General features: G+C 38.3%; 57 protein-coding genes and 2 pseudogenes (2 of these 59 cut by a window edge). 28 read left to right on the top strand and 31 right to left on the bottom strand.

Annotated features, from left to right (window positions below):
* Positions 1–260, bottom strand: the beginning of a protein-coding gene (locus tag DY109_RS09385; RefSeq protein WP_115737849.1) for a glycosyltransferase. Its footprint begins 727 nt before the window's first position; the window shows 260 of its 987 coding nt (coding positions 1–260); the start codon lies at positions 258–260; its stop codon lies off the left edge, out of view.
* An 82-nt stretch (positions 261–342) separates the two neighbouring features.
* Here DY109_RS09385 and DY109_RS09390 point away from each other — a divergent pair, with 82 nt between their 5' ends.
* Positions 343–537 (top strand): hypothetical protein, encoded by a 195-nt coding sequence (locus DY109_RS09390; protein ID WP_023948613.1) that lies wholly within the window; start codon positions 343–345, stop codon positions 535–537.
* A gap of 77 nt (positions 538–614) precedes the next feature.
* Here DY109_RS09390 and thyX read toward each other — a convergent pair whose 3' ends face one another.
* The 15 genes from thyX to DY109_RS09465 all read right to left on the bottom strand — a co-directional run bounded on the left by thyX (position 615) and on the right by DY109_RS09465 (position 11071).
* On the bottom strand, positions 615–1223 hold the full coding sequence (gene thyX, locus DY109_RS09395) for an FAD-dependent thymidylate synthase (RefSeq protein ID WP_023948614.1): 609 nt from the start codon (positions 1221–1223) through the stop codon (positions 615–617).
* 36 nt (positions 1224–1259) lie between these two features.
* Entirely contained in the window at positions 1260–2243 is a 984-nt protein-coding gene (locus DY109_RS09400; protein ID WP_023948615.1) for a type IV pilus twitching motility protein PilT, read from the bottom strand.
* Positions 2243–2593: a hypothetical protein gene (locus DY109_RS09405; RefSeq protein WP_023948616.1), complete on the bottom strand. Its 351-nt coding sequence runs from the start codon at positions 2591–2593 to the stop codon at positions 2243–2245. The genes DY109_RS09400 and DY109_RS09405 overlap by 1 nt, the downstream gene beginning before the upstream one ends.
* Positions 2583–3005, bottom strand: coding sequence for a hypothetical protein (locus DY109_RS09410; RefSeq protein ID WP_023948617.1), 423 nt, complete (start codon positions 3003–3005; stop codon positions 2583–2585). The genes DY109_RS09405 and DY109_RS09410 overlap by 11 nt, the downstream gene beginning before the upstream one ends.
* Positions 3002–3301 (bottom strand): hypothetical protein, encoded by a 300-nt coding sequence (locus DY109_RS09415; RefSeq protein ID WP_023948618.1) that lies wholly within the window; start codon positions 3299–3301, stop codon positions 3002–3004. Before DY109_RS09415 ends, DY109_RS09410 begins: the two co-directional genes overlap by 4 nt.
* A 31-nt stretch (positions 3302–3332) precedes the next feature.
* Entirely contained in the window at positions 3333–4043 is a 711-nt protein-coding gene (locus tag DY109_RS09420) for a hypothetical protein (protein ID WP_023948619.1), read from the bottom strand.
* A gap of 3 nt (positions 4044–4046) precedes the next feature.
* Positions 4047–4667 carry a hypothetical protein gene (locus DY109_RS09425; RefSeq protein WP_034549838.1) on the bottom strand — a complete coding sequence of 207 codons (621 nt, stop codon included), beginning with the start codon at positions 4665–4667 and terminating at the stop codon, positions 4047–4049.
* A gap of 124 nt (positions 4668–4791) precedes the next feature.
* Positions 4792–4992, bottom strand: a complete 201-nt coding sequence (locus DY109_RS09430; RefSeq protein WP_023948622.1) for a DUF4006 family protein — start codon at positions 4990–4992, stop codon at positions 4792–4794.
* Positions 4993–5002: 10 nt separating this feature from the next.
* Positions 5003–5878, bottom strand: coding sequence for a cytochrome-c oxidase, cbb3-type subunit III (ccoP, locus tag DY109_RS09435; RefSeq protein WP_023948623.1), 876 nt, complete (start codon positions 5876–5878; stop codon positions 5003–5005).
* Positions 5878–6093, bottom strand: a complete 216-nt coding sequence (locus DY109_RS09440) for a cytochrome c oxidase, cbb3-type, CcoQ subunit (protein WP_034549841.1) — start codon at positions 6091–6093, stop codon at positions 5878–5880. The genes ccoP and DY109_RS09440 overlap by 1 nt, the downstream gene beginning before the upstream one ends.
* A 23-nt stretch (positions 6094–6116) precedes the next feature.
* On the bottom strand, positions 6117–6809 hold the full coding sequence (gene ccoO, locus DY109_RS09445) for a cytochrome-c oxidase, cbb3-type subunit II (RefSeq protein WP_023948625.1): 693 nt from the start codon (positions 6807–6809) through the stop codon (positions 6117–6119).
* A 10-nt stretch (positions 6810–6819) separates the two neighbouring features.
* Positions 6820–8286, bottom strand: a complete 1467-nt coding sequence (gene ccoN, locus DY109_RS09450) for a cytochrome-c oxidase, cbb3-type subunit I (RefSeq protein ID WP_023948626.1) — start codon at positions 8284–8286, stop codon at positions 6820–6822.
* Positions 8287–8525: 239 nt separating this feature from the next.
* Positions 8526–9506: a DUF2972 domain-containing protein gene (locus DY109_RS09455; RefSeq protein ID WP_147291189.1), complete on the bottom strand. Its 981-nt coding sequence runs from the start codon at positions 9504–9506 to the stop codon at positions 8526–8528.
* On the bottom strand, positions 9457–9753 hold the full coding sequence (locus tag DY109_RS09460; protein ID WP_034549843.1) for a hypothetical protein: 297 nt from the start codon (positions 9751–9753) through the stop codon (positions 9457–9459). Before DY109_RS09460 ends, DY109_RS09455 begins: the two co-directional genes overlap by 50 nt.
* A gap of 247 nt (positions 9754–10000) precedes the next feature.
* Positions 10001–11071, bottom strand: a complete 1071-nt coding sequence (locus DY109_RS09465; protein WP_023948629.1) for a Cj0069 family protein — start codon at positions 11069–11071, stop codon at positions 10001–10003.
* A 261-nt stretch (positions 11072–11332) separates the two neighbouring features.
* On the opposite strand from DY109_RS09465, the gene DY109_RS09470 reads away from it, so the two are divergent.
* Positions 11333–13105 carry an oleate hydratase gene (locus DY109_RS09470; protein WP_023948630.1) on the top strand — a complete coding sequence of 591 codons (1773 nt, stop codon included), beginning with the start codon at positions 11333–11335 and terminating at the stop codon, positions 13103–13105.
* Positions 13106–13493: 388 nt separating this feature from the next.
* Here DY109_RS09470 and DY109_RS09475 read toward each other — a convergent pair whose 3' ends face one another.
* The 3 genes and pseudogenes from DY109_RS09475 to DY109_RS09485 form a co-directional block, all read right to left on the bottom strand.
* Complete coding sequence (locus DY109_RS09475; RefSeq protein ID WP_023948633.1) at positions 13494–16070, bottom strand: DEAD/DEAH box helicase family protein; 2577 nt, start codon at positions 16068–16070, stop codon at positions 13494–13496.
* Positions 16063–18004, bottom strand: a pseudogene (locus DY109_RS12630) (DNA methyltransferase). Before DY109_RS12630 ends, DY109_RS09475 begins: the two are co-directional and overlap by 8 nt.
* Positions 18005–18070: 66 nt before the next feature.
* Complete coding sequence (locus DY109_RS09485) at positions 18071–18247, bottom strand: tautomerase family protein (protein WP_023948636.1); 177 nt, start codon at positions 18245–18247, stop codon at positions 18071–18073.
* 268 nt (positions 18248–18515) lie between these two features.
* On the opposite strand from DY109_RS09485, the gene DY109_RS09490 reads away from it, so the two are divergent.
* From DY109_RS09490 to DY109_RS12130, 3 genes and pseudogenes are all read left to right on the top strand, one after another.
* Positions 18516–20621: a carbon starvation CstA family protein gene (locus tag DY109_RS09490; RefSeq protein ID WP_147291194.1), complete on the top strand. Its 2106-nt coding sequence runs from the start codon at positions 18516–18518 to the stop codon at positions 20619–20621.
* Positions 20622–20673: 52 nt separating this feature from the next.
* The gene (kcuS, locus tag DY109_RS09495) at positions 20674–20880 is read left to right on the top strand and encodes a KCU-star family selenoprotein (protein ID WP_051404648.1); all 207 of its coding nucleotides are present in this window, start codon (positions 20674–20676) and stop codon (positions 20878–20880) included.
* A gap of 131 nt (positions 20881–21011) precedes the next feature.
* Positions 21012–21119, top strand: a pseudogene (locus DY109_RS12130) (Holliday junction branch migration DNA helicase RuvB); the annotation flags it as partial.
* A gap of 76 nt (positions 21120–21195) precedes the next feature.
* Here the strand turns inward: DY109_RS12130 and prfA are convergent.
* Positions 21196–22260, bottom strand: coding sequence for a peptide chain release factor 1 (gene prfA, locus DY109_RS09505; RefSeq protein ID WP_023948640.1), 1065 nt, complete (start codon positions 22258–22260; stop codon positions 21196–21198).
* 38 nt (positions 22261–22298) lie between these two features.
* Positions 22299–22571: a 30S ribosomal protein S20 gene (rpsT, locus tag DY109_RS09510; protein WP_023948641.1), complete on the bottom strand. Its 273-nt coding sequence runs from the start codon at positions 22569–22571 to the stop codon at positions 22299–22301.
* Positions 22572–22674: 103 nt separating this feature from the next.
* Here rpsT and glmM point away from each other — a divergent pair, with 103 nt between their 5' ends.
* From glmM to DY109_RS09535, 6 genes are all read left to right on the top strand, one after another.
* Positions 22675–24012 carry a phosphoglucosamine mutase gene (gene glmM / locus DY109_RS09515; RefSeq protein WP_023948642.1) on the top strand — a complete coding sequence of 446 codons (1338 nt, stop codon included), beginning with the start codon at positions 22675–22677 and terminating at the stop codon, positions 24010–24012.
* 23 nt (positions 24013–24035) lie between these two features.
* Positions 24036–24491: a signal peptidase II gene (gene lspA / locus DY109_RS09520; protein ID WP_034549964.1), complete on the top strand. Its 456-nt coding sequence runs from the start codon at positions 24036–24038 to the stop codon at positions 24489–24491.
* A 68-nt stretch (positions 24492–24559) separates the two neighbouring features.
* A complete protein-coding gene (locus DY109_RS11585) occupies positions 24560–24721 on the top strand; it encodes a hypothetical protein (RefSeq protein WP_210669857.1) in 162 nt (53 codons plus the stop codon).
* Between the two features lie 187 nt (positions 24722–24908).
* A complete protein-coding gene (gene cutA, locus DY109_RS09525; protein ID WP_023948646.1) occupies positions 24909–25448 on the top strand; it encodes a divalent-cation tolerance protein CutA in 540 nt (179 codons plus the stop codon).
* The gene (locus tag DY109_RS09530) at positions 25448–26167 is read left to right on the top strand and encodes a hypothetical protein (RefSeq protein ID WP_114997500.1); all 720 of its coding nucleotides are present in this window, start codon (positions 25448–25450) and stop codon (positions 26165–26167) included. The genes cutA and DY109_RS09530 overlap by 1 nt, the downstream gene beginning before the upstream one ends.
* A 205-nt stretch (positions 26168–26372) precedes the next feature.
* Complete coding sequence (locus DY109_RS09535; RefSeq protein WP_235148582.1) at positions 26373–26954, top strand: queuosine precursor transporter; 582 nt, start codon at positions 26373–26375, stop codon at positions 26952–26954.
* Positions 26955–27303: 349 nt separating this feature from the next.
* Here the strand turns inward: DY109_RS09535 and DY109_RS09540 are convergent, their stop codons facing one another.
* From DY109_RS09540 to aspA, 5 genes are read right to left on the bottom strand one after another with little or no spacing between them, the layout of a single operon-like run.
* Positions 27304–28503, bottom strand: coding sequence for a methyl-accepting chemotaxis protein (locus DY109_RS09540; RefSeq protein WP_023948651.1), 1200 nt, complete (start codon positions 28501–28503; stop codon positions 27304–27306).
* The gene (locus DY109_RS09545; RefSeq protein WP_023948652.1) at positions 28494–28769 is read right to left on the bottom strand and encodes a hypothetical protein; all 276 of its coding nucleotides are present in this window, start codon (positions 28767–28769) and stop codon (positions 28494–28496) included. Before DY109_RS09545 ends, DY109_RS09540 begins: the two co-directional genes overlap by 10 nt.
* A gap of 54 nt (positions 28770–28823) precedes the next feature.
* Positions 28824–28976 (bottom strand): hypothetical protein, encoded by a 153-nt coding sequence (locus DY109_RS11590; RefSeq protein WP_023948653.1) that lies wholly within the window; start codon positions 28974–28976, stop codon positions 28824–28826.
* A 42-nt stretch (positions 28977–29018) separates the two neighbouring features.
* Positions 29019–29636, bottom strand: coding sequence for a uracil-DNA glycosylase family protein (locus tag DY109_RS09550; protein WP_023948654.1), 618 nt, complete (start codon positions 29634–29636; stop codon positions 29019–29021).
* Positions 29623–31056, bottom strand: coding sequence for an aspartate ammonia-lyase (gene aspA / locus DY109_RS09555; protein ID WP_023948655.1), 1434 nt, complete (start codon positions 31054–31056; stop codon positions 29623–29625). The genes DY109_RS09550 and aspA overlap by 14 nt, the downstream gene beginning before the upstream one ends.
* Positions 31057–31303: 247 nt before the next feature.
* Between aspA and DY109_RS09560 the strand changes: the two genes are divergently transcribed.
* On the top strand, positions 31304–32371 hold the full coding sequence (locus tag DY109_RS09560) for a DnaJ-like cysteine-rich domain-containing protein (protein ID WP_023948656.1): 1068 nt from the start codon (positions 31304–31306) through the stop codon (positions 32369–32371).
* A gap of 606 nt (positions 32372–32977) precedes the next feature.
* Here the strand turns inward: DY109_RS09560 and uvrB are convergent.
* Complete coding sequence (gene uvrB / locus DY109_RS09570; protein ID WP_023948658.1) at positions 32978–34954, bottom strand: excinuclease ABC subunit UvrB; 1977 nt, start codon at positions 34952–34954, stop codon at positions 32978–32980.
* A gap of 85 nt (positions 34955–35039) precedes the next feature.
* Between uvrB and DY109_RS09575 the strand changes: the two genes are divergently transcribed.
* The 12 genes from DY109_RS09575 (at position 35040) to DY109_RS09630 (ending at position 49388) form a co-directional block, all read left to right on the top strand.
* Positions 35040–35282, top strand: coding sequence for a hypothetical protein (locus tag DY109_RS09575; protein WP_023948659.1), 243 nt, complete (start codon positions 35040–35042; stop codon positions 35280–35282).
* Between the two features lie 12 nt (positions 35283–35294).
* Positions 35295–35522 carry a hypothetical protein gene (locus tag DY109_RS09580; protein WP_023948660.1) on the top strand — a complete coding sequence of 76 codons (228 nt, stop codon included), beginning with the start codon at positions 35295–35297 and terminating at the stop codon, positions 35520–35522.
* A gap of 33 nt (positions 35523–35555) precedes the next feature.
* Entirely contained in the window at positions 35556–37658 is a 2103-nt protein-coding gene (priA, locus tag DY109_RS09585) for a replication restart helicase PriA (RefSeq protein ID WP_023948661.1), read from the top strand.
* A 699-nt stretch (positions 37659–38357) separates the two neighbouring features.
* On the top strand, positions 38358–40247 hold the full coding sequence (locus tag DY109_RS09590) for a motility associated factor glycosyltransferase family protein (protein ID WP_023948663.1): 1890 nt from the start codon (positions 38358–38360) through the stop codon (positions 40245–40247).
* Positions 40248–40332: 85 nt separating this feature from the next.
* Entirely contained in the window at positions 40333–41796 is a 1464-nt protein-coding gene (locus tag DY109_RS09595) for a peptidylprolyl isomerase (protein ID WP_023948664.1), read from the top strand.
* A gap of 51 nt (positions 41797–41847) precedes the next feature.
* Positions 41848–43239, top strand: coding sequence for a cell division protein FtsA (ftsA, locus tag DY109_RS09600; RefSeq protein WP_023948665.1), 1392 nt, complete (start codon positions 41848–41850; stop codon positions 43237–43239).
* 14 nt (positions 43240–43253) lie between these two features.
* Positions 43254–44411: a cell division protein FtsZ gene (gene ftsZ, locus DY109_RS09605; protein ID WP_023948666.1), complete on the top strand. Its 1158-nt coding sequence runs from the start codon at positions 43254–43256 to the stop codon at positions 44409–44411.
* A 56-nt stretch (positions 44412–44467) separates the two neighbouring features.
* The gene (gene lepA / locus DY109_RS09610) at positions 44468–46261 is read left to right on the top strand and encodes a translation elongation factor 4 (protein ID WP_023948667.1); all 1794 of its coding nucleotides are present in this window, start codon (positions 44468–44470) and stop codon (positions 46259–46261) included.
* Between the two features lie 58 nt (positions 46262–46319).
* Entirely contained in the window at positions 46320–47078 is a 759-nt protein-coding gene (locus DY109_RS09615; RefSeq protein WP_115737853.1) for an FkbM family methyltransferase, read from the top strand.
* A complete protein-coding gene (locus tag DY109_RS09620; protein ID WP_115737854.1) occupies positions 47078–47329 on the top strand; it encodes a hypothetical protein in 252 nt (83 codons plus the stop codon). Before DY109_RS09615 ends, DY109_RS09620 begins: the two co-directional genes overlap by 1 nt.
* Before the next feature lie 47 nt (positions 47330–47376).
* Positions 47377–48432 carry a hypothetical protein gene (locus DY109_RS09625; protein WP_244916678.1) on the top strand — a complete coding sequence of 352 codons (1056 nt, stop codon included), beginning with the start codon at positions 47377–47379 and terminating at the stop codon, positions 48430–48432.
* Positions 48429–49388 carry a hypothetical protein gene (locus DY109_RS09630; RefSeq protein WP_023948172.1) on the top strand — a complete coding sequence of 320 codons (960 nt, stop codon included), beginning with the start codon at positions 48429–48431 and terminating at the stop codon, positions 49386–49388. The genes DY109_RS09625 and DY109_RS09630 overlap by 4 nt, the downstream gene beginning before the upstream one ends.
* 117 nt (positions 49389–49505) lie before the next feature.
* Here the strand turns inward: DY109_RS09630 and DY109_RS09635 are convergent, their stop codons facing one another.
* The 3 genes from DY109_RS09635 to DY109_RS09645 all read right to left on the bottom strand — a co-directional run bounded on the left by DY109_RS09635 (position 49506) and on the right by DY109_RS09645 (position 53770).
* Entirely contained in the window at positions 49506–50498 is a 993-nt protein-coding gene (locus DY109_RS09635) for a hypothetical protein (RefSeq protein ID WP_081714901.1), read from the bottom strand.
* A 128-nt stretch (positions 50499–50626) separates the two neighbouring features.
* Complete coding sequence (gene lon, locus DY109_RS09640) at positions 50627–53116, bottom strand: endopeptidase La (protein WP_023948168.1); 2490 nt, start codon at positions 53114–53116, stop codon at positions 50627–50629.
* 9 nt (positions 53117–53125) lie between these two features.
* A complete protein-coding gene (locus DY109_RS09645; protein WP_023948167.1) occupies positions 53126–53770 on the bottom strand; it encodes an outer membrane protein assembly factor BamD in 645 nt (214 codons plus the stop codon).
* A 202-nt stretch (positions 53771–53972) separates the two neighbouring features.
* On the opposite strand from DY109_RS09645, the gene flgG reads away from it, so the two are divergent.
* Together flgG and DY109_RS12135 are read left to right on the top strand one after the other, a co-directional pair.
* Entirely contained in the window at positions 53973–54761 is a 789-nt protein-coding gene (gene flgG, locus DY109_RS09650; RefSeq protein WP_023948165.1) for a flagellar basal-body rod protein FlgG, read from the top strand.
* A 74-nt stretch (positions 54762–54835) separates the two neighbouring features.
* Entirely contained in the window at positions 54836–56143 is a 1308-nt protein-coding gene (locus DY109_RS12135; protein WP_023948163.1) for a glycosyltransferase, read from the top strand.
* Here the strand turns inward: DY109_RS12135 and DY109_RS12140 are convergent.
* The gene (locus DY109_RS12140; protein WP_235148557.1) at positions 56140–56346 is read right to left on the bottom strand and encodes a hypothetical protein; all 207 of its coding nucleotides are present in this window, start codon (positions 56344–56346) and stop codon (positions 56140–56142) included. The genes DY109_RS12135 and DY109_RS12140 overlap by 4 nt on opposite strands.
* Here DY109_RS12140 and DY109_RS12145 point away from each other — a divergent pair.
* The gene (locus DY109_RS12145; RefSeq protein ID WP_235148561.1) at positions 56257–56862 is read left to right on the top strand and encodes a glycosyltransferase; all 606 of its coding nucleotides are present in this window, start codon (positions 56257–56259) and stop codon (positions 56860–56862) included. The genes DY109_RS12140 and DY109_RS12145 overlap by 90 nt on opposite strands.
* A protein-coding gene (locus DY109_RS09660) for a GDP-mannose 4,6-dehydratase (protein WP_112058876.1) crosses the window boundary here: on the top strand, positions 56850–57671 show its 5' portion. It continues 1725 nt past the right edge of the window; only the first 822 of its 2547 coding nucleotides appear in the window; its start codon is at positions 56850–56852; the stop codon falls past the right edge of the window. The genes DY109_RS12145 and DY109_RS09660 overlap by 13 nt, the downstream gene beginning before the upstream one ends.

A 57671-nucleotide genomic window follows, 5' to 3' on the forward strand; every position in this document is an offset into this window, starting at 1 on the left:
TGATGGGTTTGCTGATGAGGCGTTTGCGTATAGAGTGCCTCGATATAGAGCCTAGAATCTGTCTGCTCTTTTTTCTTTATGGTAGCGCATGAGGAGATTTTGGATTCTATAAGCTCTTTTGTGCCATCGCTACTTGCGCCATCGATGAGTATGTATTCTATGCTTGGATAGTCTTGAGAAATCACAGAATCCATTGTCTGCGCGATATTTGTGATGTCATTATATACGATAGTAACGATAGACACAAGCGGAAAGTGCATAGATTTTTTGCCTTTTTGGTTGATTATTTAGATATTTGTAGGCGTGGATTTTACTTACTTGGTGCTTTAAAAGAGCTAAATTATGGCTGAAAAAGCAGAATCTAGAATTAAACCCAACCCATCGTCATTGCGAGGACGACAGGACGAAGCAAAAGAGAATCTAAATTGTTTTTATTGTCATTCTGAAGGGGTGAAAGCGACTGAAGAATCTAGAAATTTAAACGATGCAAGTATAGATTCTTCGCTCGTTACACTCACTCAAGTAATGACGAAGTAGAGTGTCATTCTGAACCTTTAGACAAAAAATCCAGAGAGTGCAAACCAGAATCTACTTTGAGATTCTAGATTCCACAATCATCCCTCCACACATCCCTCAAATATATATTTATGCTCTTGTGGTAATGCTTCAAATATAGCTTTAGCTAATTCTTGAATCTCCCATAAAGCGTGTTTGCTTGTACGTAATTCTAAAAAATTTTGCAAACTTCTTGCATTAATAGTCCAGCTTAATTCTGTAAGATAACATTCAGGCATAGCATATTTAGCATAATCGATTGGTATATCAGAATCTTTTACTAATGCTTGCAAATTCTGTAAAGCTATGAGATTTGCATTATCAATCTTATCAATCCCTGTAAGCTTTATAAATACACTTGCATCTTGTAATGTTTGTATCTTAACTTTTTTTAATTCATTGAGTGTGTATCGGCTAGATTTGACACTATAACTTGCTATCCTATGTCTTGCTAGCTCTTGCAAACAAGCTCTTGATATACCTTTGATATAAAAAGAATACACAAGATGCTCTAATGTAGATTTGTGTTTATTGATATTCCCAACTCTATCAATAAGCTCTTTGTCTTTATATCCACCATTATCACTTTTACTGAAGCTTTGCCAGCAAGTGCGTATTGCATTCGAGCAAATATGAAGCGGGGTATAATGAAGTAGTGTTATTTGCATTAGGTTTCCTTTTTTAAAAGATTGAGATAAATTGTGTTATAAGGTATCAAAAGTTTTCATACCTGCTGATTTGCCTATTGTGAGTTGTGCTTGGACTTGGTGGATTTTGTTTTCTCTGATGAGTGTTTTGATAGCAGGTGTAGCAAGCAAAAGCTCAAAATCCACAACGCGCTTAGAATCCTTGATACAAAGTCTTTGGGCAAGAATGCCAAGCAAACATGATGCAAGCTGTTCGAGTATATCTTGGTTTTTCATACAGATCCTCTCAATCGTGCTAACACAATCGCTAGAATGTGTCGTGCTAATGACTAAATGCCCTGTTTGTGCTGCCAAAATAGCAGCCTTAATAGATTCTGCATCGCGAAGCTCACCGATAGAAATAATATCTGGATCTTGGCGCAGGCTTGAGAGAATCGCTGTGTGGAAATTCTGCGTATCTGTATGAATCTGCCGATACGAAAAAATACTTTTGGCATTTGTGTGGATAAACTCGATAGGATCTTGAATGCAAATAATATGTTTTTGCTGGGTTTGATTAATCATCTCTAAAATTGAGGCGATTGTCGTTGATTTGCCCGCTCCTGTGGCACCACTAACCAAAATCAAGCCACTTTTTTGAGTCGCTATTTTTACAAAGCCTTGCGGAATCCGCAAAGATTCTGGGCTTGGGATCTGCTGTGGCAAAATCCTAAAACTCGCGCAAATTTTACCCAAACTCTTGTAAAAACAAGCGCGCAAACGAACATTTTTGACCCCCAAATCGCTAGCCTCCAAATCGCCAACCTCTATACTTACATCATCTTCCATACCTTTTGCAAGCTTTTGTTTTGTCTCCTCACTCAAAAGTGATTCCAAAAGCGACCCAACAATCGATGTGGGAGCATCTTCTCCAGAATCTAAAACCTCAATCCTATCCAAAATACGCAACGAAACTTCATTATCAATGATATGTATATCACTTGCTTGAAGCAAAATGGCTTTGGCGACAATATCTTGAAATGCCTTATTAGCGCGTTGCATTAGATTCCTTTGAGTGTTATTTCTTTGGTTTGGCGCAGGATTTGAGATGTGCGCTTATTTTGTGCTTCAACATACAAAAACGCTTGCTTGCCAACGATCTCAAATCCGCCCACATAGCCACCACCAAAGTCAAAACGACCTGTGAGGCTAGCGTGTGGCTTTTGCTTTGTGGCATAAATGCGTGCTATTTTATCAAGGCTTTGAATATGAAGCAAGGATTGAAAATGAATATGTGAATTGGCTATGCGATCAAGCTTAATGCCGTCATTTTGCCGCAATGAGCTGACAAAATAAGAAATCAAAACAAGCAAAAAAAGCGCGTAAATTAACGCATAAGCCCTAGATGTCATGAAGCCAACCTACACGCTTAAAGCATGATTTTTTGGAGGATTCTAACGCACAAAGCGTTATGCTAAAGGTTTGTGTATCAAGCAATCGAGCATCAAAATCTAAAACCTCATCACACAAAAGCATATTATCAAGCCACAAAGAATTATTTATGAGCCTAAAAGTATGCCCTGCAAAACTCAAAGTAGAATCCAAAAAAACAAACTGATTTTCTTTGCTAAGATACTGCGCGATAACATCAAGGGCGTTGTGGATTTTGAGATCTGTTAGGGTTTGTTTGGTTTTAGCAAGGTGATGTGTCTGCAAGCTCAAAGAAGTCCTTGATAGCACAACTACAAGCAATGACAAAACCAAAATCCCTATCAGAAATTCTGCAAAAATAAATGCTCTTGATTGCGCCCTAAACCATTTCATTTTTTATCACAATCTTTTGGCTCAAAAAACTTCAATGTCTCATCACCATATCTTCCCTCAATCATCTCTCCCTCACAAAATTCGCCATTAAGCCCTGCTATTGTGGCTTGGTGAGCGTTGGTTAGGGTTTTGAGATTGAGAATAAAATCCTCTTGGGCGGTGTTTTGGTTTGGAAGAGAAAATATCTGCTTATTTTGGCTAGTCGCATAAAAATGCGCAAAAACTCCAAATGCCACGCCAACTAACAAAATCGCAAACACAACCTCCAGAATCAAAAAGGCTTTTTTAGATTTCACGCTATGCTCCATTTTTACTTTATATTTGGCTCTAGATTCTGCCTGCGATACTTGATTCTAGATTCTGGTCTAGATTCTGCGTAGTGTCTTTTTGGATCGCAAAAAATTCTTTTTCTAAAACGATTGTTTTGTCTTTGTAAGTAATTTGCAATGAAACAATCCACCGCCCCTCAGCTTCTAGCTCAAATGAAGGACTCAAAAATAAATCATCTTTTAGCAATGCAAAATCCCCGATATGAATCTGCTCGCCGTCTTTTTCGGGCTTGCTTGAAGTGAATGAATTATCATTTGGATTAAAAATAAAAATCTCTTGCTTTGGAGATTGTCCGATTTTTTGGATAAATCCAGTGATTTTCAAATCCTTGACATCTCCATCAATTGGCTTAGCAAGAAGTTGCAGGGTATTGAGTGATTTTGTGAGTAAAATATTTGGCGAATCGTTTTTGGGCTTGCCTTTGTAAGGTGGTCTCAAATATGGTGAATAAAGTCGCAATACATTATCTTGGGTTGGCGTGATATTGGCTTGGATATAAAAATTAAAATGCTCTTGGATATATTTTGTGTCCGCTAGCATTGTATTGATCGCAGAATCCGTATCGTTATGATTCAAAAAAAATGGTCGATCATCAGATACTGGGTGTTTCACTGAGATTCTAATAGATATGGCAATAAGCACAATTCCTAATACAATGACACTCAAAATCCCATAGGGCCATAAATTTCTTTCTTTTTTGCGACTCATTTATTATCCTTTGAATTTTCTAGGAATATACACCAAAACAAAAAGCCCGATAAGCACAAACAGCATGATATACATGATAACTCGAACAAAATTCCTCACGCCCTGCTCATCTGTCTCAAAATCATTATGCTCAAGCTTAATGTGGTAGTGCTTGGCTATTCTACTTGCAATTTCTGAATAGCCATTCAACAAAACAGCAGAAATCCGCTCAGGTGTCAAATCTGCCTCTTTTTCCGGCAAAAGAGGTGCCATATAATCAAAATAAATCTGATCTAATGTCTTAAAATCTAAAAAACTTTGCAAATCCTGACTGCTTACAAGCTCGATTTTATGCTCTTGCAAAAATAAAAATACAACAATATATGGCTCTTTTAGGGTTTGCAAAACTTTTTGTTCGTATTGTTTTCTTGACTCTTTTGTAGGATATGCAGACGGAATAGAAACTTCATCAATTACATCAATATAGATTCTCACGCCTGTTTTGTCAAACACTTCTTTTGAAAGTGTTTGGACAAATGCTTGTGATTTTGGGACGAGTATATGTTTGGAATTTCCAAAAATATATGTCTGCTCGCCCCCAAATACTACTCCAGCCCACAATAAAAGCCAAAATAATACTCTCAAAACATAAACCTATATGAGATGCAAAAAACCATCAGGAATAAATGCTATGGCTATGGAGATGATAAATAATATAACAAGCAATAATGCTAATAATTTTTCAACCGCAGTAAACATAGTCTCTCCTTTATTTTGCATCTTGATAAAACTTTTTATTATCAACGCTCTTAGATTCTATGTTTTGAGAATCTTTGATTTGATAATAATTTGTTGAGTTTGACTTCTGCACATCAGCTGCAACAATGCCAAAACCAATAGCCAAACCAACAACCAAAAGCACCGCAACCAAAAAGCCCAAAAGCCCATTGATACCAAACAATCCGTTCATTTTTTCTCCTTTAGTCTTGAGCGCGAAGTGAGTGAATATAAGCAGCCAATGCATCAATTTGCACATCATTGAAATTCACATAATTAAATGAAGGCATTTGCCCGATGAATCCCTTTTTACCACCATCTAAAACTCGTTTCACAAAATCATGACTTCCATAAGTTGTCAAATCTGGTGCAAAACCTTCGATTCCTTGTCCATCACCCTTACCACTTACTCCATGGCAAGTAGAGCAGACATTATCATATACGATTTTTCCAGCTTCGACATCAGATTCTGTATATTTTGTCGCTTTATCAGGTGAAAAAGTTTTCATCACATACGCAGCGACTTGTTTGGCTTCTTCTTGTGTAGCGACAAGTCCCGCAGACATCTCTCCAGCCATATAATTTAGCCCCACGCTTCCATGATTAATCACATCAATGATTCCTTCTTCTTTGCCCCATCGTCTTAGATTCTGCGCTTTGCCATCGATTCCTTCGGCATTGATACCATGGCATTGAGAGCATTGCACAAGGAAAATCCCCTCGCCCATAGATATTTTATCTGATTGACTAAGCCCGCTCCATTCTTTCTCAAAACGTTCATTGTAGGCTTTCTTTTCGTCATTGTATTGTCCAATTTGAGAAAAGCTATTAAGCGGAAAGCCAAAAAAGATATACCAAACTCCCCAAAATATCAAGACAATAAATGATAAAAGCCAACCAATTGGAATATTATTTTTAAATTCCCTAATCCCGTCCCATTCATGATCAGTAAGCTCTCCATCTGCTTTTGCTTCTTTCATTTTTTTGAAATAAAAACCTACGACATAAATGGTTATTAACAAAATTAATGTCGCAGCAACCAATACGATTTGATTGATGCTATCACTTAACCAGTTCATTACTTCACTCCTTTTGTTTGTTTGATTCTAGGTTCGATAAGCTCGTCATTTAAATCATCATTCACAGCCAACTCGCCATATTTTTCATAGTCTCTCGTCCCATTTTTTTGCTTTCTATACATAGAAATAGCATAGGAATAAAGAAACACAACTAACAACACTGTTATTATAAAATAAGCACTCGCTCGTATGATTTCTAAAGTTTCTGCACTCATAGCTTATCCTTGATTATCCTAATTTATTTGACATCTGTGCGTCTATTCTGTCCCAAGCTATTAAGATACGCGATTAAGGCAACAATCTCAGGCACATCTCCCTTTGCAAATGCGTCTTTAATCTCTTGCCCTTTCATATCATTAACAACTGCTTGCGCCTCGTCCATAAAGATTTTCTTTGCTTCTTCCGCGCTATTTCCGATTGAAACACCGCCTTCTGTATTATATGGCACTCCAAATACTTTCATTTGCGTTACTGCTTCAGCATACGCCGTTTCAAAATCAGTATTTTTTGTATAAAGGTGCTTATAAGCTGGCATGATAGAATCTGGCACTACACTTGTAGGATCATACATATGATTTTCATGCCAATCTGTTGAGCTTTTATCACCTATCCTATGAAGATCGGGTCCTGTTCTTTTTGAACCCCAAAGGAATGGGCGATCATAAGCGTATTCGCCACTTAAGCTTGACATACCATAACGATCTGTTTCAGGCTGAAATGGACGAATCAACTGAGAGTGGCAATTATAGCAACCCTCTTTGATATACACTTGTCTTCCTGCTGTTTCTAAAAGACTATAGGGTTTAAGCCCTTCGATTGGTCGAGAAGATTTCGCAAAATCCGGTAGAATCTCAACCAACCCAGCGATAGAAAACACAACCAAAAACGCCACCGTAAAAAAGAAAGGATTTTTTTCTAACCAACTAAACATCATTTACTCCTTATGCAGCCATAGGCGAGGCAGATTTTGGCTCACTCTCAAGTTGTTTTGATGCAGTGATTGTCATCACAACATTGTAGATAAACATAATAAAGCCAATTAGATAGAGAGTTCCGCCGATTGCCCGAATGAGATAATATGGGAATAGCACACGCACAGTGTCGATAAATGGATGAGTGAGGTTACCCCATTGATCAAAATCTCTCCACATCATACCTTGTGTGATACCTGAAATCCACATACTTGAGAAATAGAACACAATGCCTATTGTCATAATCCAGAATTGAATATCCATGATTTTTTTAGAATAAATTTCTCTTTTATACATTCTTGGCAACATATGATAACAAGCCGCGATGATAGTAAATCCTACCCAGCCAAGCACACCATCATGGACATGTCCGATGATCCAGTCTGTAAAGTGTGCAAGCGCATTCACTGATTTGATAGATTGGATAGGTCCTTCAAGTGTTGAGAGCATATAGAATGTAGAAGCCAGAATCAAGAATTTAATCAATGGAGATTCTTTAAGTTGCTGCCATTGTCCTCTCATTGTCAAAAGCATATTGACAGCAGTCCCCCAAGAAGGCAAAATCAAAATAACAGAAAAAACTGAACCCAAAGTCTGAACCCAATCAGGCACAGTCGAATAAATCACATGGTGTCCGCCAGCCCAAATATAGACAAACATCAAACTCCAAAAAGAAAAAAGCGTGAGTTTATATGAGAAGATATTTTGTCCTGATTCTTTTGGTAAAAAGTAATAAATCACCCCAATGACTCCAGAAGTGAATACAAATGCAACCGCATTATGTCCCCACCACCATTGCACAAGCGCGTCATTACTTCCAGCATAAAGAGAAATAGAATGCCATAAGCTTCCAGTTCCAGCGACTAAATATGTAGGTATAGCAAGGTTATTGAAGATATACAAAACAGAAATTGCTGTGAATGTCGCGATAAAATACCACAACGAAATGTAAATTACATTTTCTCGCCTCACACCCATAGATCCAAACAAGCTCACACCCCACAATACCCATACAACAACAACAAGTAAGTCAAGGGGCCAGATGAGTTCAGCGTATTCTTTTGATTGTGTAAGTCCTGCAAAAAGTGTAACCACAGCCAAAAGCATAAGCACGATATACACCCAAAAATGCAACAACCCAATAAACTTCAAAAAAGGATGCTGATGATAAGTGATTTTTAGCACTCTTTGCCCAAGGTAATACCAAGCAGCCCAAATACCGCTTAAAGTAAATCCATAGATAATCCCATTTGTGTGTAATGGTCGCAATCTTCCAAAAATACCATATTCACTTGCAATATAATTCAAATCTGGAAAAGCCAACTGAAAAGCCAATACCACGCCAATAAACATTCCGATAAATCCGAATGCTAATGTCGAGTATAAAAATAATTTTGCAATAGAATAATCATATTCTAAGGTCATATTGTTTTGCATATTCTCTCCTTATCTTAAAATAAAATAGCAAACTCTTTATTGTAGCTTTTTTTTTCTGTTTGAATCTTAAAAATTCTTTTATTTTATATAAATATTAACTATTGATTAATTTTTTAAAATCAACCCAAAGTCGCGAAACATTAAGTATTTTTGTGTATTTTGGACATAAAACTATTTTCTCACTTATTGATTGCATCACAAAATACAAATGACACTTATCAATCTCACAGAATCTAAAGCTATTTAGATTCTAACATTGTCAAAAACTTCTTATAACTCTCCCAAGATTCTATAATCTGCGGACAAGTTGCTTCCAAATGCAGAATCTGACTCTCTATTGCTTTTGCTAAATCAAATGCTATTTTGGGATTTTCACATAAAGTAGCAATAAATTTTTCTAAAGTAACTCGATTGTCTATATAAATTTTAGTTTTATCATATAGAATCCGTATTTGAGAATCTATCAATTGAAATAACTCATTATGTAATTCATCTGGAAAATGCCTTGAAGTCGTAGAGATAAAGAGTTTGCGATTTGGGAAAAGCGGGTGAGTATAATCTTTTTTGATATATAAGCGTTTATCTCTTGCATGATAAAAAGGAAACGCATCGCTTGAGCTAAAATGCCCCTCAAAAACACTTACAAAAACTTTATAACCATTTATTGTAAGCTTAAGAGGCATAACTCGCGTTAGCCAGTCGTTAATACGCATATTAAAATCTTGATTTTTTGGAAGAGCAAACCCAAGAAAAGAAGCTATTTTCTCCATACCACCTAAAGCAGATTCTCCGACTAGCTCTTTCATATCAATATAGAGCATTTCTTTTACAAATGGTTTAATTTGCTTATAATTAGTATAAAAAGCAATAGTTGTTGCATAGGGCGTTACACTTCTTTCTCTAATCTCTTTTAGACTTGCAAGAATATACGCTGATGTATTTTGACATTTTGTATTGTAATTCAAAGCAGAGATAAGCAAATCTATAGGATCGCGCACAAGGCAAATGGCTGGCACTTTATATGTAAGGTGAGTTTGTATCCATTGTGGTTTTTTGGGAGTAGCGCCATCAAGTGTGATACCCCAAGTGGCATAATCACTATTAAGTAATAATTCAGTTTTAATAGCCAGCGAAAAATCAGTAGCTACTTCATCACGCAAAGCATGCATACTAATAGGTAAAATCCCCCCCCCCCCCGACAACATGGGTATTGCGGGCAATATTATCTGCCTTTAGATTCTGCGGATTGCTATGCAAAAGTGAGATAAAATAAAGTAGCGAGTGGAATCCAGCCCCATGAGTTCCGAGCGTAATAAATGAGTAAGTTTGAGGAATACGCAATTGGCATACTCGTGAAAGTGGCGTAAGAAAAACTTTTATATATATCTTTGCAAGAAAAAATTTAAATCCGTAACAACTGATAAAATCCATACATCTTTCATATTTTCTTTGTATAAAAGACAACATTTGCCTTCCTTTGAGTGAGATAAAACACAATTATAGCCATTTAAGCCATGATTTTAAATCATAAAATGTAAATTTATATCTTTAAACAAATCGGTGGGCACGGACAATTGTTTTATGTCGTTATTAATTATTGTTTATGTTATTGCAGATTCTATTACAAGTTTTGAGGTAAATTTTGCAAACTTTGATATAGGCTTTGATTAAGCTTTGATATAGCTACCGCACGCTTTAAAAGCGCGCGATAATCCTACTTCAGCTTCTCACTCACAATATCCACGATATTATCCCCCACCATTACGGCGATTTTTTCCATATATTCTGCCGGAGAGGTGAAGCCCACGCATGAGCAGTTGATTTCACCCAGCACATATTTATCCTTGCCATTTTTGTCGGTATCAAGGATAAAGTCCGCCGTCCAAATCAGCGGCAGGTCGTAGTTGCCAAGCTTCTCTCTTATGCCCGGTAACTGAACCAAAAACCAATCAATAAGCCCCTGCCAGTCTTTTGGCTCATCATAGCGATATTTCGCCCCGCTAAAGAGTGTGGCAGAAAACGCATCGCCACCTTCCGCTGGCTTTTTATGCACGACATACACCGGCGTTTTATACAGCATTAAGATTCTGATCTCGCCCTCTTTTATGCGCGGCAAGAAAGTCATATCCACAAGCATTCCATTATCGCCCACGATATACTGCTCGCAGAAGTCCATAAACTCGCCAAGCCGGCGCTCCTCAGTGTGATTGTCTTTTGCCTCAGTGCAGATGATTTTCGTATCAAGCGGCAGGCTTGCGCTCTTGCCATATTCACTCGCAGATTCTAATCGCACGCGCCAAATGCCTTCTCCCGTGGAACCGCGATTTTGCTTCAGCACGCGCTCGCCCTTAGCTAGGCTTTTAGGAAATGTCTCCTTAAAAGTCTTGATATCATAATACGCGTAAGTGTCATCAGGCACAAGATCCGTGCTTGCGAGCTTTGTGAGGGCGTCTTTGGCGCCATAGCCTATCATCGCATCAGGGTGCGGCATACCCACAAGCCCCGCATCGCAGAGCTTTCGCAAGACTTCAAAGTAGAGCTTCTCCTCTTTGAGATTGCCCGGATTCACCCGCGAGACATAGCCATCTGCGCTACTTTTGACATGCTCAAAGATTTTATTGCGCTCAGCCTCATCGCGTAGAATCTCATCGGTGAAAAACACCACTTCCGCATTCCAGCCCTTGGCTTTGAGCGCATTTACCATTGGCATTGTGTCTTTTCTATGCCCATCAGCGCCCTTATCGCTTCCTCCTCTTGCCTCAAAAAACACGATGTTTTTCTTCATTATTACTCCTTTTTGTGTAGATATTTTACATAGTATAAAAGATTTTATTAAAAGGGCTTTGATTTTTATATTTTTGTTAGATTTTGTTAGAAGTAGTTACAAAATAATACTTTAAAATTAAAGAATCCATAAAACATCTCAAAGCAAAATATCTCACAAACACAGAGATTACTTAAGAATAACTTCAGTTATGTTTTTTTATGATTCCGTGGTTTTTTACTTTATGAATACAAAATATCAAATTACTAGAAGGGAGTATCTATGTATTACAGTAGTGGAAATTTTGAAGCATTTGCGCGCCCTAAGAAGCCAAAAGATATAGAATCCAAAAAAGCCTATCTTGTAGGAAGCGGGCTTGCTTCTTTGAGTGCGGCAGCATTTCTAGTGCGCGATGCGCAGATGCAGGGCAAAAATATTCATATTTTAGAAGAGCTAAATATCGCAGGCGGGGCTTGTGATGGGCTTGAAATGCCAGAGAAAGGCTTTGTAATCCGCGGTGGAAGAGAGATGGAAAATCACTTTGAGTGCTTATGGGATCTTTTTTCTTCGATTCCTTCACTTGAGAGCGAGGGAGTTTCTGTGCTTGATGAATTTTATTGGCTTAATAAAGAAGATCCAAATTTCTCACTTATGCGTGCTACACAAAACCGCGGGCAAAGTGCACACACAGATGGCAAATTTACCCTCTCGCCTAAAGCCTCGCTTGAGCTTATCAAACTCTTTTTTACCAAAGATAGCGATTTGTATGACAAAACCATAGATGATGTCTTTGATGAAGAATTTTATAAGTCAAATTTTTGGCTGTATTGGCAGACTATGTTTGCTTTTGAAAAATGGCATAGCGCACTTGAGATGAAGCTCTATATCCAAAGATTTATCCACCACATAGGTGGTTTGCCTGATTTCTCCGCATTGAAATTTACTAAATATAACCAATACGAATCCCTAATCCAACCGCTTGTAAGCTATCTGCAATCACATGGCGTAGTCTTTGAGTATGGCGTGCGCGTGAAAAATGTGCATTTTGAATTCTCACAAGACAAAAAGATCGCAAAGCGCATTGAGCTTATACGCGATGGCAAGGAAGATTCTATCGCACTTACTCCAAACGACTTAGTCTTTGTAACAAATGGTAGCTGCACAGAAAGCTCTGCGCTTGGAGATAATACACACGCACCAAAGCTTAGCGTCAATAATGGCGAGGGTGGCTGCTGGGAGCTGTGGCGCAATATCGCTACACAAGATAAAGCCTTTGGAAATCCTGCGAAATTCTGCTCTAATATCAAAGCGACAAATTGGGAATCTGCGACTATCACCCTGCTTGATGATAAAATCACGCCTTATTTACAAAAAATCTGCAAGCGAGACCCTCATAGTGGCAAAGTCGTAACAGGTGGAATTATTACAATTAAAGATTCTTCATGGCTTATGAGCTATACATTTAACCGCCAACCGCATTTTAAAAAGCAGCCTAAAAATCAGCTTGTGGGCTGGATTTATGGGCTTTATACTGATAGAGAGGGGGATTATATCAAAAAGCCTATGAAAGAGTGCAGTGGGCAAGAAATCGCCCAAGAGTGGCTCTATCACCTAGGTGTAGAGGAGGATAAAATCGCAGAGCTTGTCAAAAGCACAAACACTATTCCTTGCCTTATGCCTTATATCACCGCATTTTTTATGCCAAGAAAAAGCGGAGATAGACCAAAAGTAGTGCCTGATGGTTGTATAAATTTTGCTTTTATCGGGCAGTTTAGCGATACAATCCGCGACACCGTTTTTACCACAGAGTATTCTGTGCGCACAGCCATGGAAGCGGTTTATACGCTTTGTGAAGTGGATAGAGGCGTGCCTGAAGTCTTTAACTCATGCTATGATATCCGTTGCTTACTAGAAGCGACTTCAAAGCTACTTGATGGCAAGAAAATTACAGATATAGATATGTCTTTTATGGAAAAAATCGGGCTTAACTTGGTGATTAAAAAACTCAAAGGCACATTTTTTGAGGAATTTTTACACAGATACAAACTTATCTAAAAACTCAAAAATAGACTCACTCAAAACTAGAATCTATGTCATTTTCGTCATTGCAAGGCGCGAAGCAACGAAGCAAAAGAGAATCTAGATTTGCCCTACAACTAGATTCCAGTAGAATCTAGATTCTATGCAAATACAAGCGAGCGTAAAGAAATCCTCTATTTTTAGGCAGATTTTAGGGTTGTGTAGAAATTTTAGGCAAGCAAAAACACAAAAAAGTGTAACATAAGCGTTCATTGTAGGTTTGCAGGCTAAAAATTTCAAAATCCCTGAAAGATGCAAAAAAGAGAGGATTTAGATTCTATATGTAAAATGGGTTCTAGATTCTAGTATTATTGCAAACAACTATCTAAGAAAATGCAATCACCAAAAAAGCCCAATTTTTCACTTAGCTTTTATCTCTGAAGACAAATGTTTCAAAACTCTCCCTAAAACTTTCTTTATTTTTTTGTTTGAAAAACTCAAGCCCTGAAATCTCCACATGAAGATTTGATCTCTCAAGTCTAGCTTTATGTGTAAGGCTTAGCAAAAACTCCTCTTTCCATTTGTCATTAAGCTCTAAATGCTCGCCCTTTGGCTCGATTAAACACTGCGTTATTATAAACTCATCATTTTTTCTTTTGCCCAAAAAATAAAAATCAGGCTCAAATCTATCCGCATAATGCTCATTTACCTCGCCATTTGCTAAATACTCTCTATCATCATACACCGCAAATTCAGCCATTCTTTCATTACGCACCACAAGCCATTCTTTAAAATGCTTATTGATTAAAGCCTTGTTTTGCTCGATAAAGTCTAAAAATTCACTCTCCAAACTTGAGCCTACAAATTTTTCATACACAAACCATTCATATTTTGCGCCATTTTCTTGGCTTATTTTATCTTTTGCCTCCCTGTAAATTTCTCTATCTTTAAGATAACTTTCAAGCTTTTTTGCCTCCCAAGAGCCTAGAGTGTAACTATCTTCAAATTTCAAGCTTGTATCTTTAAAAGCCTCGCACACAAAAAGAGCAATTTTAAGCTGTGCTTGAGGGCTGTTTAGATTTTGTTTTTTGTGTATTTTTGCTAAAGTATTTTGCAAGAAATTCCGCACAAATTCCCGTCTTGAGTCTATTTTAAAGATTTTTGCTAGGTTTTCAAAATGATAAAACTCGCCTAAAATATTCATTGCCTTTAAAAACACCTTTTCATTTATATTTTTAAGCTCAAAGTCTTTATGTGTGTGCTCATCATAGTCTTGCTCTTTTTCTAGCTCGCTTAAAAACTCCCACTCCTTTATACCCTTTGCCTCAAAAAGCGGAATTTCAAGCCTTGCAAGCCTTTCTTTTAAGCCTTCATTTATCTTGTCATTAAAAAGAGTTTTGCCCTGCTTGCGCCTTGAATTTGTCGCAAAAATTGCCTCTTTGTAAAAGCTTTTGTTTTTGATCGCTTCTTTTATCTTAAGCACGATTTTTTCTTTTTCATTTTCTGCTGGCAAACCTATTGTGTCAAGTTCTTTACTCAATCTTAAGATATATTCATTTTCACTTGCTGCGTGATAGCTTAGCCTTTCAAGGGCTTTTAGCGACGTGCTTTCATCATCAAATTTACGTTTAAAGCTCTCTTCATAGCCTTGTATTGTAAAAGGAAAATACCTCGCACCCCTACCTATAAGTTGAGCTTCTTTGGTGCTTTCGTTTATATTGCCTGTGTTAAGACGCACTATATCAAAAAGATTTAGCACGTCCCAGCCCTCATTGAGCTTATCTACTGCAAAGATAACGCGTATTTCATTATCTTTATCCTCTAAAGAATTAAGTTTAAGCTGATATTCATTTGCTTCTTTGCTGTCATTGACATTGAGTATAAAATGCTCGCTAAAATTAAGCTTTATAATCTCACAAAGCTTTGTTTCATCTATATTTAAGCCCTTAAAAAATTCTAAAGCCTCATCAAAAAGCGTTTTTTCTTTTTCATTTTGCGTGTAAGCCTTGAAAAAATCTTGCACTTTTTTTGCGCTCAAGTTTTTCACAAATTCCTTAAATTCAAGCTCATTGTCTTTGGATTCTTTTATAGTCTTGCTTTTATATAGCACCACAGGTTTTAAAAACACCCCATTTTCTTTTGCTAAATACTGCCTATAAAGACTTGCTATCATAGAGCCTAAAAAGCGCTCCTCTTTTTCAAGCCCTGCGTATTTTAAAAGAAAGATTTTCTTACTGAATCTATCGGTATAAAATTCTTTTAGGGCATATTCAAAGATGATTTTATCTTGGTATTTGCTTTGCACAGCGCTATCTTTTGGTAAGGTAGCTGAAAATTCAAGCATTATATTTTCTTTGTGTGCTTTAAAAGCCTTATTCATCATACCTTCCCAACCCTCTTTATCTTCTTGTTCGCTTGTGCTAAGCTTTTTCTTAGTATCTGCGTTTAAGTGGTGCGCCTCGTCCGCTAAAAAGACAAATTTCCGTCCCTTTAAATCCTCCAAAGTAAAAGCGTTTTCTCTTTCGTTTGTAAAAAGGCTGTAAAGCCCTTGAATAGTGTTAAAATAGACATTTATGGCGCCTTTTTTGCTTTCGCTTAAATTTTCTATTAAGTTAATCTCCACTTGTTTTTCATTTATGATGATAGGGCTTTTAAAAAGGTATTTACTTGAATATTTATCAGCAAAATTCGCCTTAGTTTTTTCCAATATAGAATTAGTATTTACAAAGAAAATAAAATCTCTATATCCCCTTTTATAGCAATCAAGTATCAAAGCAGCCATTATCAGCGTTTTCCCACTGCCCGTTGCCATATTAAACATTAAGTGATTTTGTTTTATAGAATCTACATTAGCATAATAATATTTCAGTGCTTTTTCTTGATAGATTCTTAGCTCTTTAGATAAATTTTCTTTGATATACAAAGGTATCTCTATATCTTCCAGCCCTCTTTTTCCAAACTCTTCTAGTAAAATCTCATATAGCTTTTTTTTATTAGACATTATCATCACCATAAAATATTTTATTAAGCTTTATAACTTCGCTAGATATTGCATAATCCTTATCTTCTATATCCCCATATAACACATAGTCCATATTAGAATCTAAAATGCTTAATAAAACTTCTTTTTTCTCTTGTAAATCTAATTCTTTAAACTCTCTATCTTTTAAAATACTATCTAAATCTATACGATAATCCAAAAAAGCCTTAGATTCTAAATCTTTGTAAATAGAATCTAGCATTTTTTCATCATTTATATTTTTTATTCTCTCTTTATATATTGCATTTAAAGGCATAAGCTCTGCATAGATAAAGCCTCCACCCCCTTGCCAATCTACCGCTTTACTAATCCCTCCTTGCTCCCCGCTCACCACCTTTTTAAGCCGCTCTTTTGTGATAGATTCTATATAGTCCATTTGCTCTATGCCTATCCACCGCCTTTTCATTTTGTGCGCTACTGCTAGCGTTGTGCCGCTTCCAGCAAAAAAGTCCATTACTAAATCGTTTTCTTGCGTGGATATTTCTATAATGCGTTTTAAAAGTGCTTCGGGTTTTTTGCCAGCATTTAATTGAACTCCGCCTTCTTGCCTACAATTTCCAAAGGCATCTTCAAATTCAAGATAATTAGAAATTGATTTTTCTTTTAATGAAACTCCATTTTTTAATTCCGCAACTCTATCAAGTGGCACACCAGAATAAAATTTTCCCTTTGTAGCATTTTCTTTTTTTGGACCTGTAAAAAACCTATATCCCAACCCATCTTCGCCTACATCATAAACCTTATATAAAACTTCTAATCCGTCTTCGCCAACCCTACTTGAAATATAATTATTAAATATTTTACCAGAAGCATTGTTTCTTAATACCGTGCCAGTAGCCCAAGTTTCTTTAAGTGCTTTTATTGATGGATTAACTTTACTTATTGTGTAACTATTTTTATAAAAAATTTCCACTCTTTTATTACCAAAATATGTTTCTTTATCGCATTCTTTTAACAATTCTATATTCCAGCAAAAAGAATCTAATGAATACTGCTCTTTATCTTTAATAGGTTGATAATTGTTTTTCTTATAACATAAAATGGTTTCTATCATTTTTTGATAATTGTTTTTTTCAGTAAGAGTTTTTCCCTCATATCTAACTTTTACAAAAAAACAGGTTTCAAAGTTATTTCCCCCCCCCCCCCCCCCCGTTAAATATCTCATCGCATAGCACTTTTAAATAAGCCTGTTCGTTGTCATCGCATTGTATAAATATCACGCCATCATCTCTTAAAAACTCCCTTGCAATTTCAAGGCGGTTTTTCATAAAAGTAAGCCAAGTGGAGTGATTGAAGTTGTCATTATAGTTGAAGCTATCATTACCTGTATTATAAGGTGGGTCAATGTATATGAGCTTTACTTTATTTGCAAACTTCTTTTTTAAAGAGTGCAGGGCTAAAAGGTTGTTGCCTTTTATTAAGAGATTAGCATTGTTAAGATTTTCTTTTAAATCCCCTATAAGCTCAAAATTTTGCAAAGCTTTTGGAGAAAATAAAATATCAATCTCACTTCTAGCCAACACTTCATTAAAAAATATTTCCTTGCTCTTTTGCTCATCTTTGCTTTGTGCGCCCTTTAAAACGCAGTCTTTAAAGGGGAAGTTTAGCACGACTTTATCATCTTTTTTGATAAAAGTTTCATGTGTGCTTAAGCCTATTTTGTTGCTAAATTTTGTATAGCTTGCATTTAAAAGCCTTAAATTCAAAAAGCTTAAAAATTCCTCTTTTTTAAAGATAAAAGCTGAATTTAGGGCTGTGAAAAATCTTTGCTTGAAACTCTCATTCGAGAGTAAAAACTCAAGGAGTTTGTCATCATCTTGTGAAGCAAGGTTCATAAGCTCTAAATTCGAGCCAAATTCCTTTTCTAAAAGTTTGAGTAAATCTAAATCTTGCATAATTCTCCTTTTATGTATATATGGTATTGAGTTATAATCTTTGGATTCTAAGAATCCTATTATAAATCACTCTATACCGCCAAATCCTATATCGCTAGGTTCGATTGATTCTAAGCAAACCACAATTCGCTCTTTTGCCTTGCCGTATTTGGTGGAGAGTAGCTCGGTAATGTCGGCGATTAGTTGCTCTTTTTGTGCTTTGTCTAACTCTGGCTTGGCTAATTTTATCGTTACAAGTGGCATTTTGCGTCCTTTGTGTTTTTTGTGTTTAAGGTTAAAATGTGCGGATTATATCTAAAAAAATAGGTGTGTTTTATTTATCGTATTGTGACATTTTTGTAAATATTTTTCAATGTTTTATCAAAAAACAATTAAAACTTATTATTTTTTAAGTTTATATAAATAATGAAACATTAAAATCTTTGTGTTTGTTACAAACGAAAATTTTATTTTTAAGGAGACATTTGTGGATAAGATAATAAAAAATATTGCGTGGGGGCTAGTCGCTGTTATGGCGGCGTGGTGCTTTGGTGTCCTTGCGCTAAATAATGGCGAGACGATTAGCGCATCGTGGCTTGTGGTGGCGTCCGTGTGCTTTTATATGATAGGCTATCGCTTTTATAGCAAGTTTATCGCAGAAAAAGTCTTTGAGCTAGATGATAATCGCGCCACCCCTGCGGTTATAAATAATGACGGCAAGGATTTCGTGCCTACTCATAAGGCGGTGCTTTTTGGGCATCACTTTGCGGCGATTGCGGGAGCGGGACCGCTTGTGGGACCGATTTTAGCTGCGCAAATGGGATATTTGCCTAGTATGCTTTGGCTTTTGGTGGGCGTTGTTTTGGCTGGAGCGGTGCACGACTTTACCGTGCTATTTATCTCAATGCGCCGTAATGGGCGAAGCTTGGGCGAAATGATAAAAGATGAAATGGGCGTCATCACAGGGCGAATCGCAATGATAGGGATTTTGTTTATTATGTTTATCATTGTGGCGATTCTTGCGATGGTTGTGGTAAATGCGCTTGCAGATTCGCCGTGGGGGCTATTTACAATCGCAATGACTATTCCAATCGCTGTATTTATGGGCGTTTATATGCGATTCATTCGCCCGGGACGCGTGGGTGAAGCGAGTGTTATAGGATTTGTGCTTTTGATTTTGGCACTATACTACGGACACGCGGTTGCTGACCCAAATCACGCGTGGCATAATGCCTTTATGCTTAGCAAACAAACTTTAGCACTAATTGTAATTGCTTATGGATTCATCGCTTCCGTGCTTCCTGTGTGGCTACTACTTGCGCCACGCGATTATTTAAGCACATTCTTAAAAATCGGCGTTATTGTTATGATGGCAGCGGGGATTCTTATCGTAAATCCCGAGCTTTCCATTCCCAAAGTAACAAATTTCATAGACGGCACGGGACCTGTTTTTGCAGGGGCAATCTTTCCATTTTTGTTTATAACCATTGCGTGTGGGGCGATTAGCGGATTTCACGCGCTAATATCAAGTGGCACAACGCCAAAAATGATAGAAAAAGAAAGCCACGCGCGTCCTGTGGGCTATGGCTCAATGCTTATGGAATCGCTAGTGGGGATTATGGCGTTGATTGCGGCTTGTATTTTGGAGCCGGGCATTTATTTTGCGATAAATGTGCCATTAGTTGCGCTTGACCCTGCTGCGACAAGTGCGGTGGGCGCGAATCTAGATAGCGTGGCACAAAGCGTCAATGGCATTTTATCGCGGGGTGGATTTGATGGATTCACACTGCGCCCTGAGATTTTAAGTCAAACGGCAAGTGATATAGGGGAGCAAACGATTATTTCGCGCACGGGTGGTGCGCCGACATTTGCTATTGGGCTAACGCTAATTTTGCATAAAATCATAGGCGGAGCTGAATCAATGGCATTTTGGTATCATTTTGCGATTCTCTTTGAAGCGTTGTTTATTTTAACTGCCGTTGATGCAGGGACTAGGACGGGGCGATTCCTAATCCAAGACATTTTAGGCAATATCTACAAACCTATGGCGGACACAAAATCGTGGCTTTGGGGAACGGCAGCTAGTTTTATTTGCGTGTGTGGCTGGGGATATTTGCTATATCAAGGCACAATCGACCCGCTAGGTGGAATCTTTACGCTTTGGGCACTCTTTGGCGCGGCAAATCAAATGCTTGCTGGAATCGCACTACTTCTTGGCACGGTGGTGCTTTTCAAAATGGGCAAGGCAAAATACAGCTGGGTTACGATAATCCCTGCATTTTGGGTGCTTTTAACCACGCTATATGCGAGTTTCCAAAAGCTACTCCCACAAAATGGTGATAAAATCCACGATGCTGTAAGTCATATTGCCACCGCGCAAAAATGGATGGCAACAAAGGCACAAGCCATAGCAGATGGCAATGACGCGCTTGTGGCAAGGGCAAGTGCGATTATTTCAAATAATATTTTGGATGCGGTGCTTTGTGCGTTCTTTATGATTGTGGTGTTTGTGGTGCTTTTTGAGTGCATAAAAATCTGCTATTTGAGTTTGCAGGGCAAAGCAAGTGCATTTCCACTTAAAGAAGAGCCCTATAAAAAAGCAAAAGATTACGAGCTAGGGGCGCACAATGCAAACTAAAATAAAAAATCCCGCTAATGCGCCTATTGTGGCGCAAAAATGGCATTTGCGCTTGTTTGCGCAAGTATTTGGGCGGATTTATGCTTTATATGTGCGTAGTGATAGATTTGTAAGTCTGCTTGTAGGTATGCGAAGCTATGATAAATATGTCGAACATATGCGCCAAAAGCACCCCGAGCGGAAGATTCTCTCACGCAGAGAATTTTTCAAAGAAGCATTAGAAGCAAGATATAGTGGTGGTGTGAATCGCTGCTGCTAGTGCGTGATTTTTGTATAAGTTTGGGCGAATTTTGAATGCGATTTTTGCGAATCTAATGGCAAACATTACTTTAAACCAAAATTCGCTACAATCGCGCCTAAAAATTTACAAAGTGATGGAGATTTGCAAATTTGGAGCGATTAGTAGAAATTGAGCGCGTGAGCTTTGAGGAAAAGGACGAAACTAGCTTACGCCCCGCGAAATTTAGCGAGTATATTGGGCAAGAAAATATCAAAAAAATCTCCACATTTCTATCAATTTATGTATATATGGTATTGAGTTATAATCTTTGGATTCTAAGAATCCTATTATAAATCACTCTATGCCACTCATCATTTCGCTTTGAGTATGCGCGATAAGCGGATCGATGATAGGATCAAAGTTGCCAGAGAGCATAATTTCTTCAAGACTATAAAGTGTAAGCCCTATGCGATGATCTGTAAGGCGATTTTGGGGGTAATTATATGTGCGGATTCTCTCGCTTCTATCGCCACTTCCGACTTGATTTTTGCGCGCTTGAGAGTTCTGAGAGAGTTGTTCTTGGAGTTGGGCTTCATAGATTCTGGCTTTGAGGATTTTCATCGCTTTGTCTTTGTTTTTGTGCTGTGATTTCTCATCTTGCATAGAGACGCTAATGCCTGTGGGGATATGCGTGATACGCACCGCAGAATCTGTGGTATTCACACATTGCCCGCCATGCCCGCCTGCGCGAAAAACTTCGATACGCAAATCATTTGGTGCGATAACCACTTCCACATCATCGACTTCTGGCATTATTGCTATTGTGATTGCTGAAGTGTGGATTCTGCCTTGTGATTCTGTTTGGGGGACGCGCTGGACGCGATGCGTTCCGCCCTCATATTTGAGACGAGAAAACACCCCCGCACCTTTGATGAGTGCTATCATTTCTTTATATCCGCCTACATCATTTTCACTTGAGCTAATGATCTCAACCTTCCAGCCCTTCATATCAGCATACCGACAATACGCCCGAAACAAATCTCCTACAAAGATTCCGGCTTCATCGCCACCAGTGCCGGCTCGAAGCTCAAGGTAAATATTTTTATCATCGTTTGGATCTTTTGGTATAAGCAAAAGCTTTATTTCTTCTTCAAGTGCGATTTTTTGAGATTCTAGCTCTTTGAGCTCTTCTTTGGCAAGCTCTCCTAAATCCTTATCTTCTAAAAGGATTTTATTTTCTTTGATAGATTCTAGTGTTTGGAGGTAGAGCTTCGCTTTTTTGGTTACTTCCTCGATACTGCTTTGCTCTTTGCTTAATTGAGTGAGTTTTTTTATATCCGAGATGATAGTAGAATCTAAAAGCTGCTGGCTGATCTCATCATAACGAGCAATAATTGGCGTAAGTTTATCAACAAGCATTTTGATTCTCTAAGCTCTAAACACCATTAACTTGGTATTTATAGAGATTGTGAAAGTTTTTTGAGTGCGGTATTAAGACGACTGACTTTGCGCGCAGCTGTGTTTTTTGTAAGAATGCCTTTGCTGACAAATTTATGAAATTCTTTATTGACGATTTTAAACGCAACCTGCGCTTTTTCTAGATCTTTTTGCTCGATACTCTCGCGCAATGATCGTGTGATATTTTTGATTCTCGTTTTGTAGTATCGATTTCTTTCTGTGCGAGTTGCAGTTTGTCTGATTCTTTTTTCTGCGGACTTATGATTTGCCATATAATTAATCCTTTTATAAAAAAATTTAGGGCATTATTCTGCCTAGATTTTGATTAAAAGCAGTTTAATTTACTTGATTTATCAAAATTATCAAGGAGGTTTAATGAAGATTTTTGGAACTGATGGCGTGCGCGGACAGGCAGGGACGCACATTACGCCACTACTTTGCATTCGGCTTGGCATTGCTGCGGGAATCTATTTTCGCAAAACTTCTCGCACAAATAAGATTCTGCTTGGCAAAGATACGCGCCGCAGTGGATATATGATAGAAAATGCCCTTGTTAGTGCGCTTACAGCGGTTGGTTATGATGTGATTCAAGTTGGTCCTATGCCAACGCCAGCTATTGCGTTTTTGACTGCTGATATGCGATGTGATGCGGGGATTATGATAAGTGCAAGCCATAATCCATTTGAAGATAATGGGATTAAATTTTTTGATAGACATGGACAAAAGCTCACCACACAAGCAGAATCTGAAATAGAGGCAATCTACCACACGCAAGATCTGCTTGAAAAAAGCTACAATATCGGGCGTGAAATCGGAAGCTCAAAGCGAATCGATGATGTGATCGGTCGCTATATCGTGCATATTAAAAATTCTTTTCCAAAAGAGCTCACGCTTCAGGGCATTAGGATTGTGATCGACTGCGCAAATGGCGCGGCATACAAAGTCGCTCCGACAATTTTTAGCGAGCTTGGAGCTGATGTTGTTGTGATTAATGACAAGCCAAATGGATTTAATATCAACGAGCTTTGCGGTGCTATGCACCCGCAAGATCTTGGCAATGAAGTGCTAAAATATCGCGCTGATATTGGGTTTGCGCTTGATGGCGATGCTGATAGGCTTGTGGTCGTTGATGATAAGGGAGAAGTGATTGATGGTGATTTGCTTATTGGCGCATTGAGCGCGTATTTGGATTCTATCGGTGCGCTCAAATCTAAATGTATAGTCGCCACACAAATGAGTAATCTTGCATTAGAGGAATTCCTCAAATCTCATCATTTGGGGCTTGTGCGCTGCGATGTGGGCGATAAATATGTCTTTGATACAATGCAGAAGCATAATATTAATTTTGGTGGTGAGCAAAGCGGACACATTATTTTTAGCGATTATTCGACGACTGGCGATGGGCTTATGAGCGCGATTGCGGTTATGGCACTTATCCTAAGAAGCAAGCAAAAAAGCCATAAAGCCCTCAAGCCTTTTTATCTCTATCCGCAAAAACTCTTCAATCTCAATGTCTCTTCTAAACCTCCGCTTGAGACGATCAAAGGCTACAAAGAATTGCAACAAAAGATTATAGATTCTGGGTTTAGAAGCCTTATCCGCTACTCTGGGACTGAAAATAAGCTTAGAATCCTGCTTGAAGGCAAGGATAATAAAAGTATCAATGAAATGGGCGAAGAAATTATCGCGTTTTTCAAAGGAGCTTTTGATTGAAACCTCTAGCAACCACACCTGTAATGACCATATACGCGCGCGCATTGCTTATCATCATCGCTGTGATTTGTGTAGATCAGCTCATTAAAATGTGTATTTTGCAAGGCTTTAGATGGGAGAGCAAGGCTTTATCTATCGTGCTTGTGTATAATAATGGCGTGGCTTTTTCGATGTTTGCGTCTTTGGGGGCGCATTTGAAGTGGATTCAGGTTGGGTTTTTGCTTGTTGTGATGATCTATGTATGCATAAAGTCTGAAGCATTGCGTAGGTATTACCTTGGGATCTGCCTTATGCTTGGTGGTGGGATCTCAAATGTAATTGATCGTTTTATTCATTCTGGGGTTGTGGATTATGTGTATTGGCATTATGGATTTGAATTTGCGATTTTTAATCTCGCTGATGTGATGATTGATTGTGGAGTGGTAATCCTTATGGCACAATGGCTCTGGCTTGATAAAAAACGCAAACCTAGAATCTAAATCCTCTCTTTACTTTCTTTATGTTTGCATAGAATCTAAAGTGGATTTTATAGATTGCCACGCAAAATTTGAAAATTTTGCTCGCAATGACAATTTCTTTTTGGATTCCTCGCTGTCGCTTAAGACATGACAATAAAAATGACATAGATTCTAGAATCTATGGAAACACAAAGGGGTGCAAAGAAATTCTAGATTTTAAGATGAGTTTGCAAGGGCTTGCAAGAGCTTGATAGATTGTGAAGTTTTGAGCAAGGAGATAAGGCTAATCGCCTATCGACGAAGTGAAAAACGAATCTCGTAGCTCAAATCGCTTAAAAGCTAGGATTTAGATTCTATGTAAAGCAGAATCTAGATTCTGACTTTTATTTTATACTATAATACCATTCAATCCATAAAGCAAAAGAAGGAACAAATACAATGTTTTTTATCATCAAAACAACCTTTCCTCTTAAAAAGCAAGCCAAAAATCTAGCCAAAATTTTGTTTGATAATCGCCTTCTTTCATGCGCGCAGATAAGCAAAACCCTAAGCCTTTATACTTGGAATGGCAAGCTGTGTAAGCAAAAAGAATACACTATCTCAATCAAAACGACAAAGCCCTATATTCAGCCTATTATCAGCCTTATCAAAGCGCATCATTGCTATGAGATTCCAGAGATTATCATAAGCAAAGCAGAATCCAAAAACAAAGCATACTCCACATGGCTAGAATCTACCTTGTCTCAAACGCCAAGCTCTATATTGGATTCCACGCTAGATTCTGAATTGGATTCTGTGGAGGATTCTGTGGTGGTGCGAGAATCTGCTACATTAGATATGTCTGATACTTTGGCTTCTGCCAAATCTCGCGCCAAACCCCCTACTAAATCACACGTTAAATCTAATTTCGCAAAAGCTTCTACTTCACTCAAATCTACTAAGCCCATTAAACCCATCAAGCCCAACAAGTCCAAATAATGCCTGCTACCATTTTGACAACTTTGACTACTTCATTTATCTCGCGCTTTTTGAGGCAATGTCGCTACATAGCCTTATTTTTAGGCATTTTAAGCCCGTGGCTTCATGCGATTCCATTGTGTCAATCGTATTCAGAATACCTCAAGCTTTGGGGCGGTAATATGATGCAAGTTGTCTCTTTGCATGCTGTGATGAGCCTAGATTTTGCTCCTAATCAAGCTCCTAATCAAATCTCCAATCAACCCCAACCAAATCAATCAAGTATCCAAACACGCATAAATGGCGGTGTTGGCGCGAGTGTGGGGGTAACTTATGTGCATACAGATGATGAGCGAGATTTTGATTTTGGCTGGCGGATCAAATACTTCTTTTTAGATTCTAGACATCTCAACCAATCCCGCCATTTGATCGGGGCTTCGCTCTATCTTCACCCATTTCCAAACCCCTATCACAAATGGAGTGGGGCAATCCAAACGCACAAAGATTGCGAAGATAAAGACGATGGCTTTCCTACGCCATTTTCTTTTGTGATCGGAAGTGGTAGTGTGATTATAGATGATAGGGCGCAGGTAAGTGCTGGCGGGTATATCGAGGCGGGTATAGCGTTTTTTAAGTGGTTTGTGATAAATGGCGAGGTGCTTTATCGTGCGAGCTTTTATCCTCTGCATAATCAATGGCAAACAACACATTCTATTAATTTTATTTTGAATCTATTTTAGATTCTATAAAAAAGAAGCCAAAAGAGAATCTAGATTTTGTTTTGGTTACCGCAATGGCGCAATAAATGTAATAATAAGATTTAAAAATAGGCAAAAGTTTGGATTCTTGCTATTGCTTTGGTAGCTTTGGTAATGACAATTTTAGATTCCAAGATTTATCAAAACCTGCTAGAATCTAGGCTTTATTTTAGTTTTTAGGATTCTCGTGCGATTTGGTAAGCCTATGATTTCATCTATTATGCCATTGAAAGTGATGTTTTCTTGCGCCATTGTTTTGGGTGTGATTATTATCATCGCAAATTACACAGTGCAATTTAATATCGCTTCCACGCCACTTACTTTTGGCGCGCTTACTTATCCATTTAGCTTTTTGCTTTTAGATATTTTGAGTGAAAAATACCCCAAAAAAGAGGTTATAAAAGTCCTCACACTCGGGCTTCTTATCGCATTTTATCCATCATATCTTTCTGCCACTCCCAATATCGCCCTTGCTTCTATCGCGGCTTTTTGCATTTCGCAGCCTCTTGATATTACGCTTTTTTATATGTTTAAAAAATACTTCCCTAAACTTTGGTGGCTTAGAAATACAGCCTCAAGCATCATCGCGCAGTTTGTGGATACATTGTTGTTTTTTGGCATTGCTTTTTTTGGCGCGCGGGCGTTTGGAGAGTGCATAGAAATGGCAATGGCTGATTATACAATCAAAGCCTTGCTTATCGTTGCCAATACACCGCTATTTTATCTGATAGCCATTAAGGCTAAATCGCTTTGGAAGAGTATTACTTAGATTCTGAATTTGTGGTATTAGATTTTACTTTTTTGATTGGATTGCCTTTTTGTCAAAAATCTTAGAATAACAAAAGAATGACAAAGTTATGTGTCATTCTAAGCATTAAATCCTAGAATCTATGCAAACACAAAACAGTGTAAAGAAATCCTCTATTTTTAGGCAGATTTAATCAGGGTTGTGTAGAAATTTTTAGGCAAGCAAAAACACAAAAAATGTAACAATAACGTTCATCGCAGGCTAAAAATTTCAAATTCCATGAAATATGCCTTCTCAAGTAAAGCGTTCGAGCAAAGCCCTAGAGCTGCATAGCAAAAAGAGAGGATTTAGCTCTCATGGAAAATAGAATCTAAATCTTAAAGAATCCGACATTTTGCTTAAGCTTATCAGAAATATTTTCAAGCTCATTGACAATCTCTGAATTTTTCTGCATAAGCTCTGTCATAGCACTTGAAGCTTTTGTCATCTCTTCCATTTTTGACTCAATGCCCTTCATACTTTCTGCCTGCTTAGCAGAATAATTACTCACATCTTTGACTTTCATCAAAGAATCTTGAGCTTGAGTTTTGATCTCGTCCAAAATCTCTGAAGTTTGCAATGCAAGCTCCATACTTTTGCGCGCTTCAGGCGTTGCTTTTGTCATTGATTGTGCGATATTTTGGATCTCTTCTTGGATACCTTGGATCATTGTTGCGATTTGTGAAGTCGTATCTGAAGTGCGCTCTGCTAGCTTTCTGACCTCATCAGCCACGACTGCAAATCCCCTTCCATGCTCGCCTGCCCTTGCTGCTTCAATCGCTGCATTGAGTGCCAAAAGATTTGTCTGATCGGCAATCTCTGCGATGAGAGTAGCACTATTTCTAACTTCTTGAGATTGTTTTTCAAGCTGCAATATATCATCTGTTGCGCTCATCACCATTTGCGTTACTACATCTATGGTTTGCGTGGTGTTTGCCATTGCTTCTTGCCCTTTTGTAGAGAGATTGAGCGTTTTTTTAGAGTTTTCTTCTGTTTGCTTAGCGATTGAAGTTATCTCTACGACTTCTTCTGTAATGCGACGAATCTCATCGGCGGATTTTTTGGCACTCTCATTTTGGAGGATTGAAGCTTTTTTGGAATCATTTGATGCATTAGCCACGAGATGTGTATTTGCTGAAATATCATTAGCTAAGCCAAGAATTTCTTTGCCTGTGTTTTTGAGCTTGTTTTGCATTATGGCGATGTCATCAAGAATGCTACCTTTTTTGTCGCAATGGATAGATTCTTGTAGATTCCCGCTTGCGATGAGATTTACGCTTTTTGAAGTTACATTTGGCTCTCCGCCTAGCACATTGACTAAATAGCGAATGATAAAAAACGCAATCACCGCGCAGAGCAAAATCGATATGATAGTAATTGTAATCAGCACGCTTTTTAGCGTTAGGGCTGAGGATTCCACCACAGGTGTGAGACTTTGATTTTTGTTTTCTTCAAGGTTGATAAATTCATTAATCGTATCAAGCCATGTTTGAAACATCGGACGAATGTCGCTTAGCCTTGTTAATGCCATTTGAGTGTTGTTTGATTTGACATCATTGATGATATTGTGCGTGATAGGTAGGACTTTGGCATTAATGCCATCAATGCGAGAGAGAATCTCTTTTCTTGCTCATCTAAGCCTAAGGGCTTGGATTCAAATTCTTGCTTCATATGATCTCGCGCCTGTGTGTAGTCTGATTCAAGGGCTTGGATTTGGGTGATGAGAGAATCTAAATTTATCGAGTTCATACTCTCATGAAGCACGACATCTCGTATCGCAATCGATCGATCATGCACGCCTCCGCGAAAATCTATGGCTACGCGCTATTTTACAGAATTTATATCATTGATTTACACGAGGCGAGAGCTGATAAAATTCACCCTCAAAATCGTAAAAACCGATAACAATAAAATAATCAACCCAAAAACGCCATAGCCTATCCCCAAAAGTGAAAAAACACTTGTCTTTTTGTTTTGATTTATTGTATTCTCCGTGGTTATCATTTTTGTCACATCAAAAAATAATTTTTCTAATAAATAATTTTTTTATCCTAAAAAATTTTTTATTGACATGAAGTGTTTATAAACTTCGCCTTCTAGTGCTGGATTACGCAAAATATCAATCAAAGGATAAGTTGTCAAAATATGTTTATTATGCCACAATGTGCGATAGCCGATTTTAGATTCTATCCCCATAGCATGCGATACATACGCATCAAACACGATCACAACTTTTGCGCGCAATCCACTAAGCTGCTCTTGCAAATATGGTCTGCATAAGTGCGTTTGCTCTTGATTGCTTAGCTCTTCACCTCCGCATTTAAGCAATGATAGCAGGCTAAAGTTTCTTAGCCCTAATGTCTCATATGCAAAGCTTTTAAGCTTTCGCGTGCGCCTAGAATCTATGAGCTCCTGATTTTTATCAGACATAAAAAACGGCTTTTCTACGACAAATACGACTTTAGATTCTGGTTTGATGTAGCCTATTATTGGGTTTGAGAGCTTTCTTCGCGCACAAAGATGACAATGCTTGATTTTGTCATTGAGGGTGTGGATTGTGTCTCCTTGCGCATAGAGTAATTGATTTGACTCGACAAATGCAACCCCGCACATTTTTTTGATATACAATTCTTTGAGCTCTTGAATGGCTTCATTTTTTTGCATGCAAATCCATAATCTTGGTTTTGTTATACATTTGTGGATTAAGCATATTTTCGAGCTTAAAAATCTCATCGAGTTGTTCTTTTGTCAATAGTTTGCGCTCTAATACCAAATCATACACAGGCTTGCCAGTTTGAAGTGCCTCTTTTGCGATTGAAGCGGAGTTTTCATAGCCGATGTAGGGATTGAGTGCTGTTACAATACCTATAGAATGAAACACAAAATTTCTGCAAATCTCTTCATTTGCGGTGATTCCATCGATACATTTATGCGCCAAAGTTTCTATTGCGCGACTTAGCATTTTGATAGAGTTAAATAACCCATACGCGATGACTGGCTCAAACACATTGAGCTGAAGTTGCCCACCTTCTGCTGCCATTGTGATTGTTACATCATTGCCTATGACGCTAAAGCACACTTGATTGACTACTTCTGGGATCACAGGATTGACTTTTCCGGGCATAATCGAGCTTCCGGGCTGCATTTTTGGAAGATTGATTTCATTAAGTCCTGCTCGAGGACCTGAGCTAAGCAGTCGCAAATCATTACAGATTTTGGAGATTTTGACACTCACGCGCTTAAGCACACCGCTAATTTGCACATATCCGCCCGTGCCTTGCGTGGCTTCTATCAAATCATTTGCAGTTACAAATGGACGACCTGTTACTTCTTGAAGCTTTTGTTCGACTTTTTGGCGGTAATCAGGGTGAGAATTGATCCCCGTGCCAATGGCTGTCCCGCCGAGATTAATAACTCGAATAAGATTGCGCGCATCAAGCACGCGCTCAATATCAATCCTTACCATTGAAGCAAATGCGCCAAACTCCTGCCCCAAAGTCATCGGCACGGCATCTTGAAGCTGCGTGCGACCCATTTTGAGGACATGTGCGAATTCTTTAGCTTTTTTCTTTAGGCTTTCTTTGAGAATCCCCATAGATTCGCTAAACATACTAAGCTGCTCATACAGCGCAATGCGCAGAGCCGTAGGATACACATCATTTGTGGATTGAGAGAGATTGATATGATCATTTGGGTGGCAGAACTGATACTCGCCTTTTTTATGCCCCATAATTTCCAAAGCAATGTTTGCAATCACTTCATTTGTATTCATATTGGTGCTTGTGCCCGCACCTCCTTGGATCATATCCACGACAAACTGATCGTGATATTCGCCAGCGATGATTTTATCGCATGCTTTGATAATGGCATCTTTAATCACAGAATCTAAAAGTCCTAGCTCATAATTTGCCAACGTTGCAGCCTTTTTGACCTGTGCCAAAGCGATGATAAAAATCGGAAACTCGCTTAATCTCTGCCCTGTGATGTTGAAATTTTCAACCGCCCTTAGTGTTTGAATCCCATAATATACATTTTCATCGATTTCAAGCTCACCGATAAAATCATGCTCAATTCGTGTCCCCATAGCTTATCCTTATGAATTAAATTAAAGCAATAGTGGCATAATGTTGCTTAAAAAATTTAGAGATTTGTTAAGTAACATAGATTCTAAAATCTTAAAACATCTTTAATTTACAATCCCTCTGAATACTCTGTTAGTATCTCTTTAAGTGTTTATTGTTCTACCACAATTATACGAAATATTGCCACCATATAAATTAAGCAAATTTTCAGTTGGGGGGGGGCATAATGACTATAAAAAGGAGTAGTTTATGCCTCAAGAATCTAAAGTTAAAGATTTTATTATCCAATATCTCAATGCTCATACGCGATACACCTTTAATGATATAGAGCTTAGAGATTTTATAGCTTTTGAATGTGTGCTTGATGTAACACTTAACCATACACTTAAAATTATAGTAAATGAAAGCAAAAACAACAAAACAAATACAAGCATTTTACCACTGAGTGAATATCAAAATATGGTGCAGAACAAATTTGATGCGGAATATATAAATCCACAGCATTTACAAGCTCTTTTTAAAAAAATTAATGATAGTGATTGGAATCAATGGGGAGATATACTTTATGACTTACCGCAAAGTTTTACTTATAAAAAGAGATGTAATTCTTGCGATGGTAGAGGCCACATAACTTGTATAAAATGTGAAAATGGCTACAAGGAATGCTCCTCTTGCTCTGGCACAGGAAGAGTAAAAAAGATAGAAAATAAAAAAGATAGAAAGTTATCATATTATATAGATTGCGATAGATGTCGTGGCACTGGAATAGTGAAATGCTCTACCTGTGAAGGTAAAGGCACAGTTGCTTGCTTTAAATGCAAAGCTTCAGGCATTCTTTCAACTATTGCAACTACAACTTTTAGATATAAAAGACAAACTCATTATGATATAACTCCACAAGGCAATTATCCATTTAATCCAATGGAAGTTATTAATAATTTATCACTTGAGAATCTTGATGAATATGGCACAACCTTACGTGATACAATAGAGAAAAAACAGCAACATATAATAGAAAAATATCATATAGCAATTCCTATGTATGAGTGTAAAATAAATCTTGATTCTAAAAGTTTCACTTGGCGACTTTATGGTAAAGATTTACAAGTAGCAAGTAATGATAATATTATAATGACTATACTTGATTCTGATATACAAGCTCTCAAAAATATAGCCAAATCTTCATATGAACCGTTTTTACTTCTACATACAAGAAAGGTTATAAAACCTTTATACAATCTCCTATTAATAAAACTTTATTTAAACAAATACCACCAGATATATTTCAAAATATGGAGCAGCAGTCTCAAAAAATAGAGAAACATATCCAAACATTAGGGCAAACACCTAAAATAACATACAAACTAGAATCTGCAAAAGCAAAATTAAAAGATTTTCAAGATTCTTTTGATAAGACACTTCAAAATGTCGGGGCAACCAAAGAATACATCAGAGAAGTATTTGGATATTTTCATTCAATAGAGGCAAAATATCTAAATATTTCTTGCGTGTTGTGGTTTCTTTTGAGTTTAGTTTTTGTAATCCCATTATATTTTGGTTTGATAAGGGAGTGGGTTTTTCCGAATGGTTAAGTCTAGATCAAAGTTTAGCTATATGGTTTAAAGATTTTCAATTAAAACTTTTAAAAAGCCCAATAAGCACATTGTTAATAATAAATATTCTTTATACAATATGCCTAATTATAATAGTGTTTATAAGTATATTATATAGGTGGATTACTCTAAGTATTTGTTGGGTAATTGGGTTTGGAAGGCAAAAGTCAATGGTAAATATATAATAATATCCTTTATAATTGGCAGTATTTGTATTTGGGTTTTTGGATTTTTATTGAGTCAATTTAATAGATAAATAATGAAGCAAAGTAGCTTTATTTCGCTTCGCTTTATCACCCTATTTTTGCCTTCACTTCATCGCTCTAATTCTTGCTATCTCATCGCGTAGCCTCGCCGCCTCTTCAAATTCTAGCTCCTTAGCGGCTTTGAGCATACGCACCTTAAGTTCTTTCACGATAGAATCTCGCTCTGCTTTTGGAATCTTTTTGCCCTTCTCATAGATTCTGCCTTGCGCACTAGATTCTAGCTTTAGCTCCTCCTCTACATTGCGCTGCACGGACTTTGGCGTGATGTTATGCGCTTTGTTAAACGCCTCTTGCTTGCTCCTGCGGTAGTCTGTGATCTCAAATGCCCTACTCATCGAGCCTGTAATCTTTTGCGCATAGAGGATTACCTTGCCATTGAGATTGCGCGCCGCACGCCCCATTGTTTGGATTAGGCTTGTCTCACTGCGCAAAAAGCCCTCCTTGTCCGCATCCATTATTGCTATGAGGCTGACTTCCGGCAGATCGAGCCCCTCACGCAAGAGATTTATCCCCACAAGCACATCAAATTCGCCAAGCCTCAATGCGCGTATGAGGTGGTTACGTTCAATGGCGTCAATATCACTATGCATATAGCGGATTTTAATGCCTAGCTCAGTGTAGTATTTGCTGAGCTCCTCAGCCATTTTTTTAGTCAACGTAGTTATCAGCACGCGCTCGTTTTTCTCCACACGCGCTTTTATCTCATCGATGAGATCAAGCACTTGGTTGTTTGAATCGCGCACCTCGTAGGTGGGATCAAGTAGCCCTGTAGGGCGGATAATCTGCTCTGCTGTGTGATTTGCGCTTAGCTCTAGCTCCAAAGTCGCGGGCGTAGCGGAGACAAAGAGATAATGCGGGGCTTTTTTGATAAACTCATCAAAGCGTAGCGGGCGGTTATCAAGCGCGCTAGGCAGGCGGAAGCCATACTCTACCAGTACTTCTTTTCTGCTGCGATCGCCTGCATACATTCCGCCAAACTGCGGCAGGCTCACATGCGATTCATCGACAATTATCAAATACGGCTTGCCCTTTTGCTCAAAGTAATCAAGCAGGCTATAAGGCGTCTCGCCGGGCTTTTTGCCTGTGAGGTGGCGCGCGTAGTTCTCAATCCCCTTGCAGATTCCAGATTCTGCTATCATCTCTAGATCAAACTCTGTGCGTCCTTTGAGGCGCTGATACTCCACTTGCGCATCTTTGGCTTCAAACTCCGCGAGACGCTGGGCAAGCTCAGATTCTATACTTGTAATCGCACTCTTTAGGCGCTCAGCACCTACGATAAATTGATTTGCCGCATAGAGCACATAGGAATTCAGGCTTTTTACCTTCACGCGCTCGATAGAATCATAGAGCGCGATTTGCTCGATCTCATTGCCAAAAAACTCAATACGCACAAATTCGCTCTCATTATACGCGGGGAAAATATCCACCACTTCGCCATGAACGCGGAAGTTGCCACGCTCAAAGACGCTGTCATTACGCGTGTAGCCCATATCTACAAGCTTGAGTAAAAACTCCTTTTGCGCGCGCAGCTCACCCACCTCAATCTTTTCTATCACCTGCAGATACTCGCTTGGATTGCCAAGCCCGTAGTTTGCGCTCACACTCGCCACGACGATAACATCATCATACGCGAGCAAGGAAGTTGTCGCAGAGAGGCGCAGGCGCTCTAACTCTTCATTGATACTAGAATCTTTTTCGATAAACAAATCTCGGCGCGGGATATAAGCCTCTGGCTGGTAGTAATCAAAGTGTGAGATAAAATACTCGACATGATTATTTGGAAAAAATCCCTTAAACTCGCTGTAAAGCTGCGCGGCAAGGGTTTTGTTGTGTGTCATTATGAGGGTTGGGATATTGAGCTTTGCGATGATATTTGCCATTGAGAAGGTCTTGCCGCTGCCTGTGACGCCAATAAGCGTGCAGTAGCGTGCGCCATTTGTAATAGAATCTGTGATTGCGCTGATTGCTTGAGGCTGATCGCCCGCTGGCTTGTAGGGGGAATTTAAAACAAATTGTGCCATTTTGATTCCTCGTAGCGAAATTTTAGCTACAATTATATAAAAATAATTCACACAAAAATAAAGCAAAAGATAAAGGATTTGTATAATGTCTTTGATTCAAGATCTAGAAGAAAAGCTTGATTCTATCCTCCAAAACTACCATAAACAAGCCCAAGAAATAGAATCTCTCAAGCTCCAAATCACCTCATTACAAGCTAGCTCCAAGCAAAAAGATTTGCAAATCTCTGCATTGTATGAAGAGCTCGCAAATAAAGACAAAGCCCTTGAATCGTTCTATAATAAAATCTCTCACGCCCTAGAAAAACAAAATCTAGAAACGCAAAATTAATGAGATAAAAAAATGAAAAATAAAATTAGAATTTGCGTAGCACAGCAACCCCTTGATCTCACGCTTGATGGCTTTAATCCGCAAGCACTCAATCAGATTTATGAATTTTTTGGGGGTAAAAATATCACTATAAACGATCTTGTGCGCGCATATCTACACTGCGTGCAAGAAAAAAGTGAGCTTGAATCAAAGCTCCAAGATATGATTGAAAAAATCCCTAAAATCCCAAGTGTAAGCTAATGTTAGGTTGATGTTAGTGTTAATATTAAGCTAATGTTTTTTTATTGCATCGCGGCATTAGGGCTACACTCTCCACTTTTGACTTATCAATCCCCGCTTTTACTTCAAAAAGGACAATGTGTCAGAATCCAAATCAAAAACAAACATCACAAAGGCGTAGTTTTGCGCCAAGTCAATAAGCCGGATTTTGTATGCAAAACACTTGAAGTTGAGCATTTTTACTTTAATCGTCGTCAGCAGATTCTAGCGGATTTTATCGCGTATTATTATCATTGCAGCTATGCAGAATCTTATAATCTTTTTGAGCCATTTATGCAGTTTGTATGGCATTGTAACCAAAATCTAAATCCAAAACCACGCAAGAAGCAGAATCCACAGAATCCACAAAGCCAAAAGATGCAGAATCTAAATCTCCCAAATCTCGCGCCCAAGCTAGATTCTGCTTTGGATTCTGCCCTTATAGATTCTGCTTTGGATTTTAATTCAGAATCTACTTTAGATTCTGCTTACAAATCCATCTCTATGGATTCTACTTTTTGGCACACCAAACTTCCAAACTTTGAGACTATACGCTTTTTTACTGACATTCCGCTAAGCTCAAATCGCACAATAGCTACCCTCAAGCCCCTATCTCAAGCACAACTTGCCGCCTCAAATTTCATAGAATCTAAACATGTGAGTTTGCTTTTTGGCGATACAGGAAGTGGAAAAACAGAGATTTATTTTTATCACATCGCCAAAGCCCTAAGCCAAAACAAAAGCGCGCTTTTTTTGATGCCAGAGATTGCTTTGACGCCACAGATTCTCGCGCGACTAGAATCTAGTTTTGGCGATTGCGTGGGGGTTTGGCATAGCAAACTCACAAAAGCCCAAAAACAAAACATCATCAACAACATCTACACCCAACGCATCAAAATTATCGCTGGCGCGCGATCTGCGCTTTTTTTGCCATTGGCAAATTTAGGAGTTATTATCGTTGATGAAGAGCATGATGAAGCTTACAAATCACTTCAAAATCCTCGATATAATGCAAGGGATTTGTGTCTTTTTCTCGCGCAAAAAGCGCACATAAAGGTCATTTTAGGCTCAGCGACCCCAAGCCTATCAAGCTATGTGCTCGCAAAAAACAATAAATATTTGTATCGATTGAAGGGGAGATTTTTTGATTCTGCAAAAGATTTTATCCTTGAGCAACACAAATGCGAGCTTTCACCAAATCTTTTGCAACATCTACACCAAACCCTAGAATCCAAAAAACAAGCCATTTTCTTTCTGCCTACTCGAGCGCATTTTAAGTCTCTTTTGTGTTTGCAGTGCGGGTATGGATTCCAATGCCCATTTTGTAGTGTCAATATGAGCTTGCACCTTAGCCAAAATGCGCTTGTTTGTCATTATTGCGCTTATACACAAGCCATTCCAAATCAATGTCTACAATGCAACAACCACGATCTCTCAACCAACCGCATAGGCACTGCTCAAATCGCTGATGAATTGAAGGTGCATTTTCCGCATGCAAATATCGCTGTATTTGACAAAGATCACGCAAGCACGCATAAAAAACTCAAAGAGATTTTGCATAATTTCAATACGCACAAAATCGATATTCTTGTCGGCACACAAATGTTAAGCAAAGGGCATGATTATCACAATGTCGCGCTAGCAGTGGTTATGGGGATTGATTATGTGCTTAATGGCGGGGATTTTAAAAGCTTTGAGCGAGGCATTGCTCTTTTGCATCAAATCGCAGGCAGAAGTGGGAGAAAAGAGAGAGGCAAAGTGTTTATACAAAGTTTGCAGACAGATTGGATTAGGCTATTTTTGGGCGATTATGAGGAGTTTTTGAAATGGGAATTCACTCACCGATCGCACGCTTACCCGCCATTCAAAAGGCTTGCTATGATTCATTTTTCACACACCAATAAAGCTCAAGCCAAAGCAAATATGCTTCAGATTCTGCCTTTTTTGGAGCGCAACAAAGAAATAACAATTATTGGCTATGGGCAAAACGCCATTGAAAAAATAGCCAATAAATGGCGGTTTCATATCCTGCTTAGCGCGCCAAAAACAAAGCAGATTCTAAGTGCTATCCAGAATCTTGATGTTGATATTGATATTGATGCGCTTGATACATTGTAATGCGATGACTAGAATCTAGATTCTGCTTTACATAGAATCTAAATTCTATTTTTATAGATTTCAAATTTTAGCTTTTTGGTAAATTTTGCGGATTGCTTCGGCTTACTTAATTAGCGACACACGAAAAGTAGCGACTCACTCGTTCGCCTTGCAAAACCCCAAAATTTATCCAAAAATCTAGAATTTTTTACACGCTCTTTTTATTTCCATAGAATCTAGATTCAAAAAGTGGATTTTATGGATTGCCACGCAAAATTTGAAAATTTTGCTCACAATGACGGAGCAGGTTTGTCATTGTAAGGACGATAGGACGAAGCAATCCAGTCAAAATGGATTGCCACAGCCCTAAAGGGCTTCGCAATGACGACAAAAACGATAGAATCCAGATTCTATGCAAACACAAAAAGAGCGTAAAGAAATCCTCTATTTTTAGGCAGATTTAGTCAGGGTTGTATAGAAATTTTTAGGCAAGCAAAAACACAAAAAAGTGTAACATTAAGCGTTCATTGTAGGTTTGCAGGCTAAAAATTTCAAACTCCCTGAAATGTGGCTTCTCAAGCAAAGCGTTCGGGCAAAGCTCTAGAGTTGTATAGCAAAAAAGAGAGGATTTAGATTCTATGAAAGTAGATTCTAGAATAGATTCTACGATTCTTAATTTTATTGCTATAATTCACCACACATATTTTTAAGGGAACTATGATGGATAATTTTCAAAAAAATATGGAGAGTCTGCGCTTTGTCGATCCGATTCTCTATCTTGCTCTCAAATCCTACACGCCAAACCAAAAATACGAAGTGTTTATGAGTAATGATCCTACAAATTATAATATCATCGACAAGGAGCGCAACGCACCTTTGTATCTGACAAAGTCTATTGATGAGATTATGGAAAAAAATGAAGCTTTGCTTGGCTATTCGTATTATCCATTTTTGTATTTGTATGGGCTTGGAAATGGCGTGCTTTTGCGATTATTGTTCAATTCTCAAAGACAGCGCATTGTCGTATTTGAACCAGAGATTGAGATTATTTTTATCGTGCTTAATCTTCTTGATTTTTCTGTCGAGATACAAAAGCGCAAACTTGTGATTTTTTATACCAAACAAATCGGATATATGAGTATTGATGGATTGTTTGATGCGCATAAATATTCAAGAATCTTTGTCAAAACCTATGATCTTATCATGACAAACAATTACTACGAACATTATCATGATGATATTTTGCGGATTAATGGCTATTTTATGAAAGCCATAGAGCAAGTTGTTGTGAGCGTTGGCAATGACGCAAAAGATTCTGTGATTGGGATTTTTAATCATATCCAAAATCTTCCAAAAGCCCTGCATTCTCCAACTCTAACAGAATTTATAAACAAGCTCAAAAATCGCGATACAGCTATTATCGTCTCAACAGGTCCAAGCCTTTATAAGCAACTGCCGCTACTGAAAGAGATCGCCCCTTATGCGACATTATTTTGCATCGATGCGAGCTTTCCTATTCTTTATAAGCACAAGATTAAGCCTGATGTGGTGCTAAGTTTAGAACGCGTTGAAACTACTGCTAGATTCTATTATGATACGCCGACAAAAGCTCAAGAAGGCGTTATATTTGCAATCACTTCGATCGCGCACAAACGTCTTATAGAATCTATCAAAAAAGGAACCATTCAATTTAGCTTCCGCCCTTTTGGCTATACAAGCCTTTTTGGATTCCATGATTATGGGTATATAGGCGTTGGTATGAGTGCGGCAAATATGGCGTATGAGCTTGTCGTGCATTCAGACTTCAAGCGATGTATTTTGATCGGGCAGGATTTGGCATTTGGGGAAGATGGCTCATCACACGCCAAAGGTGCGCTATATGGCGAAAATGAAATCACACCAAAAGAAGATAAGCTTTTTGTTACTAAATACGGCGGAGAAGGCGAAGTAGAGACGACAAAAGTATGGAAGCTTTTTTTGAATTTTTTTGAAAAAGACATTGCCAAAACGCACGATGGCATAGAAATCATCAATGCTACTGAAGGAGGTGCGAGAATCACAGGCGCAAAAGAAATGCCATTTAGCGAGGCTATCAAGCTTATCGACACTTCACATACAAAAAAAGACATCATTCTAAATCCACCAAGCCCCAAACAAATCCAAAAAAACCTCCAAAAAGCTACAAAAAAATGTCTTGACATCATAAAATACGGCACCACACAACAAAAAAGAATCGAAAAATTATTTCTAGATCTCACCAAAGAGCTTGAAAAGCTCGAAGAACTCAACGCACAAAATAAGCTTGATAAAATCAATTTCAAAAAGCTTGATAACTTAAGCAATCGGATCGATGCGATCAAAAAACTCTTTAGTGATAAAAGATTTACAAATTATTTTTTAGATGCGATACAATCATATATTTTTCATCAAGAATTAGACATTGCAAAAGTTTTGGTCGCTTATACTGCTGATGATGAGCAGCTCAAAGCCAAACAAGTGCAATGGCTGTATTATCATAAATATTGGCTTTTTTCGCTAGCTGGTGGTATAGATTGTGTGATTGAAACAATCAAACAAGCAATGCAAGAATGGGAAAAATCTAAAAAATAAACCAAGTCAAAATTAAGAATTAGGCGCAAATACAAATATTTTTTGTATAATTCATCAAAAATTTAAGGTTTTATAAGGTTTTGTGATGATTGAATGGATGCAAAGACATAAAAAATGGCTTGTTATTACAATTTGGGTAAGTGCGATTGCCTTTATTGCAGCTGGAATGGTAGGCTGGGGACAATATGATTACTCACTCGGGCAAGATTCTGTCGCAAAAGTCGGAAAAATACATATCTCCAAAACAGAATTTGCGCAATCTTACAGCAATGCTTTTGAAGAGCAATATCAGCAATCAAATGGACGTTTTGACGAAGAGCAAGCCAAAGCCATAGGGCTTAAACAAGAAGTGCTTAATGGATTGATTTTAAACGCCCTTCTTAGAAATTATGCCATTGATTTGGGGCTTCGAGTGAGTGATGAAGAAGTCGCACATGAGATTAGAAGTGGTGATAGATTCCGCTTTTTGCAAGATGAAAATCACAACTTCAGTCGCCAAAAATATGACTCATTTTTGCAAAATATAGGCTATAAAACTTCTGATTTTGAGGAAATGATAAAAAACGAATTGCTGACAAAAAAAATCTTACAACTCCTTATCCCACAAATCACAGCCACACCGCTTGAAAAAGATACATTTAGTGCTATTTTTGGAATCCAAGATAATATCGAACTTGATGTGATCTCTTCAGATTCTATACAAATCAATACACCAGAGGATAAACTCAAAGCTTTTTGGGAAGAAAAAAAGCAAAATTACAAAACCCCTGTGATCTACAAAGTAGAAGCCCTCATCACAAAAACTGCCGATCAACAATATAGCCAAGAAGAACTCCAAAGCTATTATGAAGCAAACAAATCCCATTATCTTGATACCCAAGCTCAAATCCAACCTCTAGATCAGATCAAACAACAAGTCATCTCAGATCTGCAGCACAAAAAAGCTTCCGATCAAGCATTGAGAGATTTTAAAGAGCTCAAAAAAGATATAGCAAAAAATACTCAAGAGCTCTCTATCTCTCAAGATTCTACCCAATACACCCAAGAAATCCTAGAAGCATTACAAAGCGCAGTCGCAGGCTCAATGCTTAAAAAACCAATGCCACTTCATAATGACTTCATCTCGCTTAAACTCATCTCAAAGCAAGAAGCAACAATCAAAGATTTTCAAGAAGTCAAGCAAGAAATCACACAAGAATTTATCGCTAAAGAGCGCCAAACACAGCTCAATCAGCTCGCACAATCTCGTCTTAGCACTTTCAAAGGCAAGCCAATCTCAAATGTTGCAATCATCAATCCAACTTCTTTTGGAAATTTTGATCCCTACACTTCCCAAATGTTGCTTGAAGCAATATTTACTAGCACAAAAAATGTAAATTATGTTATAATAGGCGACAAAGCATTTTTATTTAGGATCGTTTCTCAATCCATAGTTCCATTTACACAAGAGATTTATCTTAGGAGCATAGGGCAGATAAAAAGCAGTTCTTTTGCAAAACTTGTTTTTGATTATTTACAAAAACGTTATGAGGTCAAAAAATATATTTAGATTTTGCAAGAAGTGAGAATCTAACAAAAGTCAATTCGATAGGAGGAATACTTGACACAAACGATTTTGGGCATTGATATAGGTTCAAGTAAAATATGCTCTGTAATTGCTAATGTCAGAGATGGGGTGCCACATATCATCGGTATGGGCAAACAACGATCTCAAGGCGTCAAAAAAGGCTTAATAGTCAATATCGATCTTGCAAGCAGAGCAATAAAAGCTGCCATAGACGATGCCAAAAGAACAGCCGGGGTAGAATCTATCACAAAAGCGATTGTATCTGTCTCTGGAGCATACACAAAAAGCCTCAATAGCTCTGGGGTATATAATATCATCGAGAATGAAATCGGTATCAAAGAGATTGGCAAAGCCATAGAAAATGCAGTATATAACGCTTCTATTCCTCAAGAATTTGATGTGATCCATGTTTTACCTTACAAATTTAAGCTTGATGATCAAGATTGTATCGAAGACCCAATGGGAATGACAGGCAGAAGGCTTGAAGTATTTGTCCATATCGTTACAGCACAGCATTCAAGCCTAGAGAATCTACGCAAAACAATCCATCTTGCTGGCATTGAGATCGAAAATATCGTTCTTTCATCGTATGCAGCGTCTATATCTGTTTTGAGCGATGATGAAAAAGAATTAGGTGTCGCTTGCATTGATATTGGCGGAAGCACTTGCGAGCTTATGATCCACGATGGTAACGCTATGCGTTATAATAGCTTTTTGGGCGTAGGCTCTCACCACATCACAAACGACTTAGCAATGGCTTTAAATACCAAAATTCCTGCTGCCGAAGAAGTTAAAATAAATTATGGCAATCTCAATGTCAATCAACCAAGCGAACAGCGGATAGAAGTGCCTTCTGTGGGCGTAGATGACGGCACGCATTTTGTTATGCTCAATGTCGCTCAAGATGTGATTAGATTACGCGTGATTGAGACTTTAAGCATTTTGGCTAAATATTTAGAGCAAAGCGGGCTAAAGGATAGATTAGGTGCAGGCATTGTCCTTACAGGCGGAATGATGAATATGGAAGGAATCAGAGAATTAGCAAAAGCGTTATTTTTGCAAATGCCAACTCGAGTCTCAAAGCCCGTAGAAATGCCCGGGCTTTTTGATGAGCTTAGAGATCCATCTTATGCAGCAGTGCTTGGATTAGTATGGTATGGAGCTGGCAAATATACAAATTATGAGCGAGATTCAAACAAACATATACGATACAAAGAAGCAAAAAATCTCAATGAAATACCGCGAGATTTTCAGAATCTCAATAGAGATTTTAAAAACATTATGGATACAGACTTATCAAATCTCAAAGAAGATCTCTCAAAAAACAAACAAAATACTACTATAATAGCCGATCAAAAAAACAAAGGCTCTCTCTTTGCAAAAACAGGCAAGGCTATTAAAGATTTTGCAGATAAGATATTTTAGGAAAGGAAAATACAATGGCACAAGATGTAAATATTGAAATACAAGAGGTAAAAACCACAAAAGGGGCAAAAATAGCAGTTGTTGGTGTAGGCGGTGGAGGATCAAATATGGTTGCCTATCTTTCTTCAAAAGGTATTCATCAAGATGTTACACTCATTGCTACAAATACAGATATTCAGCATCTTGGCTCTTCTCCTGCACAAATCAAAATCCCCTTGGGTGAAAAAACGACAAATGGATTGGGTGCGGGTATGAATCCTGAAGTCGGCAGAAAAGCTGCACAAGAAAGCGTAGAAGAGATTAGACGCGCTCTAGGCGGGGCAGATATTGTTATCGTTTCAGCAGGACTTGGAGGCGGGACAGGAACAGGGGCTGCGCCTGTGATCGCAGAAACTGCCAAAGAAATGGGTGCTCTGACTATATCTATTGCCACAAAGCCATTTAAATTCGAAGGCTCAAAGCGCACAAAACTTGCTGAAAGCGGATTAGAAGAGCTTAAAAAAGCTAGTGATTCAATTATTGTTATTCCAAATGAAAAACTTTTATCAATTAGCAGTAAAACTGCTGGAATCAAAGATTGTTTTGCGCAAGTTGATGATGTATTATGCCGAGCTGTAAATGGTATCTCTGGCGTTATACTCAATCATGGCTCAACAGATATAAATGTAGATTTTGCTGACCTCAAAAAAATCATCGATTACAAAGGCTTGGCACTCATGGGGACAGGAGAGGCAAGCGGAGAAAATGCAGCCATAGATGCTATTCGTATGGCGATAGAGTCTCCATTATTTGATAATCTCTCTATCAATGGCGCAATGGGCGTTGTTATTAATTTTGAATTACACCCAAATTATCCATTGATACAAATCACTGAGGCAATGACTCTTGTTAGCGATGCAGCTGATGATAACGCAGAAATTATTTGGGGAACGCAAACAAATGCCGATAGACCTGAAGATTCTGTGAAAGTTACAATTATTGCAACCGGCTTTGAAAAAGACATTATAGAAAATAACAAATCCCACGCCCAACAAGAAAAAGCACAAAAAGAAGCTCCTAGCACACTTTTTACAGACGCAAACTTTGAGTCTTTTCGCCGTGTCAGCGGATCAGATGATTTATTTGAAATCGACCTAGAAAAGCCAAGTTATCTAAGACATAAAAAAGACTAATCTTTTTGAGAATCTGATTTGTGAAACTTTCTCACTCAAGAAAGTAGAGAGGCAGTATGCAAGAGCTTATCCGTAATTTTTCTATTATCGCCCATATCGATCATGGCAAATCAACCCTTGCTGATAGGCTTATCCAAGAGTGTGGAGCTGTAAGCGAGCGAGAGATGACAAGCCAAATTATGGATACAATGGATATTGAAAAAGAACGTGGCATAACAATCAAAGCACAATCTGTCCGACTCACCTACCCATACAACAACAAAACCTATATTCTTAATCTCATCGATACGCCCGGACATGTGGATTTTAGCTATGAAGTTTCTCGCTCACTTGGCTCTTGCGAGGGTGCATTGCTTGTGGTTGATGCAAGTCAGGGTGTCGAAGCGCAAACCATTGCAAATGTCTATATTGCTATTGATAATAATCTTGAGATTCTGCCTGTGATAAACAAAATCGATTTGCCTGCAGCTGATCCACTCAAAGTCGCTGATGAGATAGAGCAAACCATTGGTATAGATTGCTCAAATGTGCTTTGTGTGAGCGCAAAAAGTGGCATAGGCATAAAAGAACTCATAGAATCCATAATCCAAAAAATACCCCCTCCAAATGGCGATGAAAACGCGCCGACAAAAGCTCTTATTTATGACTCTTGGTTTGATAATTATTTAGGTGCTCTAGCACTTGTGCGCCTCAAAGAAGGAAAGCTTATAAAAGGGAAAAAAATCCGTGTGATGAGCACTCAAAAAACATACGAGGTGCTCGGACTCTACTATCCAAACCCAATCCAAAAAATCCCAACACACACAATACAATGCGGAGAAATTGGCATTGTGTCTTTGGGACTCAAATCCCTTACAGATCTTGCTGTGGGCGATACGATCACTGATGGTGAAAATCCTACCAAATGTCCGATAGAGGGCTTTATGCCTGCCAAACCTTTTGTCTTTGCTGGAATCTACCCGATAGAGACTGATAAATTTGAAGAATTACGCGATGCGCTTAATAAACTCCGACTCAATGATTCTGCACTAAGCTTCGAGCCTGAGACATCGATTGCACTTGGGTTTGGATTCCGCGTTGGGTTTTTGGGACTTTTGCATATGGAGGTTGTCAAAGAGCGATTAGAGCGAGAATTTGGGCTAAATCTCATCGCCACTGCACCCACCGTGATTTATGAGGTGTATTGCACTGATGGCACAATGCTTTTGGTGCAGAATCCAAGCCAGCTTCCTGAAGTCCAAAAAATAGCCTTAATCAAAGAGCCTTATGTCCGCGCGCACATCATCACCCCAAGCGAATATTTAGGCAATATCATCACACTTTTAAACAACAAACGCGGCGTCCAAGAAAAGCTTGACTACATCACAGAAAGTCGCGTGATGCTTGAGTATGCGCTGCCTAGCAATGAGATTGTTATGGATTTTTATGACAAGCTTAAATCCTGCACAAAAGGCTATGCAAGCTTTGATTATGAGCCAATCGAATACAGAGAGGGTGATTTAGTCAAGCTTGATATACGAGTAGCAGGAGAGATTGTCGATGCATTATCTATTATTGTTGATAGAAGCAAAAGCTATGAAAAGGGACGAGCACTTGTAGAATCTATGAAAGATCTTATTCCAAGACAGCTCTTTGAAGTGGCGATCCAAGCGAGTATCGGGACAAAAATCATCGCTCGAGAAACCATAAAATCCATGGGCAAAAATGTTACAGCAAAATGCTATGGTGGCGACATCACGCGCAAAAGAAAATTATTAGAAAAACAAAAAGAAGGCAAAAAGCGAATGAAAGCCATAGGCAAAGTAGAACTTCCACAAGAAGCTTTTCTTGCCGTGCTTAAGATTGATTGATAAGCTCTTTTTTAGAGTTTTTGAGATAGACTCATTTTTATATTTTAAAAGGAATAAAATGATAAAAGCTTTTCTTAGAAAAATATTGCCACATAAAATATGGCAAAAAATAGCTACTTTCAAGAATCTGTATATCACAAAATTTTCTACAAAATCTTACGCTCAAGAAGGTGAAGATCTCATTTTATCTGAAATCTTTGCATCACACACAAAAGGATTTTATGTTGATATTGGCGCACACCACCCTTTTCGCTTTTCAAATACATATCTTTTTTACAAAAAAGGTTGGCGTGGGATTAATGTCGATGCAATGCCCGGAAGTATGAAACTTTTTAATACATTTAGATCGCGAGATATAAATATCGAATGTGGCATAGCCAAAAAACTTCACAAAAATACGCTTGGGGGGGGGGCAATGACATATTATAGTTTTAGCGAGCCTGCACTCAATACCTTTAGCTCGACTTTAGCAAAAGCCTATCAACAAAACTCCACACTTTTAGACACAATACAAATCCAAGTGCAATCATTAGAGCAGATTTTAGATTCTGCCCTACCGAAAAATACACATATAGATTTTTTGAGTATTGATGTAGAAGGGCTTGATAGGGAAGTTTTAGAATCAAATAATTGGGATAAATACCAACCAAAAGTAATCCTTATAGAAAGTCCTGAAAAAAGCTTAGAATCTTTAGTGCAAAATCCTATTTATCAATTTTTAAAAGCATTGGATTATGAATTATATGCAAAATCTATGCGAACGCTTATTTTTAAAAAATCCATAAACACCACATCAGATAGATTAAAGGTATCATAATGGCGGCGCGCACACCACACACCACACACCACACACCACACACCACACACCACACACCACACACCACACACCACACACCACACACCACACACCACACACCACACACCACACACCACACACCACACACCACACACCACACACCACACACCACACACCACACACCACACACCACACACCACACACCACACACCACACACCACACACCACACACCACACACCACACACCACACACCACACACCACAGCCATTAGCCTCTAAATCTCTAGCACCGATTCTGCTTTTTGCTTATAATCGCCCTATCCATACCAAACAAACACTCCAAGCCCTTATACAAAACCCCCTTGCTAAAGAGAGTCATCTCATCATCTATTCTGACGCGCCCAAAACCTCCAATCACAAAGAGCAAGTCCAGCAAGTCAGACGCTATCTCTACGATATACAAGCACAAAACACAGCCAAATCCCTCTTTCTTGATATAACAATTATTGAACGTCCTTACAACTTTGGCTTAGCAGATTCTATCATTGATGGCGTAAGTCAAGTTATGCGCGATTTTGGCAAGGCTATTATTTTAGAAGATGATATTGTCGTATCGCCTGTGTTTTTGGATTATATGAATGCATCGCTAGAACGATACAGCGACAATCCTAAAGTATGGAGCATTTCTGCTTGGGGATTTCCGATAGATTCTAGTGGGCTTGGAGATTGTTATTTTTGGCGTTGTCCGCATTGCTGGGGCTGGGCTAGCTGGAGTGATAGGTGGCAATATTTCAAACGCGATATTCAATGGGTTTTTGATAACTTCAATGCTCACGACATTGCCTATATTAATTTTGATGGTGTTGGAAATTATTGGAATGATTTTCTTCTCAATGCGCAAGGCAAAATCAAAAGCTGGGCTATTTTTAACTATCTCATTGCTTACAAACACAATGCCCTTACACTCACTCCAAACATTTCGTATGTCAAGCAAATAGGATTTGATGGCAGTGGGGTGCATTGTGGCGAAGAAGGCAATGTCTTTAATACGCCATATATCAATACAAAATTTCCAATCAGCTATCCTGATAAAATTATAGAATCCACCCTAGCACTTGAAAGAGTCCAAGATTTTACAAAACATCTCAAAAAGCCATTCCACATACGAGTAAAAAACAAGCTCTTTAGAAGCTTAAAAGCCCTAACGGGGGGGGGGCAAGCAAACCTAGAATCTAGCCTAGAAAATCTAGCATTTGCCCTCAATCCAAAGCCAACCCCACAATCTCACTATTTTCAAACACACCACTTTACTCAACCTTGCAATAACCCACCCCTAACCCACTCTCACCACATCTATCTCAAGGTAGCCTCATGAGCTACACTTGCAAAAACTCAATCTTACTCTTATCATTTAATCGCCTCGATACACTTCAGCGCACATTAGAGCAAATCGCCAAACATAAGCCCGCTAGAATCTATCTTGCCAATGATGGCGCAAGAGCAAATCACAGAGATTCTCATGACGTTCTAGAATCTGAAAAAATCTCAACAATACGAGCATATCTTATCCAAACCATATCCACGCAATGGAGCTGGGATTGTGAGATACATACACGATTTCTAGATACAAATCTAGGTTGCAAAAAGGCTGTAAGCTCTGCTATCTCGTGGTTTTTTGAAAACGAAGAGCAAGGGATTATCTTAGAAGATGATTGCCTGCCAAATGAGAGTTTTTTTCGGTTTTGCGATGAGCTTTTGGAGCGATACAAATATCAAGACAATATCTTTATGATTAGTGGCTTTAGCGGGCTTGACTTCGCACCTAAAGCCAAACAATCCATACAAAGTGATTATTTTTTCTCAAAATACAATCATATCTGGGGCTGGGCTAGCTGGAGGCGCGCATGGGCAAAATACGAACTTGAATTTGACTTCAATGACGCACTCAAACTCCAAAACTTCACAAGCACGCAAGAGAGACGATATTGGCACAATATTTTTAAATCCTACACACAAGGTCAAATCAATACTTGGGATTATCCTTGGACTTTTAGCATTTGGAAGCACAATGGATTAAGCATTTACCCCAAATGCAATATGATCCAAAATATAGGCTTTAATCGCGAGGATTCAACCCACACCACAGGAGATTCTCGCTTTGCAAATATGACAGCTTATGAACTTAGCTTTCCGCTCATTCATCCACCGCAAATTACTCAAGATATTTATCTTGATAAGGTTGATTTTCACGTTCTTTTTGCGCCAAAACATATCATCGTGCGAGCAATCAAAAAAGCCATTCGGATTACAAAAAAACTTTTTGGAATCTAGAATCTCAAAAAGTAGATTCTTATAGATTGCCATCGACAAGTCGGCTCACAATGACAAAATAAGATTCTATAAACGCAAAAATAAGCAACAAAATCTAGATTCTTATTATCTAGATTCTTATTTGCTCCAATTAAACCCTCTATAAATCTTTAAAATCTCTTCCTCATTAAGCAATGCCGGATCCCTTGTGCCTATAATACCATCTGGATTTAGCTTTTTAAACTCTTTTAGACTTATCCGATGCTCTTTGTGTGAAAAATCTGTAATTTTTCTGTAATCCTTAATAAATGCAAAATGATAACAAGGCAATTCGGTTGCATAATGCTTTCGTAACATACTGCCATCTCTTGTAGATCCAAGAACTTCACAATAACAAAAATCCTTAGGGTCTGCTTCTGGATTTACTATCCACTCTTTGAAACTAAGATAAACATTTTTAATCAACCAACGATCGCCCGGTGTAAGCAAATATTTTGATGAAGAGCCATTTTCTACATACACTTTATTATTCTCAATACCAACATTAAGTCTGCTATATGATACTAACTCATAATCTTTCTTTGGTATATAAAAACTTTTATAAAGCTTTTTGGCATCATAGATCTGATCAACATCAATTTTGATAAGCCATTCACCTTTTGGAATTTTACTCAAGACAAAGTTATAATACTCATACAAATAATTCTCTTGGGATTTTGGACTTTTGATTTGCACTTCAAAGGGATATTTATATGGGATAAAGCTAGGATACTTAGCACAAAAATCTAAAATAATCTCCTCACTTCCGTCCGTGCAGTCATTATAGCCAATCACTCCGCGTTGGATTGCTGGCAGTATGGATTCTAAGCAAGCCTTAAGTGTGATAGCCTCATTTTTGACGCGCACAAAAGCCCAAGGATTAAGCGGGGATTTGGTATCTTTTGATTTGGAATCAAGCTCAAAAAAGCCTCTATGTGCCCCCCCGACAAGAATCTCACTATTGTGCTTATAATAAAAAGCATTGTCATAAGATTCTATTTTGTCTAATACATCTTTTGGAATTACATTATCAATCTCTACTAAAGGAATAATTTTGGGTTGTGCCATTGCTCTTCGGATTTTACGTCGCATTTTTTTGCTTGGCACACACACAAATAAGCTTTATGATATATTTACGCACTATAAGTAAATAATAATTTTGCATTCATTGTTCTTTTAATTAGATTTTATGGATTTACCCCTATCGATTCTCCACGATCTTACACCAACGCAAGATCTATAACTTCTTGAATTGTGCGGACACTTGTGATTTTGAGATCTTTTTTGACTTCATCAGGGATTTCTACCAAATCGCGTTCAAAATTTTTCACCGGAATAAGCACCTGCTTTACGCCAGCTTTATGCGCTGCGATAAGTTTTTCTTTTAGTCCGCCAATTGGCAAAACATCGCCACTTAAAGTAAGCTCGCCTGTCATTGCAATATCGCCTCGGATTGGTTTCTCACACAAAATAGATGCAATCACGCACGCCATAGCGATCCCAGCACTTGGTCCATCTTTTGGGGTCGCGCCCTCTGGCACATGAAGATGAATGTCATATTGATTATAAATTGATTTAGCGAAATCTATTTTTTTACTTTTTGTAGTTTGCTTTTTGGATTTTGAAAGCGCAAGCTCACCATTATCAAACAAAACCTTCACCACAGAATGCGCTATATGAGCGGATTCTTTCATCACATCACCTAGACTTCCTGTGAGTGTGAGCTGTCCTTTACCAAGAAGTTTTATCGCTTCGATTTTGAGCAAATCTCCACCCACGCTCGTCCAAGCAAGCCCATTGACAACGCCAATACGCGGCTTTTTTTGTGTCGGATCGATTTCAAAAACAATCTTATCCAAAAATTCCGGAATCATTTTTGGCGTGAGTTTGATTGGCTTAAATTTTGGATTCTCCAAAATCTGTGTCGTTACTTTTCGCATGATAGAAGCAAGCACCCTCCGAAGATTCCGCACGCCCGCCTCTCTTGTGTATTTTTCTATAAGCACTTTTATGCTTTCTTTGCTAAAGTCAAGCTCTTTTGTGCTTAAACCATGTTCTTTAAGCTCTTGAGGGATAAGGTATTTGAATGCGATTTGCTCTTTTTCTTGCGGTGTGTAGCTTGATACAGAGATAAATTCCATTCGATCTCGCAATGGTGCTGGAATGGTTGTGATGTCATTTGCTGTGGCGATAAAAATCACTTGCGAGAGATCGACACTAAAATTTGTATAATAATCTCTAAACGCAACATTTTGCTCCGGATCGAGAATCTCAAGTAGCACACTTGTAGGATCACCCCGCACGCCTCGCGATACTTTATCAATCTCATCAAGCACCATAACTGGATTCATCTCTTTTGCCTCAATCAGTCCTTGCACGATCCGACCTGGCATAGCACCGATATATGTCCTTCTATGCCCTCGTAATTCATTGACATCTTCTAATCCACCCAAAGCAATCCTCACAAGTGGTCGCCCAATGGCTTTTGCGATAGAATTTGCAAGGCTTGTTTTGCCAACGCCCGGCGGTCCATAAAAACACAATATTGTGCCTTTGCCACTTGCTTTTTCACTGCTTAGCTTTTTGTCGGTTTTGTCGTTTGAATTTCCAAAATCTAGATTCTCATTAGAGCTTTTAGAATCCTGTTTTTTAGAGGATTTTTGCTGCTGTGCGAGAAGCTCTCTGACTGCGAAATATTCTACGATTCGCTCTTTTGGCTTTTGCAAAGAATAATGATCTAAATCTAATTGTTTGCGGACATTTTTGATTGATAGCCTCTCTTTTGCATACTGCCCAAATGGAATCTCAAGCACCCATTCGACATAATTTTGTAAAATATTTGCATCGCCACTATCTTGATGCATTCGCGAAAGTCTTGTGATTTGCTTTTGGATTTCTTTATACGCATCTTCGTTCAAAAACCCCTTGATAGATTCTAGTTTGTTTTGGTATTGCTCAATCTCCTCATCACGTTGCTTATCTATGCCAAGCTCTTTTTGGATTTGTCGTAATTGCTCTTTGAGAAAATACTCGCGATTTGTCTGCTCCATTTTATTATGCACGCGCGATTTTATCTCTTTTTGGAGATTTTGGATTTGTATCTCTTCACTCACAAAATCTATAAGCATCATCAATCGCTCTTCTACATCATCGCTGGCAAAAAGCTTGTAGGACTGATCTTTTTTGAGGCGCAAAGTCGAAGCGATAAGATCGATCACGCGATTTGGCTCATTATTATCATCAATAGTTTTCAAAAGATCAGGCGGAAAAACCTGACTGATATTTGCTAATGCCTGCACCCTCTCGCGTAATACTTTCATCATCGCTTCGACTTTATCAAGATGATAATCTTTATACGCGATAACCTCAACCATCGCTTCTATCGGATTTTTGCTCTCGATAGAGAGAATCTTACCTTTTGTGATCCCTTGAAAAAGAAGCTTTACCCTTCCATCAGGCAGTGATACCTTACGCATAATCGTCCCAATCACCCCGACATCATAGAAATTATCTTCATTTGAGGATTCTGGATTATTTTTGGCACAGCATACAAAAATCAAATCATTTTGCTCTAATGCCTTATTTGCCGCTTTCATATTGTCTTCGTCATACAAAAAAATCGGTGCTATCGTAAAAGGATAAATAAAAGTCTCCTCCTCGATGATAACGGGAATAACCGCTGGAAAATTATTCAAACTTTGTGCTGGCATTTACTCTCCTTACCAATTAAACATTTTGACATACCAAGGTATTTTTGAGGGTTTTGGCTTTGCTTCTTCATCAAGGCTAATATCGATTCTGTCTTGATATTTTTGCATAGCTTCTTGTTTTTTTTGCTTTTTATATACATTAATGATTCCGCGATTAAGTTCGTTTTGCCCAAGCACAAAGCGCATTTGCATAGTCTGGACAAATGGCGCATAGCGACTTGTAGGATATTTATCCAAAAAATCATCAAAATCACTCAAACTCGAAGAAAAAAACTCTTGATCTTTGCTGAAGTTTTTGAGCCCATAATAGCGACTTTGAAGCTTTAGATAAGTGACATAATCACTATTGCTAAAATTTGCAAAACGTTTCAAATATTCATCAAAATAAAATTCAGCAAGCACATATTCTTCTTTCCTCATATGAGCCTGCCCAAGAATTAGCATCGCTTCGGGCAAAAGAGGAGAATTAATATGCTCGCTTTGCAATGAGGCATAATAATTATCCGCGCCTTCTAAATTCCCCATTTTGATCTCTTTGATGATATTTTGATACCAATAAAAAGCGGGTTTATTAAATTCATTATCTGTTTTTTTATCGCAAGAAATCAGCACAAAAGCAAGTGCAATAACAACGATGTATTTTTTACATTTCAAGCCAAAATCCTTGTAAAAACTAAAGCGTTTATTATAACCCAAAAAGGATTAATGGAAAGAATGAAGTTGTGTTTGTGTGCTTGTGTTTTGAGTCGATAGAGATTGATATGAAATCCATAGAAAATATAGCATTAAATTTTAATATGGAATTGTTTTTGCTTCTTTGGCATTAGTTATTATCAATTTATGTAAGGGATTCACAATGATGCGCTCACTTTATACCGCAACAACAGGAATGCTAGGACAGCAACTCCAAATCGATACAACTTCAAATAACATTGCCAATGTCAATACCACAGGCTACAAAAAACAACGAGCAGAATTTAATGATTTGTTTTATCAAACGCTCCAATACGCAGGAAGTGCGACAAGCGAGACGACTCTATCGCCAACAGGCATTGAAGTGGGGCTTGGTGTGCGACCCGGTGCTATCCAAAAAATGTTTTCTCAAGGAAGTCCAAAAGAGACTGAAAATAACCTTGATGTCGCAATTGAAGGCAAGGGATTTTTTCAAATCCAACTTCCAGATGGCACGATTGCGTATTCAAGAGATGGTGGATTTAAGCTTGATGATGCTGGTAATCTCGTCAATGCGCAAGGCTATTTGCTACAACCTCAAATCACGATTCCACAAGATGCAACCCAAATCAACATAGGCACTGACGGGACGGTAAGCGTCGTGCAGGCTAATAATGGCGCAAGCAATGTTTTAGGACAAATTGAGATAGCAAATTTTATCAATCCTGCAGGCTTGCATTCATTAGGAGATAATCTCTTTATCAATACCAATGCTTCAGGCGATCCAATCGTAGGCATTCCAAGCACAGAAGGTTTGGGCGCACTAAGGCAGGGATTTTTGGAGCTAAGCAATGTCAAGCTTGTAGAGGAGATGACTGATCTTATCACAGGGCAAAGAGCCTATGAGGCAAATTCTAAAACCATTCAAACAGCAGATGCAATGCTTCAAACCGTGAATTCACTCAAACGTTAAGCATCAAAATAGATTCTCAACAAATCAAATAATGCTATAATGCCGAGTTTGAATTTAAAAGTGTAAGGAAATACATGCGGATTATCCATTTGACAAGCATAGATTCTGGTGGTGCTGGGCGAGCGTGCTTACGGCTTCATCAGGCACTTTTAGATTCTGGGGTGGATTCTATTGTTTTGACAGGGGAGAAGAGTTGTGATATTCCAAATGTAAGGCGCGTCGCACAAACCAAATTCCAAAAATTTATGCAAAAAGTTATCCGCCCACATTTAAGCACTCTTCCGCTTATGCTTTATCCTAAACGACATAAAGATATTTTTTCACCAAATCTGCCGTTTTTTACGCCAAGAAATCGTGCTCTTGTTGATATGGTAAATGCCCTCAAGCCTGACATTGTGCATTTACATTGGATTCAAAATGGATTTATAAATACAAAAGATCTAGAATCTATCAAAGCCCCGATGATTTGGAGCTTACATGATGCCAACCCCTATACAGGCGGCTGCCACATAGTGGCAGCCGCCTGTATAGGGGTTGGCACTCATTGTAAATTTTGTCCGCTTTTGCAATCTCATTGCCGATTTGACATTAGCTTTTTTACTTTTAGGCGCAAAATGCGCACCTACAAAAAACTTACAAATCTCACGATAAATGGATTATCTCGCTGGATCGCACAATGCGCCAAAGATTCTGCACTCTTTAAAGACAAACCAATCATCAATCTACCAAATCCAATCAACACCCAAACATACGCCCCCATAGAAAAGCACATAGCCCGCACACTACTTCATCTCACACAGCCCAAAAAACTCATCGCATTTGGAGCCATAGGTGGCACAAGCATAGATCGCAAAGGCTTCAAAGAGCTTACAATCGCTCTGCAATGCCTTGATGACTCGCTCAAAGCTAAATGCGAGCTTGTCGTATTTGGTGCAAGGTATGACAAAGCATCACAAACAGAATCTAAAAAAGAATCCATAGAAGGTATCACCACACATTTTGTCGGGCATTTAAATGATGATATTGCACTTAGTCTGCTTTATAGCGCAGCTGATGTAATGGTCGTGCCAAGCCATTTCGAATCTTTTGGACAAACCGCGCTTGAATCTCTATGCTGTGGCACTCCTGTGGTAAGCTTTGATACAAGCGGGCTTAAAGACATTGTGCGGCACAAACACAACGGCTATCTCGCGCAATGCTATGAGCCTAAAGATCTAGCTAGCGGAATTGAGTGGGTTTTGAATCTAGATTCTAGTGCGTATGAAACTCTAAGCCATAACGCACGCCAAAGTGCAATAGAAAATTTTAACTCCAAAAAAGTTGCCTCACAATACATACAAACATATAAAAACCTCTTGGGGGGGGGGCTAACAAAGCCTTAGCCAAACTCTTCATACTCCAAACGCTCCACTTTCAAAATAAAAAACTCATCGGCTTTGGTGCTATCGGTGGCACTAGCGTTGAGCGCAAAGGCTTCAAAGAGCTTACAATCGCTCTGCAATGCCTTGATGACTCGCTCAAAGCCAAATGTGAAATCATCATCTTTGGTGGCTATACAGAACCGCTTGATACTATCACTACGCACAATCTTGGCTTTATCCACGATGATAACACACTCTCTCTTGCTTATAATGCGTGTGATGTGTTTGTTACCCCTTCGCTTGCAGAGAATCTAAGCAATGCAATTATGGAATCTTTAAGTTGCGGAACACCTGTAGTTGGGTTTGATATAGGCGGTAATGCCGATATGATTACTCACAAATACAATGGCTATCTTGCCACTCAAGGCGATAGTTTAGATCTAGCTAGCGGAATTGAGTGGGTTTTGAATCTAGATTCTAGTGCATACACCACGCTCTCTTTGCACGCGCGCCAAAGTGCAATAGAAAATTTTAGCTCCAAAAAAGTTGCTATGCAATACATACAAGCATATAAGAAAATATATAAATCTCAAATGGGGGGGGGGCATAGACAATACCTTATCATTCTCTATACCCGATCTTTCTCCTCATCTCTAAATAACCACCACAATAATCGCCCACACGATTATTTGCATTACATCAATAATCAAATCTTAGGCAGTCATCAATGCGTAGCCTAAAATCCCTAAAAATTCTTTATTCTCATGATATTTTCTCAACCCAATTTGTAGGCGGAATCTCACGATATATCTTTGAGCTATACATTCGCAACAAAAACGCCAAAATCCCAATCATTTATAGCGAAAATCTCTATCTCCACAAATTCACCAAAAAATCGCATTTCAAAGGCAAAAACAGGCTCATTTGGAATCTAAATGAATATTTTGAGCGATTTTTGCTAAAAAGTGGCAGATTTGATATGTATCATCTTAGCTATTATAAGCACTTCAAAAAGCCTAAAGATACTCTTGTCGTGGTGAGTGTGTATGATATGATTCATGAGATTTATGCCTCATCGTATTTCAAACACGACACCAAAACTTCTGCGCTCAAAGCAAAAAACTGCGCTCAAGCTGATGGAATCATTGCGATTTCTCACCAAACCAAAAAAGATCTCGTTAAGATTTTAAAAATCCCCCCTGAAAAAATCAAAGTCATTTATCTTGGACACAGCCTCACAAAAAAGCAAATCCGCCTAAATACACCAGAATCTTACATTCTGTTTGTAGGCAATAGAGGAGGCTATAAAAATTTTGATACCTTTGTCTATGCAATGCAACACATTATCAAGCAATACCCGCATATAAAAGCCCTGTGCGTGGGGGCGGATTTTAGCAAAAAAGAATTAGCACTCCTAAATTCCCTCAACCTAGAATCCCATTTTATCAGCTATGCAGCCAAAGATGATGAGCTTTATAGCCTCTATGCAGGCGCGATTTGCTTTGTGTTTCCTTCATTTTATGAAGGATTTGGGATTCCGATTCTAGAA

This window comes from Helicobacter fennelliae (genome assembly GCF_900451005.1).
GTDB classification, from domain to species: domain Bacteria; phylum Campylobacterota; class Campylobacteria; order Campylobacterales; family Helicobacteraceae; genus Helicobacter_B; species Helicobacter_B fennelliae.

Bases quoted from the DNA above. Each gene is read 5' to 3' on its own strand.
- DY109_RS09390 (WP_023948613.1), top strand. From the start codon at position 343: ATGGCTGAAAAAGCAGAATCTAGAATTAAACCCAACCCATCGTCATTG.
- thyX (WP_023948614.1), bottom strand. From the start codon at position 1,223: ATGCAAATAACACTACTTCATTATACCCCGCTTCATATTTGCTCGAAT.
- DY109_RS09400 (WP_023948615.1), bottom strand. From the start codon at position 2,243: ATGCAACGCGCTAATAAGGCATTTCAAGATATTGTCGCCAAAGCCATT.
- DY109_RS09405 (WP_023948616.1), bottom strand. From the start codon at position 2,593: ATGACATCTAGGGCTTATGCGTTAATTTACGCGCTTTTTTTGCTTGTT.
- DY109_RS09410 (WP_023948617.1), bottom strand. From the start codon at position 3,005: ATGAAATGGTTTAGGGCGCAATCAAGAGCATTTATTTTTGCAGAATTT.
- DY109_RS09420 (WP_023948619.1), bottom strand. From the start codon at position 4,043: ATGAGTCGCAAAAAAGAAAGAAATTTATGGCCCTATGGGATTTTGAGT.
- DY109_RS09430 (WP_023948622.1), bottom strand. From the start codon at position 4,992: ATGAACGGATTGTTTGGTATCAATGGGCTTTTGGGCTTTTTGGTTGCG.
- ccoP (WP_023948623.1), bottom strand. From the start codon at position 5,878: ATGAACTGGTTAAGTGATAGCATCAATCAAATCGTATTGGTTGCTGCG.
- DY109_RS09440 (WP_034549841.1), bottom strand. From the start codon at position 6,093: ATGAGTGCAGAAACTTTAGAAATCATACGAGCGAGTGCTTATTTTATA.
- ccoO (WP_023948625.1), bottom strand. From the start codon at position 6,809: ATGTTTAGTTGGTTAGAAAAAAATCCTTTCTTTTTTACGGTGGCGTTT.
- ccoN (WP_023948626.1), bottom strand. From the start codon at position 8,286: ATGCAAAACAATATGACCTTAGAATATGATTATTCTATTGCAAAATTA.
- DY109_RS09460 (WP_034549843.1), bottom strand. From the start codon at position 9,753: ATGTTGTCTTTTATACAAAGAAAATATGAAAGATGTATGGATTTTATC.
- DY109_RS09465 (WP_023948629.1), bottom strand. From the start codon at position 11,071: ATGAAGAAAAACATCGTGTTTTTTGAGGCAAGAGGAGGAAGCGATAAG.
- DY109_RS09470 (WP_023948630.1), top strand. From the start codon at position 11,333: ATGTATTACAGTAGTGGAAATTTTGAAGCATTTGCGCGCCCTAAGAAG.
- DY109_RS09475 (WP_023948633.1), bottom strand. From the start codon at position 16,070: ATGTCTAATAAAAAAAAGCTATATGAGATTTTACTAGAAGAGTTTGGA.
- DY109_RS09485 (WP_023948636.1), bottom strand. From the start codon at position 18,247: ATGCCACTTGTAACGATAAAATTAGCCAAGCCAGAGTTAGACAAAGCA.
- DY109_RS09490 (WP_147291194.1), top strand. From the start codon at position 18,516: ATGGCGGCGTGGTGCTTTGGTGTCCTTGCGCTAAATAATGGCGAGACG.
- prfA (WP_023948640.1), bottom strand. From the start codon at position 22,260: ATGCTTGTTGATAAACTTACGCCAATTATTGCTCGTTATGATGAGATC.
- rpsT (WP_023948641.1), bottom strand. From the start codon at position 22,571: ATGGCAAATCATAAGTCCGCAGAAAAAAGAATCAGACAAACTGCAACT.
- glmM (WP_023948642.1), top strand. From the start codon at position 22,675: ATGAAGATTTTTGGAACTGATGGCGTGCGCGGACAGGCAGGGACGCAC.
- lspA (WP_034549964.1), top strand. From the start codon at position 24,036: ATGACCATATACGCGCGCGCATTGCTTATCATCATCGCTGTGATTTGT.
- cutA (WP_023948646.1), top strand. From the start codon at position 24,909: ATGTTTTTTATCATCAAAACAACCTTTCCTCTTAAAAAGCAAGCCAAA.
- DY109_RS09530 (WP_114997500.1), top strand. From the start codon at position 25,448: ATGCCTGCTACCATTTTGACAACTTTGACTACTTCATTTATCTCGCGC.
- DY109_RS09540 (WP_023948651.1), bottom strand. From the start codon at position 28,503: ATGGCATTAACAAGGCTAAGCGACATTCGTCCGATGTTTCAAACATGG.
- DY109_RS11590 (WP_023948653.1), bottom strand. From the start codon at position 28,976: ATGATAACCACGGAGAATACAATAAATCAAAACAAAAAGACAAGTGTT.
- DY109_RS09550 (WP_023948654.1), bottom strand. From the start codon at position 29,636: ATGCAAAAAAATGAAGCCATTCAAGAGCTCAAAGAATTGTATATCAAA.
- aspA (WP_023948655.1), bottom strand. From the start codon at position 31,056: ATGGGGACACGAATTGAGCATGATTTTATCGGTGAGCTTGAAATCGAT.
- DY109_RS09560 (WP_023948656.1), top strand. From the start codon at position 31,304: ATGCCTCAAGAATCTAAAGTTAAAGATTTTATTATCCAATATCTCAAT.
- uvrB (WP_023948658.1), bottom strand. From the start codon at position 34,954: ATGGCACAATTTGTTTTAAATTCCCCCTACAAGCCAGCGGGCGATCAG.
- DY109_RS09575 (WP_023948659.1), top strand. From the start codon at position 35,040: ATGTCTTTGATTCAAGATCTAGAAGAAAAGCTTGATTCTATCCTCCAA.
- DY109_RS09580 (WP_023948660.1), top strand. From the start codon at position 35,295: ATGAAAAATAAAATTAGAATTTGCGTAGCACAGCAACCCCTTGATCTC.
- priA (WP_023948661.1), top strand. From the start codon at position 35,556: ATGTTTTTTTATTGCATCGCGGCATTAGGGCTACACTCTCCACTTTTG.
- DY109_RS09590 (WP_023948663.1), top strand. From the start codon at position 38,358: ATGGATAATTTTCAAAAAAATATGGAGAGTCTGCGCTTTGTCGATCCG.
- DY109_RS09595 (WP_023948664.1), top strand. From the start codon at position 40,333: ATGATTGAATGGATGCAAAGACATAAAAAATGGCTTGTTATTACAATT.
- ftsZ (WP_023948666.1), top strand. From the start codon at position 43,254: ATGGCACAAGATGTAAATATTGAAATACAAGAGGTAAAAACCACAAAA.
- lepA (WP_023948667.1), top strand. From the start codon at position 44,468: ATGCAAGAGCTTATCCGTAATTTTTCTATTATCGCCCATATCGATCAT.
- DY109_RS09615 (WP_115737853.1), top strand. From the start codon at position 46,320: ATGATAAAAGCTTTTCTTAGAAAAATATTGCCACATAAAATATGGCAA.
- DY109_RS09620 (WP_115737854.1), top strand. From the start codon at position 47,078: ATGGCGGCGCGCACACCACACACCACACACCACACACCACACACCACA.
- DY109_RS09630 (WP_023948172.1), top strand. From the start codon at position 48,429: ATGAGCTACACTTGCAAAAACTCAATCTTACTCTTATCATTTAATCGC.
- DY109_RS09635 (WP_081714901.1), bottom strand. From the start codon at position 50,498: ATGCGACGTAAAATCCGAAGAGCAATGGCACAACCCAAAATTATTCCT.
- lon (WP_023948168.1), bottom strand. From the start codon at position 53,116: ATGCCAGCACAAAGTTTGAATAATTTTCCAGCGGTTATTCCCGTTATC.
- flgG (WP_023948165.1), top strand. From the start codon at position 53,973: ATGATGCGCTCACTTTATACCGCAACAACAGGAATGCTAGGACAGCAA.
- DY109_RS12135 (WP_023948163.1), top strand. From the start codon at position 54,836: ATGCGGATTATCCATTTGACAAGCATAGATTCTGGTGGTGCTGGGCGA.